This is a genomic window from Novosphingopyxis iocasae, assembly GCF_014334095.1.
In the GTDB taxonomy this organism is placed as follows: domain Bacteria; phylum Pseudomonadota; class Alphaproteobacteria; order Sphingomonadales; family Sphingomonadaceae; genus Novosphingopyxis; species Novosphingopyxis iocasae.
This window is the reverse complement of sequence record NZ_CP060495.1, coordinates 253,444-309,409: the sequence shown is the minus strand read 5'-3', so window position 1 is coordinate 309,409 and position 55,966 is coordinate 253,444. Positions and strand designations below refer to the sequence as shown.

The 55,966-nt window shown below is 63.5% G+C and carries 54 protein-coding genes and 2 pseudogenes (2 of these 56 running past the window's edge); 18 read left to right on the top strand and 38 right to left on the bottom strand.

Going from position 1 to position 55,966, the window contains the following annotated elements; all coding sequences use genetic code 11:
* The 9 genes from H7X45_RS01520 to H7X45_RS01480 form a co-directional block, all read right to left on the bottom strand.
* A protein-coding gene (locus H7X45_RS01520) for a UDP-N-acetylmuramoyl-tripeptide--D-alanyl-D-alanine ligase (protein ID WP_187335819.1) crosses the window boundary here: on the bottom strand, positions 1-968 show its 5' portion. It extends 418 nt beyond the left edge of the window; only the first 968 of its 1,386 coding nucleotides appear in the window; it begins with the start codon at positions 966-968; its stop codon lies beyond the left edge, outside the window.
* On the bottom strand, positions 965-2,392 hold the full coding sequence (locus H7X45_RS01515; protein ID WP_187335818.1) for a UDP-N-acetylmuramoyl-L-alanyl-D-glutamate--2,6-diaminopimelate ligase: 1,428 nt from the start codon (positions 2,390-2,392) through the stop codon (positions 965-967). Before H7X45_RS01515 ends, H7X45_RS01520 begins: the two co-directional genes overlap by 4 nt.
* Complete coding sequence (locus tag H7X45_RS01510; RefSeq protein ID WP_187335817.1) at positions 2,392-4,089, bottom strand: peptidoglycan D,D-transpeptidase FtsI family protein; 1,698 nt, start codon at positions 4,087-4,089, stop codon at positions 2,392-2,394. The genes H7X45_RS01515 and H7X45_RS01510 overlap by 1 nt, the downstream gene beginning before the upstream one ends.
* Positions 4,086-4,700, bottom strand: coding sequence for a hypothetical protein (locus tag H7X45_RS01505; protein WP_187335816.1), 615 nt, complete (start codon positions 4,698-4,700; stop codon positions 4,086-4,088). Before H7X45_RS01505 ends, H7X45_RS01510 begins: the two co-directional genes overlap by 4 nt.
* The gene (rsmH, locus tag H7X45_RS01500) at positions 4,697-5,647 is read right to left on the bottom strand and encodes a 16S rRNA (cytosine(1402)-N(4))-methyltransferase RsmH (protein WP_187335815.1); all 951 of its coding nucleotides are present in this window, start codon (positions 5,645-5,647) and stop codon (positions 4,697-4,699) included. The genes H7X45_RS01505 and rsmH overlap by 4 nt, the downstream gene beginning before the upstream one ends.
* Entirely contained in the window at positions 5,644-6,135 is a 492-nt protein-coding gene (locus H7X45_RS01495) for a division/cell wall cluster transcriptional repressor MraZ (protein WP_187335814.1), read from the bottom strand. Before H7X45_RS01495 ends, rsmH begins: the two co-directional genes overlap by 4 nt.
* Before the next feature lie 331 nt (positions 6,136-6,466).
* Entirely contained in the window at positions 6,467-7,216 is a 750-nt protein-coding gene (locus H7X45_RS01490; RefSeq protein WP_187335813.1) for a Gldg family protein, read from the bottom strand.
* Positions 7,217-7,220: 4 nt separating this feature from the next.
* A complete protein-coding gene (locus tag H7X45_RS01485) occupies positions 7,221-7,475 on the bottom strand; it encodes a hypothetical protein (protein ID WP_187335812.1) in 255 nt (84 codons plus the stop codon).
* Positions 7,472-8,470: a cysteine synthase A gene (locus H7X45_RS01480; protein WP_187335811.1), complete on the bottom strand. Its 999-nt coding sequence runs from the start codon at positions 8,468-8,470 to the stop codon at positions 7,472-7,474. The genes H7X45_RS01485 and H7X45_RS01480 overlap by 4 nt, the downstream gene beginning before the upstream one ends.
* A 288-nt stretch (positions 8,471-8,758) precedes the next feature.
* On the opposite strand from H7X45_RS01480, the gene H7X45_RS01475 reads away from it, so the two are divergent.
* A complete protein-coding gene (locus H7X45_RS01475; protein WP_187335810.1) occupies positions 8,759-8,884 on the top strand; it encodes an entericidin A/B family lipoprotein in 126 nt (41 codons plus the stop codon).
* A gap of 27 nt (positions 8,885-8,911) precedes the next feature.
* On the opposite strand, the gene tatC is transcribed toward H7X45_RS01475, so the two are convergent.
* From tatC to H7X45_RS01425, 10 genes and pseudogenes are all read right to left on the bottom strand, one after another.
* Complete coding sequence (gene tatC / locus H7X45_RS01470; protein WP_246449556.1) at positions 8,912-9,694, bottom strand: twin-arginine translocase subunit TatC; 783 nt, start codon at positions 9,692-9,694, stop codon at positions 8,912-8,914.
* Positions 9,691-10,074, bottom strand: a complete 384-nt coding sequence (gene tatB / locus H7X45_RS01465) for a Sec-independent protein translocase protein TatB (protein ID WP_187335809.1) — start codon at positions 10,072-10,074, stop codon at positions 9,691-9,693. Before tatB ends, tatC begins: the two co-directional genes overlap by 4 nt.
* Positions 10,075-10,099: 25 nt before the next feature.
* Positions 10,100-10,369, bottom strand: coding sequence for a twin-arginine translocase TatA/TatE family subunit (locus tag H7X45_RS01460; protein WP_187335808.1), 270 nt, complete (start codon positions 10,367-10,369; stop codon positions 10,100-10,102).
* 33 nt (positions 10,370-10,402) lie between these two features.
* Complete coding sequence (scpB, locus tag H7X45_RS01455) at positions 10,403-11,041, bottom strand: SMC-Scp complex subunit ScpB (RefSeq protein ID WP_187335807.1); 639 nt, start codon at positions 11,039-11,041, stop codon at positions 10,403-10,405.
* Positions 11,038-11,806, bottom strand: a pseudogene (locus tag H7X45_RS01450) (segregation and condensation protein A). The gene scpB and the pseudogene H7X45_RS01450 overlap by 4 nt, the downstream one beginning before the upstream one ends.
* A pseudogene (nagZ, locus tag H7X45_RS01445) lies at positions 11,803-12,812 on the bottom strand (beta-N-acetylhexosaminidase). The pseudogenes H7X45_RS01450 and nagZ overlap by 4 nt, the downstream one beginning before the upstream one ends.
* Before the next feature lie 123 nt (positions 12,813-12,935).
* Entirely contained in the window at positions 12,936-13,595 is a 660-nt protein-coding gene (locus tag H7X45_RS01440; protein WP_187335806.1) for an SPOR domain-containing protein, read from the bottom strand.
* Between the two features lie 40 nt (positions 13,596-13,635).
* The gene (gene argS, locus H7X45_RS01435) at positions 13,636-15,363 is read right to left on the bottom strand and encodes an arginine--tRNA ligase (protein ID WP_187335805.1); all 1,728 of its coding nucleotides are present in this window, start codon (positions 15,361-15,363) and stop codon (positions 13,636-13,638) included.
* A gap of 20 nt (positions 15,364-15,383) precedes the next feature.
* Positions 15,384-16,847 (bottom strand): hypothetical protein, encoded by a 1,464-nt coding sequence (locus H7X45_RS01430; protein ID WP_187335804.1) that lies wholly within the window; start codon positions 16,845-16,847, stop codon positions 15,384-15,386.
* A 28-nt stretch (positions 16,848-16,875) separates the two neighbouring features.
* Positions 16,876-17,520 carry a hypothetical protein gene (locus H7X45_RS01425; protein WP_187335803.1) on the bottom strand — a complete coding sequence of 215 codons (645 nt, stop codon included), beginning with the start codon at positions 17,518-17,520 and terminating at the stop codon, positions 16,876-16,878.
* A gap of 138 nt (positions 17,521-17,658) precedes the next feature.
* On the opposite strand from H7X45_RS01425, the gene ispH reads away from it, so the two are divergent.
* Genes ispH through rnhA form a run of 3 tightly spaced genes read left to right on the top strand, consistent with a single transcriptional unit; the run spans position 17,659 to position 20,085 of the window.
* Complete coding sequence (ispH, locus tag H7X45_RS01420) at positions 17,659-18,615, top strand: 4-hydroxy-3-methylbut-2-enyl diphosphate reductase (protein WP_187335802.1); 957 nt, start codon at positions 17,659-17,661, stop codon at positions 18,613-18,615.
* 4 nt (positions 18,616-18,619) lie between these two features.
* Positions 18,620-19,621: a homoserine kinase gene (thrB, locus tag H7X45_RS01415; protein WP_187335801.1), complete on the top strand. Its 1,002-nt coding sequence runs from the start codon at positions 18,620-18,622 to the stop codon at positions 19,619-19,621.
* Positions 19,618-20,085, top strand: a complete 468-nt coding sequence (rnhA, locus tag H7X45_RS01410) for a ribonuclease HI (protein WP_187335800.1) — start codon at positions 19,618-19,620, stop codon at positions 20,083-20,085. Before thrB ends, rnhA begins: the two co-directional genes overlap by 4 nt.
* Here rnhA and H7X45_RS01405 read toward each other — a convergent pair whose 3' ends face one another.
* Both H7X45_RS01405 and H7X45_RS01400 read right to left on the bottom strand, forming a co-directional pair.
* A complete protein-coding gene (locus tag H7X45_RS01405; protein WP_187335799.1) occupies positions 20,086-21,174 on the bottom strand; it encodes an NAD(P)/FAD-dependent oxidoreductase in 1,089 nt (362 codons plus the stop codon).
* Positions 21,171-22,106: an alpha/beta hydrolase gene (locus H7X45_RS01400; protein ID WP_187335798.1), complete on the bottom strand. Its 936-nt coding sequence runs from the start codon at positions 22,104-22,106 to the stop codon at positions 21,171-21,173. The genes H7X45_RS01405 and H7X45_RS01400 overlap by 4 nt, the downstream gene beginning before the upstream one ends.
* Positions 22,107-22,137: 31 nt before the next feature.
* Between H7X45_RS01400 and H7X45_RS01395 the strand changes: the two genes are divergently transcribed.
* The 8 genes from H7X45_RS01395 (at position 22,138) to H7X45_RS01360 (ending at position 29,756) form a co-directional block, all read left to right on the top strand.
* Positions 22,138-22,611, top strand: a complete 474-nt coding sequence (locus H7X45_RS01395) for an A24 family peptidase (protein ID WP_187335797.1) — start codon at positions 22,138-22,140, stop codon at positions 22,609-22,611.
* A gap of 47 nt (positions 22,612-22,658) precedes the next feature.
* Positions 22,659-23,672 (top strand): Flp pilus assembly protein CpaB, encoded by a 1,014-nt coding sequence (cpaB, locus tag H7X45_RS01390; protein WP_187335796.1) that lies wholly within the window; start codon positions 22,659-22,661, stop codon positions 23,670-23,672.
* Positions 23,673-23,676: 4 nt separating this feature from the next.
* On the top strand, positions 23,677-25,266 hold the full coding sequence (locus H7X45_RS01385; protein WP_187335795.1) for a type II and III secretion system protein family protein: 1,590 nt from the start codon (positions 23,677-23,679) through the stop codon (positions 25,264-25,266).
* A 31-nt stretch (positions 25,267-25,297) separates the two neighbouring features.
* Entirely contained in the window at positions 25,298-25,897 is a 600-nt protein-coding gene (locus H7X45_RS01380) for a CpaD family pilus assembly protein (protein WP_187335794.1), read from the top strand.
* Complete coding sequence (locus H7X45_RS01375) at positions 25,897-27,171, top strand: CpaE/TadZ family protein (RefSeq protein WP_187335793.1); 1,275 nt, start codon at positions 25,897-25,899, stop codon at positions 27,169-27,171. The genes H7X45_RS01380 and H7X45_RS01375 overlap by 1 nt, the downstream gene beginning before the upstream one ends.
* 61 nt (positions 27,172-27,232) lie before the next feature.
* Positions 27,233-28,192 carry a type II secretion system F family protein gene (locus H7X45_RS01370; protein WP_187335792.1) on the top strand — a complete coding sequence of 320 codons (960 nt, stop codon included), beginning with the start codon at positions 27,233-27,235 and terminating at the stop codon, positions 28,190-28,192.
* 15 nt (positions 28,193-28,207) lie between these two features.
* A complete protein-coding gene (locus H7X45_RS01365; protein ID WP_187335791.1) occupies positions 28,208-29,200 on the top strand; it encodes a type II secretion system F family protein in 993 nt (330 codons plus the stop codon).
* 136 nt (positions 29,201-29,336) lie between these two features.
* Positions 29,337-29,756, top strand: coding sequence for a DUF2147 domain-containing protein (locus H7X45_RS01360; RefSeq protein ID WP_187335790.1), 420 nt, complete (start codon positions 29,337-29,339; stop codon positions 29,754-29,756).
* Positions 29,757-29,821: 65 nt separating this feature from the next.
* On the opposite strand, the gene H7X45_RS01355 is transcribed toward H7X45_RS01360, so the two are convergent.
* The 6 genes from H7X45_RS01355 to H7X45_RS01330 form a co-directional block, all read right to left on the bottom strand.
* Entirely contained in the window at positions 29,822-30,517 is a 696-nt protein-coding gene (locus H7X45_RS01355) for an aspartate/glutamate racemase family protein (protein WP_187335789.1), read from the bottom strand.
* Between the two features lie 37 nt (positions 30,518-30,554).
* Entirely contained in the window at positions 30,555-32,009 is a 1,455-nt protein-coding gene (locus tag H7X45_RS01350; RefSeq protein WP_187335788.1) for an NAD(P)(+) transhydrogenase (Re/Si-specific) subunit beta, read from the bottom strand.
* Positions 32,009-32,293 carry an NAD(P) transhydrogenase subunit alpha part 2 gene (locus H7X45_RS01345; protein ID WP_187335787.1) on the bottom strand — a complete coding sequence of 95 codons (285 nt, stop codon included), beginning with the start codon at positions 32,291-32,293 and terminating at the stop codon, positions 32,009-32,011. Before H7X45_RS01345 ends, H7X45_RS01350 begins: the two co-directional genes overlap by 1 nt.
* A gap of 207 nt (positions 32,294-32,500) precedes the next feature.
* Entirely contained in the window at positions 32,501-33,100 is a 600-nt protein-coding gene (locus tag H7X45_RS01340; RefSeq protein ID WP_187335786.1) for a fasciclin domain-containing protein, read from the bottom strand.
* Between the two features lie 138 nt (positions 33,101-33,238).
* Positions 33,239-34,375, bottom strand: coding sequence for a Re/Si-specific NAD(P)(+) transhydrogenase subunit alpha (locus H7X45_RS01335; protein WP_187335785.1), 1,137 nt, complete (start codon positions 34,373-34,375; stop codon positions 33,239-33,241).
* 9 nt (positions 34,376-34,384) lie between these two features.
* Positions 34,385-34,522: a hypothetical protein gene (locus H7X45_RS01330; protein ID WP_187335784.1), complete on the bottom strand. Its 138-nt coding sequence runs from the start codon at positions 34,520-34,522 to the stop codon at positions 34,385-34,387.
* A 139-nt stretch (positions 34,523-34,661) separates the two neighbouring features.
* Between H7X45_RS01330 and H7X45_RS01325 the strand changes: the two genes are divergently transcribed.
* Positions 34,662-36,125, top strand: a complete 1,464-nt coding sequence (locus H7X45_RS01325) for a sigma-54-dependent transcriptional regulator (RefSeq protein ID WP_187335783.1) — start codon at positions 34,662-34,664, stop codon at positions 36,123-36,125.
* A 63-nt stretch (positions 36,126-36,188) separates the two neighbouring features.
* Here the strand turns inward: H7X45_RS01325 and H7X45_RS01320 are convergent, their stop codons facing one another.
* On the bottom strand, positions 36,189-36,785 hold the full coding sequence (locus tag H7X45_RS01320) for a hypothetical protein (RefSeq protein ID WP_187335782.1): 597 nt from the start codon (positions 36,783-36,785) through the stop codon (positions 36,189-36,191).
* 263 nt (positions 36,786-37,048) lie between these two features.
* On the opposite strand from H7X45_RS01320, the gene H7X45_RS01315 reads away from it, so the two are divergent.
* Positions 37,049-40,177, top strand: coding sequence for an SIR2 family NAD-dependent protein deacylase (locus H7X45_RS01315; RefSeq protein WP_187335781.1), 3,129 nt, complete (start codon positions 37,049-37,051; stop codon positions 40,175-40,177).
* Positions 40,178-40,369: 192 nt separating this feature from the next.
* Here the strand turns inward: H7X45_RS01315 and H7X45_RS01310 are convergent, their stop codons facing one another.
* Complete coding sequence (locus H7X45_RS01310) at positions 40,370-41,149, bottom strand: alpha/beta fold hydrolase (protein ID WP_187335780.1); 780 nt, start codon at positions 41,147-41,149, stop codon at positions 40,370-40,372.
* A 194-nt stretch (positions 41,150-41,343) separates the two neighbouring features.
* On the opposite strand from H7X45_RS01310, the gene H7X45_RS01305 reads away from it, so the two are divergent.
* Positions 41,344-42,258 (top strand): hypothetical protein, encoded by a 915-nt coding sequence (locus H7X45_RS01305; RefSeq protein ID WP_246449554.1) that lies wholly within the window; start codon positions 41,344-41,346, stop codon positions 42,256-42,258.
* A gap of 112 nt (positions 42,259-42,370) precedes the next feature.
* Entirely contained in the window at positions 42,371-43,012 is a 642-nt protein-coding gene (locus H7X45_RS01300) for a YceI family protein (RefSeq protein ID WP_187335779.1), read from the top strand.
* Between the two features lie 6 nt (positions 43,013-43,018).
* On the opposite strand, the gene folP is transcribed toward H7X45_RS01300, so the two are convergent.
* The 5 genes from folP to glmM form a co-directional block, all read right to left on the bottom strand.
* Positions 43,019-44,098: a dihydropteroate synthase gene (gene folP, locus H7X45_RS01295; protein WP_187335778.1), complete on the bottom strand. Its 1,080-nt coding sequence runs from the start codon at positions 44,096-44,098 to the stop codon at positions 43,019-43,021.
* A 179-nt stretch (positions 44,099-44,277) separates the two neighbouring features.
* A complete protein-coding gene (locus H7X45_RS01290; protein ID WP_187335777.1) occupies positions 44,278-45,417 on the bottom strand; it encodes a site-specific DNA-methyltransferase in 1,140 nt (379 codons plus the stop codon).
* Between the two features lie 375 nt (positions 45,418-45,792).
* Complete coding sequence (locus H7X45_RS01285) at positions 45,793-46,404, bottom strand: ribonuclease HII (protein WP_246449553.1); 612 nt, start codon at positions 46,402-46,404, stop codon at positions 45,793-45,795.
* Positions 46,401-47,186, bottom strand: coding sequence for a bifunctional hydroxymethylpyrimidine kinase/phosphomethylpyrimidine kinase (gene thiD / locus H7X45_RS01280; protein ID WP_246449552.1), 786 nt, complete (start codon positions 47,184-47,186; stop codon positions 46,401-46,403). Before thiD ends, H7X45_RS01285 begins: the two co-directional genes overlap by 4 nt.
* Complete coding sequence (gene glmM / locus H7X45_RS01275; RefSeq protein WP_187335776.1) at positions 47,183-48,526, bottom strand: phosphoglucosamine mutase; 1,344 nt, start codon at positions 48,524-48,526, stop codon at positions 47,183-47,185. Before glmM ends, thiD begins: the two co-directional genes overlap by 4 nt.
* 162 nt (positions 48,527-48,688) lie before the next feature.
* Between glmM and H7X45_RS01270 the strand changes: the two genes are divergently transcribed.
* Entirely contained in the window at positions 48,689-50,119 is a 1,431-nt protein-coding gene (locus H7X45_RS01270; RefSeq protein ID WP_187335775.1) for an alanine/glycine:cation symporter family protein, read from the top strand.
* Positions 50,079-51,080, top strand: coding sequence for an aldo/keto reductase (locus tag H7X45_RS01265; protein ID WP_187335774.1), 1,002 nt, complete (start codon positions 50,079-50,081; stop codon positions 51,078-51,080). The genes H7X45_RS01270 and H7X45_RS01265 overlap by 41 nt, the downstream gene beginning before the upstream one ends.
* A 182-nt stretch (positions 51,081-51,262) precedes the next feature.
* Here the strand turns inward: H7X45_RS01265 and H7X45_RS01260 are convergent, their stop codons facing one another.
* The 4 genes in view from H7X45_RS01260 to H7X45_RS01245 are tightly spaced (at most 33 nt apart) and all read right to left on the bottom strand, a layout consistent with a single transcriptional unit that may run on beyond the window.
* Entirely contained in the window at positions 51,263-51,928 is a 666-nt protein-coding gene (locus tag H7X45_RS01260) for an NnrU family protein (protein WP_187335773.1), read from the bottom strand.
* A gap of 33 nt (positions 51,929-51,961) precedes the next feature.
* Positions 51,962-53,356, bottom strand: coding sequence for an amidohydrolase family protein (locus tag H7X45_RS01255; RefSeq protein WP_246449539.1), 1,395 nt, complete (start codon positions 53,354-53,356; stop codon positions 51,962-51,964).
* Positions 53,353-54,744, bottom strand: coding sequence for an amidohydrolase (locus H7X45_RS01250; RefSeq protein WP_187335772.1), 1,392 nt, complete (start codon positions 54,742-54,744; stop codon positions 53,353-53,355). The genes H7X45_RS01255 and H7X45_RS01250 overlap by 4 nt, the downstream gene beginning before the upstream one ends.
* A 16-nt stretch (positions 54,745-54,760) precedes the next feature.
* Positions 54,761-55,966, bottom strand: the 3' portion of a protein-coding gene (locus tag H7X45_RS01245; protein ID WP_214645510.1) for a peptide MFS transporter. Its footprint extends 648 nt past the window's final position; the window shows 1,206 of its 1,854 coding nt (coding positions 649-1,854); its start codon lies off the right edge, out of view; it ends in the stop codon at positions 54,761-54,763.

Here is a 55,966-nt window from a genome sequence, read left to right as displayed (position 1 = left end):
ATCAGGTGCCGCGCCCCGCGTCCGGCAAGGCCGGGCAGTTCGGCGAGCGCCAGCCCCGCCGAGGCGAGATCGCCAACCACCGCGTCGACCGCCGCCAGCACGGCAAGCGAATTGGCGACGATATGGCGTCCGGGCTGAGCAATTCGGTAACACAGCATGGCCGCGCCGATCTGCGCGGTTACGAGCGAGCCGCCATGCCGGTCCAGCGCCTCGACGGCGCGCGCGTCGGCCTCTTCGTGGAAACCGAAGCTGATCACGCGATCGGTATGTTCCAGTGCAGCATCGCGCAGCAACTCGTAATGCGGGTTATCGCGCGGCACGATGGCGGTGCCGCCCTCCACGAGGCCTTCGAAGATTTCGGACTTCGCGCGGGCAATCGCCGCTTCATCCGGGAAAAACTCGACATGGGCAGGCGCGATGGTTGTGACGATGGCGACATCGGGACGTACAAGTCGCGTCAGATCGGACAGTTCGCCGGCATGGTTCATGCCCATCTCGAAAACACCGAAAGCGGTCTCGCGCGGCATGCGCGCAAGGCTGAGCGGAACACCGACATGGTTGTTGTAGCTCTTGAGCGATCGGTGCGCATGGCCGCGCGAGCCCCGATCGAGCCCGAGAAACAGCATTTCCTTGGTGCCGGTCTTGCCTGCCGATCCGGTGACCCCGATGATCTTGGCGCCCGTTCGACCGCGCGAGGCCCGCGCCAGCGCGCGCAGCGCCTCAGCGGTGTCTCCTACCAGAACATGCGGATGATCGACGGCGCGATCGGTAATCGCGCCCGCGGCGCCGCTTGCGAAAGCGCCATCAACGAAGCGGTGGCCGTCGGTGCTTTCGCCGGAAAGCGCCACGAATAGATCGCCCGGACCCACTTCGCGCGAATCGAAGGCGACGCCGTTCGCCTGAAACTCGCCATGCACAGTTCCGCCGGTAGCCTGTGCGATCTCATCGGCGGTCCAGAGCGCGCTCATGCGGAAACCTCCCGTGCCACCTGCACATCGTCGAAGGGCAGCACCTGATCGCCGACGATCTGGCCCTGCTCATGCCCCTTGCCGGCGACGAGGACGATATCGTCCGGCTTCGCCATCGCGATCGCGGCGGCAATGGCTTCGCGCCGATCGCCGATCTCCTGCGCATCGGGAGCGCCACCGCGCACCGCCTTGCGAATGGCAGCGGGATCTTCGCTGCGCGGATTGTCGTCAGTCACGATAACTTCATCGGACAACCCTACGGCGGCTGCGCCCATCTCGGCGCGCTTGCCGGTGTCGCGGTCCCCGCCCGCACCGAAAACGGTGATGAGCCGCCCCTTGCAATGCGCACGCAGCGCTTCGCAGGCAGCCACCAGCGCATCGGGCGTATGGGCGTAATCGATATACACAGGCGCGCCGCTTCGGCTGATCACCGCGCGCTCCAAGCGGCCGCGCACCGGCTGAAGGCGGGAGAGATGCTCGCTGACATCATCCCAGTCCCCGCCCGTCGCGATGACGAGACCCGCAGCCGTCAGCGCGTTATTCGCCTGATAGGCACCGATCAGCGGGAGGTTGATTTTCTTGAGCCGTCCCTGCGCCTCGACTTCCAGCATCTGGCCAAGCTGCGTGGGCGTCTGGGCGATCAGCCGTAAACCCTCCCCGCGCCGCCCGACCGTGATGCGGCGCAGCGATCGCTTGGCTACCCGGTCGAACACCGCGTCGGACCATTCATCGTCCGCCCAGATGACGGCGGTGCCGTTTTCGTCCAGCACCTCGTCGAACAAACGCATCTTCGCCTCGAAATAGGCCTCCATGCTTTCATGATAATCGAGGTGATCGCGGCTCAAATTGGTGAAAGCGGCGGCGCGGATCGGCAGTCCTTCGCTGCGATACTGGTCCAGCCCGTGGCTCGATGCCTCAAACGCTGCGTGGCTCACGCCTTCGCGCGCCAGCCCGGCCATATTGGAGAGGAAGGTGACGATATCGGGCGAGGTCAGGCCGGTACGGACATTCTCTGAGCCCGTAGTGATGCCAAGCGTGCCGATCGAAGCCGCATTATGCCCGGCAAGCCGCCACAGCTGACGCGTCAGCTCAACCGTAGATGTCTTTCCGTTCGTGCCGGTGACCGCGACGGTCGCCTGCGGGAATGGGCGGAAAAATTGCGCGGCAATCTGCGCGAACCGGCGGCGCGGCACCGCGTCCGCGATCAGGTGCGCACCGTCCACGTTCACCCCCTCGCGCGCTACCACGGCGACAGCGCCGGCGGCGATGGCCTGCGGGATCACCTCTTCGGCATTGAACTTGGCACCCTGGAAGGCCCCAAAGATATTGCCGGGGGCAATCTGGCGGTGGTCTATCGCGAAGCCGGTGATGGGCTTCAGGGCATCTTCGCCGGTAAGGTTTTGCAGTATATCGCCAAGGCGCATCAATGATCCCCGCCGTTGCGCCAAAGCAGCGGCATCAGTTCGCTCACATCCACGTCGCGGCCCGTATCGGGCAGCACGCCGAGCATCGGGCCGATGCGCGGCACCAGCCGCTTGACGATCGGCGCCGCAACCCAGCCCGCGGTGCGCTGGAACGAGGTAGCGGCGGTGCCCTGCGGCTCGTCCAGCGACACAACCACAACATATTGCGGGTTGTCCATGGGGAAGGCCGCCGCAAAGGTCGAGACGAGCGAATTATGCGCATAACCACCCGCACGCGGCTTCTCGGCCGATCCGGTCTTGCCGCCGATACGGAAGCCCTCGGCATCGGCGTTGCGGCCGGTGCCGTCGAGCACGATCATGCGCAGCAGCTGACGCATCCGCGCACTTGTCGCCGCACTGAATACCCGCCGCCCCTTGGGTTCCTTGTCGGCGTCCACCTTCAAGAGGGTGCTCGGACGATAGATACCGCCATTGACGAGCGAGGCGTAAGCGGTGGCGAGGTGCAGCGGTGTGACCGCAATACCGTGGCCGTAACCGATGGTCATGTTGGTGAGGCGGCCCCAATCCTTCGGCCAGATCGGAAGGCCCTTTTCGGCGATCTCGATTTCCGGACGCTTGTCGAAATCCAGGCTGCGCAGCGTCTTTTCCATACGCTCACGCCCCAGATCGTCTGCAATGCGCGCGGTAACGATGTTGGAGCTGTTGACCAGCGCTTCGGGCACGTTGATCCAGCGGCCCATCGGGTGATCGTCATGGATCTTGAAGCCCGCGATCTTGAGCGGCGCAGTGGCGTCGTAACGCCGCGAGAGGTCGCGCACCGTCCCGGCATCCAGCGCGGCGGCCACCGTGATCGGTTTGAACGTGGAGCCCAGTTCATAAACGCTCTGCGTGACGCCATTGGCCTGGTTCTTCACTCCCTCGGCATCCAGCTTGTTGGGATTGAAGCTTGGCAGTGAACTCAGCGCGACAATCTCACCCGTGTTCGCGTCCAGCACCACACCCGCTGCGCCGATCGCATGCGTGCTTGTCATCGCGCGCATCAGTTCGTTGCGCAGCGCGCCCTGCACCCGGCTGTCGATCGAAAGCGCTACAGGCTCGCCTCGCAGATTGGGGTCCGTCAGCCGCTTCTCAAGCACCCGCTCCATGCCCATGCGGCCATGACCGCTCATGTCGGTGAAGCCCAGTACATGCGCCGCAAGATCATATTCGGGATAGAGACGCTCTGGCTCACGCGGGAATTCGATGCCGATCTCACCCAGCGCATGCACTTCGCTCACTTCGCGCGGAAGGGCACGGCGACGCAGATAGGTCGGGCGCTTGCCGGTCAACTTGGCGTAGAATTCACCGGCGGGCTCATCGGGGAAAATGGCCTGCAACTGATTGGCGAGCTGCCGCTTGTCGCCGCGAATTTCATCCGGCTTCACCCAGATGGCATAAGCCGCGATCGTGCGCGCCAGCGGTATGCCATTGCGGTCCACGATGTCACCGCGCTCGGGCACATAAGCGGAGGAAATCGCGCTGTAGCTCTTCTGATTTTCGAAGATCGCGAAGCTGCCAAGACGCAGAACGATCAGAAGCACCGCAGCGGTGAAGATCAGCGCCAGGATCATCAGCCGCTGGTACGTGGCCGTGCCTACATGGCCACCATATTCGCCCAGCCGCATGCGCGTGGGGTTGGTGGCGGCGAACGCCGTCATTGTTTCGATTTCTCGGCAGCGGCGCGGGCTTGCAGATCGCGCAGGGTGGACGCGCCGAGCAGGCTGTTTTCCAACTGCGCCACGCGCTTGGCGCGGTCCGCGGCAGCCATCTTAGGCGCGGCATTTTCCGGCGATCCGTCAGGCTTGCCCGCCTTGGCCACGACACCGTCATTCGCCGCCGTGGCAACCGGAGCAGCAGACGTCGTATCGGCTTCCGCAGACGAAACGCGCCCGCCATTGCCGACCGTGCCGATCGGCGCGGCGTCCAGGCCATAAGCGGCGGACACCATCACGGGCGATTGGGGGCCAAGGTCCTCGCCGCTGAAATCGGCCAGTTCGCGCACGCCGTCGACATATTGGCCGGGGCGCGGCGCGTCGTAACCGTAGAGAAGGTCGTTCCACTTTTCGAGCTGATCGAGGCTGGCGCGCGCCCGGATTTCCGCCTGAAGATAGCTGATCTCACGCCGGGCCTCGACGATCTGATGGTCCGCGCGCACCAGCTTGGCGTGCATCGCGCCGACCTTCAGCGACAGCGGATAGAGCGAGATGGCAACGAGGAAGACCAACGCCACCCAGCCAAGACCCTGCATGCGCTTCAGACCCATGGTCATGCCGCCTGCTCCTGCCACGGCGAAGCGTCGGTCCGCTCCGCCCAGCGCAGCACCGCCGAACGGGCGCGCGGATTTCGGTCGAGCTCGTCCTCGCCCGCACGGATCGCCTTCGATGGACGGGCGAAACTGGGCGCCGGGCCGCTATCCTGGAGCGGCAGATGGCGTGATCCACCGCCCGCTTGCCCGCTGCGCACGCGCAGGAACTGTTTTACGATCCGGTCCTCCAGACTGTGGAAACTGACCACGACCAGCCGGCCGCCGGGGCGCAGCAGCTTTTCCGCGGCGGCCAGGCCTTCGCGCAGCTCGTCCAGTTCCGCGTTCACATGGATGCGAATGGCCTGAAAAGTGCGGGTCGCCGGATCCTTCGGCATGCCTTCGCGGTGGCCGAGCGCCTTGCGCACGATCGCCGCCAGCTCACCGGTGCGCGTCAGCGGACGCGCGGCGACAATGGCCTTGGCGATCCGGCGCGAGCGGCGTTCTTCGCCATAGAGATAAATGACGTCGGCAATTTCTTCCTCATCCGCTTCATTCAGGAAGTCGGCGGCGCTCGGGCCGTCCTGCCCCATGCGCATGTCGAGCGGACCATCGGCGCGGAAGGAAAAGCCCCTCGCCGCCTCGTCCAGCTGCATTGAGGAAACACCGATGTCGAGCACCACGGCGTCCACCGCCTCGATGCCTTCGGCCGCCAATATGGAAGCCATGTCTGAAAAGCGGGCGGGGAAGAGGCGCAGACGCCCCTTGCTCCCGCCCGCCAGTCCGGCGCCCTGCGCGATTGCCGAGGGGTCGCGATCGAACGCATAAACGTTCGCCCCCTGGGCCAGGAAGGCGGAGCTATAGCCGCCGGCGCCGAATGTGCCGTCCACGATGCGCGCGCCAGGGGTGATGGCGGCGGCGTGGACGACCTCTTCGAGAAGGACGGGAATGTGAGGAGCCTCGGGCGCGCTCATTTGCGCTTCCTCTCGGCTTCGCTCAGGAAATATTCCGCGATTTCCTTCTGCATTTCGAAGCCCGTCTGCTGTTCCATGAGGATCGACGGGTTCCAGATGTAAAAATTCGTGATGTTGCCGTGAAAAAAGGCCTGGCCGTCCAGCTTGCCGAAGAAGCGCAGCATCGGCGGCATGACGAAGCGGCCACTCGCCTCGAAGCCCACTTCCATCAGCGAGGACGCGATCGGTCCGCCGGCGGCCTGCCGGTCGAACTGTTCGCCGCGCTGCTGCGCATAGTCCCATTGCTTGTCCAGATCGGTTGCAAGACGGTCCCGCTCGGTGGTGCCGAAGCCCATCAGGCAGGGTAATTCAGGGTGGCGGGCGAGGCAGACGACGTTGCCGCCGCTGCTGCTTTCCACGGTCGAGCGCAGCTCGGACGGGATCGTGCACCGGCCCTTGCCGTCGATCGTCGACAGGCCCGAGCCGCCATATACGAACCCCCCTGCCACGATTTGCCGAACCCCTTTCTTCGCGGGGCAATACGCGTCCCGCGCCGGAATTCAGCAATTCCGACGTCGGTCTTTGCAACGGCAAAGCAGACACCCCGATTGCCCACGGGCATAGCATGGGATTTCATGGGACAACAAGGGAATTTTGGGGATATCCATGGGATTGTCCGGGGGGCGCGCGGAAATCCTAGGCTTTCACTTTCTCGGCGTCAGTCGCATGGGCCGAAGGTTCTTTTTCTGTTCCGGATTTGCAGCATCAGACCCACATTTTCACCCGCAGAATCCCCGGTCGCCCCAGAATTTCCCAGAACGCGCCCAAGATGCCGGCTCGTCACTCAGCACCACCGAGTTCGGCGAGAAGCCCTGTGATCAGCGCGCCATTACCCTCGCGCCTCCACAGGCCCGGTTGCAGTACATCGGCGTCCGCCAGCAGCAGCGCCCTGCCCTTGCCGACAGCGCAGTCGGCAATCAGCCTGGAGGCGTCGATCGCGCATTTCGCCGCGGGGTCGGGGACATCCGCCAGCGCTGCAAAGGCCCCAGGCGACCGGGTCTCGATCCGCTCTCCCCGCACGTCCAGCGCCGGTGCCTGACCGGTTCGGTCCATCGGCATCACCAGCTCTATGCCCCAATGGGAAAAAAGCGGAGACAGAAGCGAGGTGAACAATGGCCGGCGTGCATCGCCGATCGGATAGCGGCTCTCCCAATGCAAAGCGGGATCGGCGAGGATCAGCGCCTTGCCCCCTGCCCTCAGCCAACCGTCCAGCGCCACCAGTTCCGCCGGATCGAGCGCCCTTGGCTGTGCGAGCAGCAGAATGCCGGTGGGGGCACTTCTGGCACCCTCCGGTTTCAACACGTCCAGATCGTCCAGCGTCCGGATGTCATAGTTTCTCTGCAGATCGACATAGGCAGGTGCAGGTGAACCACCTCCGCTCAGTTGCTCCTGAATAGACGCCTCTCCACTGCGTAGCGGCAGGCTGGTCATCAGCATCAGATCGCTGCGCGGCCCTGTCGGCTTTCCCGCGGCGCACGCTGCCAGCATGAGAATCGCGCCAAACGCCGTGGCGAGCGACCGTATGGACACGAATCTACTTCGCTTTGGCCACGGAGGTCTCCTCCGGCGCAGGAACGGCCCCGAGTTCAGCGAGCGGCTCCTTCGGCGCTTCGGTTTTAGGGGCCGCCTCCGCAACAGGAGAGCCGGTTTCCGCGATCTCTTCGGTCACCGGCACCTCGTTGCTCGCGCGGTCATTGGCGATCCCCGCCAGCCCGACGAGCAGAATGACCGCGACCAGACCGAGAACGCCGATCTGCAAGCGCTGAACATTCTCGCGCCGCTGGGTCACCGGGTCGCCTCGACCTGCCAGGGCATCGGTTCGAGATTTTTGGAGCGCATCCACTCCGGATTGTAGAGCGTGGAGAGATAGCGAAAACCGGTGTCGCAAAGGATCGTCGCGATCCGCTTGCCTGAACCCAGCTTGCGACCCAGCGCGACAGCACCGGCCACATTGATGCCCGACGACAACCCAAGGCACAGGCCTTCTTCGGCGAGGAGGCGGCGAACCCACTCCATCCCCTCTTCGTCGGAGATGCGAAACTGATCGTCGATCGGCGCGCCTTCGAGATTGGCCGTGATCCGCCCCTGGCCAATCCCTTCGGCGACCGAACTGCCCTCGGATTTCAGCTCACCATGCGCGAAATATTCGTACAGCGCCGCACCGTGCGGATCGGTCAGCGCGATCTGGACGTCCTCGCTCTTCTGCTTCAGGCCCATGCCTACGCCCGCGATGGTGCCGCCCGTGCCCGCCGCGCAGGTGAAGCCGTCGACCCGCCCGTCCATCTGCGTCCAGATTTCTTCCGCGGTCGTCTCGATATGCGCGCGGCGATTGGCGATATTGTCGAACTGGTTCGCCCAGATCGCATTTTCGGTTTCTTCCGCGATCCGGCGGGAGGTGTGCACGAAATGGCCAGGGTTGGAGAATGGAGCGGCGGGCACGGTGATCAGCTCCGCCCCCAGCGCGCGCAGCGTGTCCATCTTTTCCCGGCTCTGCGTCTCCGGCATCACGATGATCGTGCGATAGCCCAGAGCGTTGGCGACCAGCGCAAGGCCGATACCGGTATTGCCCGCCGTACCTTCCACAATCGTCCCGCCCGGTTTCAGCGCCCCGCGCTCCTCGGCATCGCGCACGATATAAAGCGCCGCACGATCCTTCACCGACGCGCCAGGGTTGGTGAATTCGCATTTGCCGAAAATGTCGCAGCCCGCCGCCTCGCTCGGCCCCTTGAGGCGCACGAGCGGCGTGTTACCGATAAGGTCCAATGTAGTGTGAAGCGTTTCCATCGACCCATTCTAGATATTGGCGATGGGCTGGGCAACAGCGGAGAAACAACGCACTGCATGATCGGTTCAGAAAGATTGGCGAAAAGTCACTTTAGAAATCAATGACTTGTCATTTTTTTCGCTTGCCGAGATTTTTCTCGGAACCCTTTTCGACAAGCGTCCGTTTGGATGGTCAGAGCAGCGGAACTCCCTCCCCCCCTTTGCCGCTGTTCTGTATTAAGGCCCGGATGCGCTCCTCCCAACCCAGCCATCCGGGCCTCATTTTTGTCCAGCGTTTGGAGGATTAACATGCGTAAAATTGTTTTGGCGAGCCTCGTTGCGGCGACCTTCCTTGTTGCCGGGTGCAACACCGTCAAGGGCGCAGGCGAAGACATTCGTTCGGTCGGTCAGGCTGGAGAAGACGCGATCGACTGATCGCTCCGCATCCAGGCCCATCCGGGTTTATAGAGGCGATCGAAGGTCTTCGGTCGCCTTTTCTTTTGCCGTCTTCCGGTCCGTAATCAGCATCAGGATCAGCGATCCTTCATAAAGAAGCACGAGCGGGATCCCGAGCATGAACTGCGAGATGATGTCGGGCGGCGTCAGTATTGCCGCGACCAGAAAGCTGATCACCAGCATGTAGCGGCGAAAGCCGATAAGCTGTTCGCGGGTTACCAGTCCCGCACGGTGCAACAACAGTAGCAGGATCGGCAGCTGGAACGCGACTCCGAAGGCCAGCACGAAGCGCATCACCAAATCCAGATAATCGCCGACCGCCGGAAGCGCCTCGACATTGAGGCCGCCCGAACTGCCCGCATATCCAAGGAAAAATTGAAATGCGAGCGGCATGACCATGAAATAAGCCAGCGACGCGCCTGCAATGAACAGTATCGGTGAAGCGAAAAGAAACGGCAGAAAAGCCTTCTTTTCGCGCGCGTAAAGACCGGGTGCGACAAAGCGCCATAGCTGCAGCGCGATCACCGGGAAGGCGAGCAGGAAGGCCGTGAACAGCGCCACCTTGATCTCAACGAAAAAGGCTTCGTAGAGCTTCGTATAGATCAGCTTGCCTTGCCCCGGCGGAAAGGCATCCGTCAGGGGCCGCACAAGCAGCGCAAAGATATCTTCGGCGAAATAAGCGCCGATCGCGAAGCCGATCACGAGCGCGATCATGCACTTTATCAGGCGGCCACGCAGTTCGATAAGGTGATCGAGCAGCGGCGCTGTGCTCTCATCGATATCGTTCACGCGCTATCGTCCTTGCGGTCCGGCTCCGCAGGTGCGGGCGCGGACTCGTCCGGCGGAGGGAACGTCGCTGCGGGCGCTTCGGGCGGCGGCAGGGGCCGCATCTGCGGCTCGTCCCCGCGCTGCTGCTCCGGCGTCAGCGCGCCTTCAGGGTGTTCGCGCATGATGCGGGCATTCTCGTCCGCCCATTTTTTCTCGAGATCCTTTAGCTCGGCCTCGCGAACCATTTCGTCGAAGCCTTCGCGCACTTGCCGCATCACGCCGCGAATGCGCGCGACCCAGCGGCCTGCGGTCATCAGCGCATCCGGCAATTGCTTGGGTCCAATGGCGACGATGGCGATCACCGCGATCACCGCCATCTCGGAAATGCCGAGATCGAACATCGATACTCCGCCGCGTCAGACGCGATCAGTTGGAGGTATAATCCCGGTCACGCTCACGCTCGGCATCCGTACGGGGCTCAGCCGGCGCACCCTCTATCCGGCGGGGCTCCTCGGGTGCACGGTCACGGCGGCTTTGTTCACGCTCGCGCTGGTCGGAATCCTCGTCCGTGATGCCTTTCTTGAAGCTCTTGATGCCCTTGCCGACATCGCCCATCATCTCGGAAATGCGGCCGCGGCCGAACAGGATGAGCACCAGTGCGGCGACGATCAGAAGTTGCCAGATACTCGGTTGCATTACAGAATCTCCGAAGGCCTGTTTCCCCGCTATCTAAACGTTCCCGCGGCCGCTTGCCACCCAATCCTCATTTGGCACGTCCGATTCATTAACGGCATCCGCGCGCGCCTCGGCCTCTTCCTCCAGTGCATCAAAGACTTCGTCCACCGGATCGAGCAGCCCTGCCGCCTTTAATTCGTCGATTCCGGGCAGATCGCGCCGACTTTCCAGCCCGAAGTGGACCAGGAATTCCGGCGTCGTTGCATAGATCAGCGGCCGCCCCGGCACCTCGCGTCGTCCGGCCGGGCGCACCCAACCCGCTTCCATCAGCACATCGAGCGTGCCCTTCGATATCTGCACTCCGCGAATGGATTCGATCTCCGCGCGGCTGACCGGCTCATGATAAGCGATAATGGCGAGCGTCTCGACGCCTGCCCGGCTGAGGCGCCGCAGCTGTGTGCGTTCGCGCCGCAGCATTCTGCCCAGATCGGGCGCGGTCTGAAAGCGCCAGGCGCGCCCGCGCTTCACCAGCTCGATTCCCCGCCCGCGATAATGGTCTTCAAGCGCGGCTAGCGCCGCCCCGATGTCGATTGCCTCGCCGACATAAGCGCGAATTTGCTCCACCGTCATCGCGTCCTCCGCCGCGAACAGGCAGGCCTCCACCGCGCGGACGTCGTCGGCCAGAGCACTCATGACCGCTTCCGCAGCCGCAGCGGCGCAAATGTGCCTTCCTGATCCAGCGCCACGCGCCCTTGCCGGGCCAGTTCCAGCGCAGCGACGAAACCGGATGCGAGCGAGGATTTGCGCAGCTCCGGATTTTCGGACTTGGCCAGAAAATGCTCAATCCGCGTCCATTCGACGGCATGGGAGATCAACCGCGAAAGCCTGTCGATCGCCTCCTCCAGCGTCACCACCGCGCGGCGCTTGACGATGTGGAGCGCCGGCTCGGTGCGCGCGCGTAACTGACCATAGGCGTTGATCAGCGTGAAATAATCGCAATCCCATGCGCGCTCATGGATGACCCGGGAGCCCCTCGGGCGCTCCGCGTGCAAAGACATCGCGCCCCTCACGGTCCCGCGCCATCAACCGTGCACCGGCTTCGCGCATCGCATTGAGACGTTCGAGCCGCAATTGCAGGCGCAGCGCCAGCTCTTCGGGGCTGGGGTCCGCCTGCTCCTCCTTCGGCAGGAGCAGCGCCGATTTGAGGAAGGCAAGCCAGGCGGCCATCACCAGGTAATCCGCGGCAAGTTCGAGCTTCAGGGAGCGCGAGCGGTCTATAAAGGCGAGATATTGCTCAGCCAGCTCCAGAATAGATATCTGCCGCAGATCGACCTTTTGCCCGCGCGCGAGCGACAACAAGAGGTCGAGCGGCCCTTCCCAGCCATCGATGTCGAGGGTCAGCTGCTCCGGTTCGCGATAGGCCGCTTCCTCGAAACCGTCTTGAGCGTCCGCGCTCACACCAGCGCCAGCAGCTCGTCGCGCTTGGCCACGAGTTCGTCCAGCCGCCCCTGCCCGCCAGGGTTGCCCAAGGCCGCACAGGCAGCTTCGTAACGCCGCTTGGTTTGGGGCTTCATCGTACCGAGGCGCTGTGCAATGCCGGTCATGTCGTCCATTTTCGCCCAGCAGTTGAGCGCGATATCGCACCCGGCCGCCACCGCCGCCTCGGCGCGCTCCGGCACGCTGCCGTCAAGCGCTTCCATGTCCAGATCATCGCTGAACAGCAGCCCGTCAAAGCCGATCCGGCCGCGAATGACATCTTCGATCACGGTCGGCGAAAGCGTGGCAGGCCGGGCTGCGTCCCACGCCGTGAAGACGATATGCGCGGTCATCGCCATGGTGGCGTGCGAGAGCGTGGCGAACGGCGCGATGTCGCGCTCCAGTTCATCGACGCTGGCGTCTACCACGGGGAGCGACTTGTGGCTGTCCGCCATGGCGCGGCCGTGGCCGGGAATATGCTTTACGATCCCGCCCACCCCGGCGGCGGCCAGTCCATTTAGCACAGCGCGGCCCAGCGCCGCCACTTGCATCGGCTCTTCGCCCAGTGCCCGGTCACCAATGACATCGTGGGCGCCCGACGCGCGTACATCGAGCAGCGGGAGGCAGTCGACATTGATGCCGACTTCGGCCAGCGAAACGCCCGATCGCCTCCGCGTTCAACAGCGCGGCCTGCATGGCGGAAATGGGGGCCAGCCGGTAAAGCTCCGCAAAGCGCTCGCCCGCGGGAAATTGCGGCCAGACCGGGGGCTTCATCCGCTGAACGCGCCCGCCCTCCTGATCCACCATGATCGGCACATCATCGCGGCCATGCAGCGCCCCGCAGATCATCGGTCAGCGCGCGGACCTGATCCTTGCTTTCGAAATTCCGGCCAAACAGGATGTAACCCGCAGGATCCGCCTCGCGAAAAAAGCCGCGCTCCGCGTCGGTCAGTTCCAGCCCGGATAGTCCGAAAATCGCCGCTAGCATGCCGTCCTGAACCTGGTTCGCCTCATCAGGCAGTAAGCTTAGACCGCGCCGGAATCGCGAGCAAGCGGGCGGTGGAAAACTCTGTGGATGGACGGCGGGAAAGCCGTGGACTTCCCCGCCCGCTCAGCCTGCGATCAGGCAACTGCCGCCATCGCTCTTGATGCGATTGCACAAGGTGTTCGCATTGGCCCGGTCGGACGAAACGGCACTGAGGCGATAGACCGTGCGCCCCTCCACCTCTGCCTTCACGACGCGGTGGCGCATGTCCTTCAGATATTCATACTGGCCGGACAGCTTGCTCCACTGCTGCTCTGCCGCGGCCTCGCTGTTCAGCGCGGCCAGCTGCACCAGCACCCCGCCCGAAGCCGGTGCGTTGGCGCCTGCAGCGGCAGATGAAGCGGCAGCGGCCGGTGTGGCCTTCGGCTCAGGAGGCGCGGGCTTGGCAGGCATGGCGTTGCTCTCGCGCGATTTGCCCTCGCTCGCGGCGAAGGCGGCATCGCCCTCCCCTTCGAACTGCTTGCCCTGAGGGTCCTCGGGCGCGACCTTGTAGTCGCCCTCCTGCGCGGCGATCAGTTCGCCATTGCCGCTCTGTTCCTGACTATTGTTATGATAGGCGAAAATACCGCCGAAAATCACCGCGATCAGCGCAAGGCCCGCGACTACGAGCAGCACGACCTTGCCGGTGGAAGGACCGTCCGGCTTGTCGTAATCGTCCGCCGTCTCCAGCCAGGGGAGGCTGTCGTCCTCGCCCAGATCCAGATCGCGCCTTACGTCGTCGGTCATTATTTTCGTCCCCGATATACGGGCATGGGAGGCATCCAGCTCACATGCTCGTCGCGGCTTCCACCCCCATGAGAGCCAGCCCGTTGCGGATAATTTGCCCGATTTGCGCGGCAAGATAAAGCCTCGCCGCCGTGGTCTCTTCGTCCTGTGTCATAATGATGCGCTTGTCCGGACGATCATTGCCGAGATTCCAGAACGCGTGGAACGCCGCCGCCAGATCGCCGAGATAGAAGGCGATACGATGCGGCTCGCGCGCTGCCGCCGCGCTTTCGACAATGCGCGGGAATTGCGCGGCGAGCTTGATAAGCTCCTGTTCTTCCTCGCCCAGCCGATCGAGCTGCGCGTCGGACGGCGTCACCCCCATCTCGGCCTCTGCCTTGCGCAAGGTGGAGCAGATGCGGGCATGGGCATATTGCACGTAAAAGACCGGATTGTCTTTCGACGCCTCGACAACCTGCTGGAAGTCGAAATCCATCTGGGCATCGGCTTTGCGTGTGAGCATGGTGAAGCGCACAACATCCTTGCCGACTTCTTCCACCACCTCGGCCAGCGTCACGAAGCTGCCCGATCGCTTGGACATCTTCACCGGCTCACCGCCGCGCAGCAGCTTGACCATCTGCACCAGCTTCACGTCGAACGCAGTCTTGCCGTCGGTCAGCGCGGCGACGGCGGCCTTAATCCGCTTGACGGTGCCGGCATGGTCCGCGCCCCAGATGTCGATCAGTTGATCGGCGCTCTGGGCCTTCTGGTAATGATAAGCGAGATCGGCACCGAAATAGGTCCAGGCACCGTTAGATTTCTTGATCGGGCGATCCTGATCGTCACCGAACTGGGTGGAGCGGAACAGGGGCAGCTCCACCGGCTCCCAATCGTCCAGCGTCTTGCCCTTGGGCTGCTCGAGCACGCCGTCATAAACGAGGCCGCGGGCGCGCAAGTCTGCCTCGGCGGCATCCGCCTTACCCTCTTCGTGCAGCGCCGCTTCCGATGAGAACAGATCGTGATGGATGCCGAGCAAGGCGAGATCGGCGCGGATCATCTCCATCATGTCGGCGACGGCTTCCTTGCGGAACAGCACCAGCCATTCACTCTCCGGCGCGACGACATAGCGGTCGCCATATTCCTTCGCCAACCGCTCGCCGGTTGATATCAGATAATCGCCCGGATAGAGGCCTTCGGGAATGGCGCCGATATCCTCGCCCAGCGCCTCGCGGTAGCGCAGATGCGCGGAGCGGGCGAGCGTATCGACCTGGCCGCCGGCATCGTTCACATAATATTCGCGGATGACCTTATGGCCCGCCGCTTCGAGCACGGATGCCAGCGCATCGCCCACCACGGCGCCGCGGCAATGCCCCATATGCATCGGCCCGGTCGGGTTCGCGGAAACATATTCGATATTGACGGTAACGCCCTTGCCCGCTGCGGAACGCCCATAATCGTCCCCGCGCGAGGCAATCTCGCGCAGCTCGCCGAGCCAGACACCATCTTTTAAGCGGAGGTTGAGGAAACCGGGGCCGGCGATCTCGACCGATTCCACGCCGTCCGCGGCGCGCAATTTTTCCGCCAGCTTCTCAGCCAGATCGCGCGGCTTCATGCCAGCGGGCTTTGCCAGCACCATCGCGGCATTGCAGGCGAGGTCTCCGTGCGAGGGATCGCGGGGCGGCTCCACCGCCAACTTGTCGCGCGGCAGATCGGCCGGGATCACGCCATCGGCGCTCAGCGCATCCAGCGCCTCGCCAACGCGTGCGGAATAGGTTTCAAAAATCGTCATGGCTTCACTCGCGATAAAATTCAGGCGGTCGCCTTGGCATCCCGGCGCAGCGAAAGCCAGATCAACAGCGCCATAACGCCCGCAAACGCCCAATAGAGAGTGAGCGATGGGATCCAGGCCCAGTCGAACCACTCCATCGGCACGGTGCGGATATTGCCTTCGATGAAACGCTGCCAGACCTCCACCTTCAGCGCCTGCGTTTCGCCTTCATAAGCGGTGACATTGGCGGCGGCGATCATCGAGGCGATAATGGCGCTGACGGCGAACAGCGCTGCGCCCAGCGTCTTCCAGAAGAGGCCGCGACACAGCGCCCAGTATCCGGTCAAGCCAAGCCCAAGAAAAGCCATGGCGGGCATTGCATGACGGGGCCCGGTGCTGTTGCCACCGGTCCAGTACACATAAGCTGCGTTCAGCAGGAAATAGATGGCCGTGCCCGCGATGGCCAGCCAGCCGGCGGCCCGTAAATTCTCCCGGCCGATCATGCGGAACAGACCCACCGGAGCGAGCACGAGCAAAGGCGAAAGCCAGAGGATACCGCGGCGCTCACCGAACAGGATTTCGTACATCACATGGGCTTTGGGATAAGTCAGCCCCATCACACCCTGCTGCATCCCTTCGAACCCTTCCACGCCCTCATAGCCTACCTTGAACGGCGTCCCGAAGGCGATGAGGTTGTAGATGACGAGCGGGGCCAACGCGGCGAGACCCGCGGCCACGCCCACGCCCAGCAGCTTAAGCCTGAGCGCGACCGGAAGTCTGCGCGCCTCCCACAGGCCATAGAGCAGCAGTGCCAGCACGCCGAAAACGGACTGATGCTCGACCACCAGCGCCCAGCCGAGCGCGAAGGCGGCAATTGCCGCTGCCGTGAAGAGCCGCCCGGGCCTTACCCCCTGATCGGGGCCGCTCACCGCAATATAGCGCAGTCCCGCCAGACCGATCAGCAGCAGCGCGCCCACTGCGGCATGGCCAAATATGGTGGTGGCCCAGCCCCAGGTGGGCGTGGCAACGGCATAGGACAGCGCCCCGAACATGGCAGCGCCGCGATTGCCCGTCAGCGAAATGCCCGTCCAATAGAGTGCGACAGCGCCAAGCGCGACGAGCAGCCCTGACGATAGAAAAGCGGAAAGCCAGACGCGCAGCACCACATAATCAACAAAGCCCCGGTCCCCCAGGCTCGGCGAATGAAACATCGCCTCGTCATCCGTGATCCGATCCAATAACCAGACTGCCGGTACCGCCATCAGCGTCATGCCGGGCGCCTTGTCGGTGTAATAATGATCGCCGAACTTCGCATGATCCGATGCGAGTTCCGCATATTGGTCGATTGTCGCATCGCCTTCTTCAACGAGCGATACCGCTGCGAACAGGCGGGTGGTGTTGTTGGGATTAAAGGCCCAGGAACCGAAATAGCCGCAGCTTATCCAGACGAATGCAAACAGCAGCAGCGCGGTGCGCCCGCCTACCGGCCAAACCTTCCCCCCCATGGCAGACCCATTCCCTCTCGGCGCGGCTTTAACGCGTGACGTTGTAGCGCAGCTGATCCTGGCTCAGCTGGAACCCGACGAGATGTTCGAACGTGGCCCGCGCGATTGCGGCGCGCACTTCCGGCTGCGCCAGCGGATCGAGCGCCGCGTCGGCATCGCCGGCCTTGCGCTCACGCGTAATCTGGCGGCGAATGTCATCGGGCAGCGTGGCAGCTGCGCGGTCGATATAACCGGCAGCGCTTGCTTTTGCCGAAGCGCGTTCCTGTCCAGCGGCAAAATTCAGCGTTACCTCACCCACGCGCTTAGCGACGACGGCGGTACCGCCCTGCGTGATGACGGAGAAATAGGGCAGCGTCACTTGGCGCGCCTGCCGGGTGTCGTAGCGACGCGCCTGCACGTCGAAATCCACCTGGCTGTAAATTTTCGCACCGCTTTCATTGCAGCTTCCGCGCACGTTTGTGATGTCCGCCACCACGTCCAGATCGGAAAAGTTCTGCGATCCAGCGGTGCGGAAAGTGGTGATATCGCCCAGCCCCTCGGGCACGCCGACGATGGGGCAGCCGGAGCGTACGACATTGACGCCAACCCCGCTCGAAAGGTCGAGATCGCCCTCTTTGGAGCAACCGCCAAGCGCAAGAGCCAGGCCGGCGGCAGCGAACAGGAATTTCTTCAACGGTCGATCCTTTCATGGCGGCGCGGACAAGATTCGCGCCGTTCCGGGGTTCACGCCGCCTTATCCCCGCAATATATAGGGTGCAACCGTGCTGGCCCATCGGGCCGGACGCCCTGCGATGAGCCGAGGATCCCCGCCATGCCCGAAACCACCGATCGCCTGCCGCTGCGCCTGCTTGTCGCCGCGCCGCGCGGCTTCTGCGCCGGCGTGGACCGGGCCATCACCATCGTCGAGCGTGCGCTCGAGATCTATGGCAGGCCGGTCTATGTCCGTCACGAGATCGTCCACAACAAATACGTCGTGGATACATTGAAGGAAAAGGGCGCGGTTTTCGTCGAGACGGTCGATGACGTACCGGACGGCGTTCCGGTGGTCTTTTCCGCTCACGGCGTTCCGAAGGCCGTCCCTCACAAGGCAGCCGAGCGCGGGCTCGACTATATCGATGCCACCTGCCCGCTCGTTTCCAAGGTGCATCGCCAGGCCGAGCGGCAGGTCGATGCAGGTCGGCATATCATCTTCATCGGCCACCGCGGACATCCGGAGGTGATCGGCACTTTCGGTCAGGTACCGGAGGGGTGCATGACGCTGGTTGAAACGGAAGCGGATGCCGAAGCGCTGCAACCTGCCGAGCCGGACAATCTAGCTTTTCTGACCCAGACGACGCTCTCCGTGGACGATACCAAAGCGATCACCGACATCCTCCAGCGCCGCTTCCCCTCGATCGTCGGGCCACGCGGCGAGGATATCTGCTATGCGACGTCAAACCGCCAGCAGGCCGTCAAGGCAATTGCCTCATCCTGCGATCTCGTGCTCGTGATCGGGGCCACCAATAGCTCCAATTCGGTGCGTCTGGTGGAAGTAGCCGAACGCGAGGGAACGCCCGCCAAGCTGGTGCAGCGCGCCGATGACATCGATTTCACATGGCTGGATGGCGTTGGCACCCTTGGCCTGACCGCGGGCGCTTCGGCCCCCGAGCTGCTTGTTCGCGAACTTGTCGATAAGCTTTCAGAGCGGTTCGACGTACAGGAGGAAGTGATCGAAAGCGCCAAGGAGCGGATGGTCTTCAAGCTTCCGCGGAGCCTGGAAGCGGCCTGACGTCTTGGCGGTCTATACGCAGGTTTCGCCGGATGCGCTCGCCCGGCTGCTGGCGCGTTATGACGTCGGCGCGCCGCGTGCCTGCAAGGGTATTGCCGAGGGGGTGGAAAACAGCAATTATCTCGTCGAGACCACCAGCGCGCAATTCATCCTGACGCTCTACGAGAACAGGGTGGATGAAAGCGATCTGCCTTATTTTATCGATCTCGTCGGCCATCTCGCCGCGCGCGGCCTGCCCGTCCCTGCGTTCATCGGAGATCAAGAGGGCCGCGTGGTGCAGGAAGTGGCCGGTCGTCCCGCATGCCTCATCGCGTTCCTAAACGGCATATCGCCGGAGCGGCCCAATGCAGACCAGGCGGCGAGCGTCGGAACGGCGCTGGCGCAGATGCATGCCGCTTGGGCGGACTTTGACGGCCAGCGACCCAACAGCCTGGGGCCTGAAGGATGGCAGGCCCTCGCCGCCCGGTGCGACCGCGACGGGCTCAGGGCGATCGCTCCCGATTTGGGGCCGCGGATCGAGGCGGAGCTGAAACTGGTTAAAGAGCAATGGCCGGCTCATCTCGAAGCGGCACCGATCCATGCCGATCTTTTTCCCGATAATGTCCTGATGCTGGACGGCGCGGTCACCGGAATTATCGATTTCTACTTCGCCTGCACGGATATCCGCGCTTACGATCTGGCGGTCACGCATGCGGCCTGGTGCTTCAAGCCGGACGGCACGGGCTTCGACGAGGATGTCTCGCAGGCGCTGATTTGCGCCTATCGCGCCGGTTTCGGGCTTACAGAAGCTGAAGAACAAACGCTGCCCTTGCTGGCGCGCGGCGCATGCCTGCGCTTCCTGCTTACCCGCGCTTACGACTGGATCGCGACCCCGCCGGACGCGCTGGTAACCCGGAAGGACCCTCTTGCCTTCCTGCGGCGGCTGGACTTTTATCGCGCCGTGATGGACGGGGAGCACGGCAACCCGTTCGCGCATCACAGCAATTCAGGAGAACGCCCGGCATGAAGACGGTCGAAATTTTCACCGACGGCGCGTGCAAGGGCAATCCGGGGCCTGGCGGCTGGGGAGCGCTGCTGCGCTTCAAGGGCCATGAGAAGGAACTGTCAGGCGGCGAGGCGAACACCACCAACAACCGCATGGAGCTCACCGCCGCGATCGAGGCGCTGAAGCTGCTCATCGAGCCGTGCAATGTCGTTGTGACCACCGATAGCAAATATGTTCTCGACGGGATCACCCGCTGGGTGATCGGCTGGCAAAAAAACGGTTGGAAGAACAGCCAGAAGAAGCCGGTCCGTAACGAGGATCTGTGGCGCGCATTGCTCGACGCTTGCGCGCAGCATCATATCGAATGGGTGTGGGTGAAGGGCCATGCCGGCCATCCCGAGAACGAGCGGGTCGATCGTCTGGCGAGCGATGCAGCGGAACAGGCCGCCGGACCGCCCCCGCCCGATTACGATGCCGAAGACTGATCAGGCGAAGCGCACAGGCGAATAACGTGCCGGCTCTATTGCGTCCGGCATTTTCCCCGATCCCAGAATAAGATAGGCGGCTAGCGCGGCCGCCGCCGGCGCGGTCTGTATGCCGAAACCGCCCTGCCCGGCGAACCAGAAAAAGGCATCATTGTCCGGCGCGCGGCCGATGACCGGCAGCCGATCGGGCGCGAAGCTGCGCAGTCCCGCCCAGCGACGTTCCACGGCCTCGACCGTCCAGTCGACCACCTCTTCGAACCGCGCAATGGCAGTCGCGACGGCGATTTCCTCAGGCGCAGCGTCGCAGGGATCGCTCGGCACCTCGTCATGCGGACTGAGCCACAAACGCCCGCCAGCGTCCGGCTTGAAATAGAAACTGCCGTCGAGGCCAAGGATCAGTGGAAGATCGGCGCTCGCCGCCGGGCGCGTTCGGATCTGAGCGATCGAGCGGCGGAAAGGACGAATGCCGCAAGGGCGCACGCCGCTCGATAGGGCTACGGCATCCGCCCACGCGCCAGCCGCGTTGACCAGCAGCGTCGCCGAAAACGCGCCGGCCGCGGTTTCGATGAGCCACTCGCCGCCCGACCAGCGGGCCTGACGCAGCGATGCGCGGGTCTGCAGCGTGGCCCCTGCGCGCGCCGATGCCGAAAGATAATGCGCATGGAGGCTGCCCACGTCGATATCGCGGCAATCGGGCTCCCACACCCCATGATCCCAGCCCGCACGGATGCCGGGCACCCGCTCTTCGATCCCGCCGCGATCGAGTTCTTCCATGCGCACCGGGCTATCCGCAAAGGCATCCAACATAGCGGCCACGTCCTGCTGGTGACCGCTTTGCGCGATATGCAGCGCGCCGCGCGGGCGCAGGAACCCGCCCTCGGAAAGCGCGGGAAAAGAGGCGCTGGTAAGCGGCTGCACCCCTGGGCCACCATAACTCTCATCCCAGAAGGCGGCCGACCTGCCGGTGCTATGATAGCCCGGCTGGTCCTCGCCCTCGAGCAGCAGGACCGAGCGATGCGGTGCGAGCGCGGCGGCAAGGCTGGCGCCCGCCATTCCGGCGCCAGTGATCGCAATGTCGAAATCGCTCACTGCGTCTGCCGTTCCAGGAACGCGCCGATGGTTGCCATTACCTGATCGCGCACCGGATCGGCCTCACGCAAAAGCTCGTGCGCTGCCTCACCGCCGTACAGCACCAATTCGACATTGGGCAGACGTTTTGCATCGGTTATGATCCGCCGGGTGTCCACCAGCTGATCCGCCGTTGTCGCCACGATCAGCATCGGGGTGTCGATCGCTTCCAACGTGCCCGTTCGCTCCAGCCCGCGGATGGATTCCATCGCCCGTTCAACCCAGCCCCAGCTCGCCGGCCCCATTTTCAATTCGGGACGAAGCGCCCACCAGCCCGGCTCATCATCATAGCGCGCCTTGTCATGCGTCAGCAGTTTATGACGTTCGCTGGCACGCGAACCGGGCTTCTCGCTATCCTTCCAAGCCGCCCGCGCCGGATTGCCGATCCGCGTCATCAGCCGCGCATAAGCATGGCCCACCCAATAGGGAACGCCGCCCGCGTGAATACCCAGCATCGGCGCACTCAGAATTGCAGCGTCGGGATCGACGGCCCGTTCCGCCAACGCCCGCAGGACCAGATGGCCGCCCATGCTATGGCCCATCAGAATATGCGGTCCGGGCGTCTGCGTAGCCCAAATTTTCCAGAACCAGGCCAGGTCCGCGATCCAGGTCGCGAAATCATCTACATGGCCGACATTGGGTTCTTCGGAGAAACGTCCCGAACCGGCCTGCCCGCGCCAGTCGCTGGCGGTGACATTCCAACCGTCGGTCCAGAAGCCGTGCAATGTCTCGAGATATTTCTCGTAGATATCGCCGCGTCCGGGAAGGAACAGGATCGATCCTTTCGGCGCATCCGCGCGCCAGTCGATCCGGCGGATCGACCAGCCGTCTTCGGCTTGCCAGTGGCTCTCCGTGGCGGCGTCCGGAATGGCTCTGCGGTCTATGGTTACCATTTGGCAAGCAATGCTGGTTAACGAGGGGGCTATGACTGGGAACCCCTTCGCTTACGGGCTGCTCGCCGCCTTGGCAATCTTGCTGCTGGTGACTGTCTATACCGACATCAAGGATCGAAAGATCTACAACAAGATCGTGCTGCCGATCGCGATCGGCGCGCCATTATGGTGGATCGCCAATGGAGAACCCGTCTGGCCGGACATGGCGCTGCACCTGATCACCGGCGTGATCGTGTTCCTGCTGTTTTCGCTGTTCTTCTATCTGCGCGCGATGGGCGGCGGGGACGTGAAGCTGTTCACCGCCATGGCGCTCTGGTTCGATTGGACCACCACGACGCGGATGCTTTTCTACACCGCAATTCTGGGCGCGATTGTAACCGTGGTTTTCTGGATGGAGCATCGCTTCGCGAAGCGTCAGGGATTTGCCCAGATACCCTATGGCGTGGCGATCGCTATCGCCGGGCTCATCATCTGCAGTGAACGATATTTTAACCAATATGGCTGATTGATCCACGCTGACCAAAAGGGGCCTTCAGGGAGACAACAGGCGTCATGGACAAGAGAAAACTCATTCTGCTCGTGGGGGCGCTGTTCATCGCCGCCATCGCCGCGTTCATGGCGCGCAGCCTGTTCATGGGTTCCGCGGCTCCTGAAACCCAGGCCGCGGCGCAGCCGACAGGGCCCAAGGTTCTGGTCGCCACACGCGGCCTTCCCGTAGGTACAATCATTACCGCGGACAGCCTTCGCTATCAGCCCTGGCCCGCTGAAATGGTGACCGATGCCTATTTCATCGAAGGTGTAGAGGGCGCCGTCGATATCACCAAATTGCAAGGCACCGTCGTTCGCCACGCCATTACGGCGGGCGAACCGCTGACGCATGGTGCGCTGGTCTCCCCCGGCGATCGCGGCTTCCTTGCCGCCGCGCTCGGCCCTGGCATGCGTGCCGTTACCGTGCCGGTTTCCGGCCTTACCGGCGTTGCAGGATTTGTTTTTCCGGGAGACCGGGTCGATCTCGTGCTGACTCAGAATGTAGACGGCGTTGCTGTCGAGAACTCGACCAACAAGCCGCTGAAGGTTTCGGAAACGATCATCCGCAACCTGCGCGTTCTGGCGACCGACCAGCGTACCGAGCCGCAGGTGGACGAAAGCGGCAAAACCGTTGCCACCGGCTATCAACTGGTAACGCTGGAAGCCACGCCGCGCATCGCGGAAAAAATCACCGTGGCGCAAACCATCGGCACGATCAGCCTGTCGCTACGCTCGCTCGCCGACAGCTCCGCCGATCTGGAAGAAGCGATCGCTTCGGGCGCGATCAAGGTGCCCGCCACCAGCGATCCCGAGGAAGAGGAGCGCGTGCTGCGCAGTCTCGCGCAGCGACCGATCGACGGCAAGTCCAGCTATTCGACCGGCGGAGACGTCTCGCGCTTCCAGCGCCGCAGCATCCCGCCGCAGACCGCGCCTGAGAAAAAGGCGATCGAGGAAAAGGCAGAGGAGGAAGCCAAAGGGCCCGTCGTGAACGTCGCCCGGGGCAATAACTCCACCACCGTTACGTTCGACCGGAGATAGGGTCATGAAGAAGTTTCTTCGCATCAAGCCGGGAGCCGCGCTGTTCGCACTGGCCGCGGCTACGGCAATCGCCCCGGCGATGATCGCCGCCACCCCGGCCGCTGCACAGCAGACCGATCGGCCCAGCCGCACCCTTACCCTTTCCGTCGGCAGGGGTGAGCAGATCAATTTGCCCTCCAGCATTACCGACGTCTTCGTCGCCGATCCCTCGGTGGCCGACGTTCAGGTGACCAACCCGCGGCAGATTTACCTGTTTGGTAAAGCGCCGGGCGAGACCACCTTCTACGCCACCAATGGTGCGGGCAAGACCGTTTACAGCGCGATCATCCGCACCGGCCGCAATATCGAGACGATCGATCAGATGCTTACATTGGCCATGCCCGAGGCCAATTTGCGGACCAACAGCTTGAACGGCGTGACCTTGCTGACCGGCACCGTCGCCAATCCCGAGGACGCAGCCGAGGCCGAGCGCCTGGTCCAGGCGTTCGTCGGCGACAGCACGAAGGTAATCAGCCGAGTACGCACCAAAACGCCGCTGCAAGTGAACCTGCGCGTGCGGATCGCCGAAGTGAGCCGTTCGCTCGCCAAGGAAATCAACGGCAACCTGGCCACGCGCGACACGAGCGGCGGCTTTCTGTTCGGTGTCGCCCGCGGCCGTGACTTTGTGAACATCTCGGGCACGCCCACCAAGGGCCTGCCGGTGCTCGACGCGTCGTCGCAATTCGGCCTGCCGCCGGGCAGCATCAGCCTGCCCTTCGACCCGGCAACCGGCCAGTTCGTGACCAGCGGCACGCAGTACAAGTTCAACATTCCAAGCGGCGCAAACGTGATTCAGGCCGCTGGGCGCCTGTTCGGTCTGGACGTGGCTGCCGCGTTCGATCTTTCGGAAACCGCAGGTCTCATCTCGACATTAGCGGAGCCTAATCTGACGACCGTCTCCGGCGAAACCGCGGAATTTCTGGCGGGCGGTGAGTTCCCAATCCCCATCGCAAACGGCCTGGGTGCCACCACGGTCGAATTCCGCAATTACGGCGTGCAGTTGCAATATACGCCCACAGTGCTGGCCAATGGCCGCATCTCCCTGCGCGTTCGCCCCGAAGTCTCCGATATCTCCAGCGTAGGCGCGGTCCGTTTCGGCGGAACCGAGATTCCCGCGGTGATCACGCGGCGTGCCGAAACGACCGTGGAACTTGGCTCCGGCCAGAGCTTCATGATCGCAGGCCTTCTGAGCAACGCATCGACCAGTTCTGTCGAGAAGATGCCTGGCGCGGGCGACATCCCGATCCTCGGCAATCTATTCAAATCGAACGGCTGGCGGCGCAATGAAACCGAGCTGATGATCATCGTCACGCCCTATCTGGTGGAGCCTGTTTCGGATAACGAGATCGTGCTGCCGACCGATGGCTATCAGAGCCCGAACGATGCCCAGAGGCTGCTCCTGAACCGGCAGAGCGACGGTGTCAGCGGCGGAACCCGCCCGATGCCAACGATCGCGCCGGAAGAGCCTGCGGGTCCGGCGATCGGCAATGCTGCACCGGCCAACTCCAAAGCGCGCGCCAGCAACGACACCGCCGCTCCCGGCTTCAGCTATTAACGCGCCCGGACAGCCAGAAAGGTCAGCTTCCATGCATATTTCAGCAAAGCTTATGATCGCCGCTATCGGCCTGTCGCTGGCGGGTTGTACCGGCAGCCACGTCAATCGCACTATGTATTCGGTTCACCAGCCAGTGGTGACGCGCGCCAATTACGCGATCGACCTTAACGCAGGCGCAAACGGCCTGGCACCGGGCGAACGTCAGCGTCTGGGCGAATGGATGACGGCCCTGGACGCAGGCTATGGGGATCGTATCGCGATCGATTATGGCGGCGGCTTCGCCGATGCCGGCACCGCGACTGAGGTCTCGAACATCGCCGCCAACTACGACGTGGCCGTTGTTGATACCGCACCGGTAACCGCAGGTGCTGTCGTGCCGGGGACGGTGCGCGTCGTGCTTACGCGGTCGCGTGCGTCCGTTCCCTCCTGCCCCGACTGGAGCAAGAAGAGCGAGGCGAATTATACCGGCGGCAATCACACCAATTATGGCTGCGCCACGAACAGCAACCTCGCCGCGATGATCGCCGATCCCGAGGATCTGGTCCGCGGTCAGGATGCGCACGGCCATGACAGCACCCGTGCCGTTCGCCCCGTCGAGGCCTATCGCAGCGGCGAAACGGGAGACAACTGATGAACGCACCCTGGAAAGCCGGCGGCTCGCGTGATCCGTTCGAGGCGTATGTTTGCGATGTGAACACCTATGACATCGTCCGCTCCGTCTGCGACGACATGGGCTGGGCACCGGAAAAGGTCAGCAAAGGCGGGCTGCGCAACGCCATCCAGTCGCTCTCCGTTTCGGCCAGCCCCAACATTCTTCTGGTCGACCTGTCCGAGTCCGGAGATCCGCTGAACGATATCAACGGCCTCGCAGAAGTGTGCGAGCCCGGCACGATGGTAATCGCGGTCGGCCAGATCAACGATGTACGTCTTTACCGTGATCTGATGGTGAGCGGTCTGCACGACTATCTGCTGAAGCCATTCGGCCCCGATGCCCTGCGCGATTCCATTGCGCAGGCGCAGGCGATGATGAACGCACCGAGGGCCGAGGACGACGGAGGTATCCGTAGCCACATCAGCACCGCCGTTATCGGCGTACGCGGCGGCGTCGGCGCATCGACCGTTGCCACTTCGCTCGCCTGGCTTTTGAGCGACCGTCTTGGCCGCCTCACGGCACTTCTCGACTTGGATGTTCATTTCGGCACCGGTGCGCTGTCACTCGATCTGGAGCCTGGCCGAGGGCTGACGGACGCGATCGATAATCCCAGCCGTATCGACGGGCTGTTCATCGAACGCGCTATGATCAAGGCAAACGACAAGCTTTCGCTGCTGTCGGCCGAGGCACCGATCAGCAATCCGATCATGACCGACGGCACCGCCTTCTTCCAGTTGCAGGAGGAGTTCCGCGGAGCGTTCGAGGCGACCGTGATCGATCTGCCGCGCAATATGCTGATCAACTATCCGCATCTTGTGCACGATCTGCAGGTGCACGTCATCGTGACCGAACTGTCGCTCGCGGCTGCGCGCGACACCATCCGCCTTCTCGCCTGGCTGAAGGCAAATGCGCCGCAGAGCCGCCCGATCCTGGTGGCCAACAAGGTGCAGAGCTCCGCGCTGGAGATCAGTCGCAAGGATTTCGAGTCCTCGATCGAGCACAAGATCGATTTCATGGTACCAGCCGATCCCAAGTCGGCCGCGCAGGCGTCCAAGCTGGGCAAGCCGATTGTCGAGGCTGTCCGATCCAGCAAGGCATCCGCTGCGATCAAGGGCATTGCCGACATGATCGTAGGTCAGGCCGAAGAGGATGAGCAGACCGATGGTGTCGAAGCAGGCAAATCGAAGAAGTCTGGCAAGAGCAGCTTCTCCTTCTCATCCCTGCTGCCTTCGAAAGCCAAGGCGAAGGCCTGATCGCCGCAGCAATGTCAGCGAACGGCCTTCACCCATCTAACGCGCAAGCGGAGTTTGTCCGATGAACGTACAAATGCTGATGTTCATCGCGACGATCGTGATCATGCTCGGCATGGTGGTGATGGCGTTCGCCGGGCCGAATGTCAGCAAGGCCAGCAGCCGGCGGCTTACCGCCGTGAAGCTGCGTCATAGCGACAGCGACGCTGCTCTGGTCGAAAAGCAGATGCGCAAGGCGGTTGCCGCCCAGCGGCCCCGCAATGCCAGAAGCGGCAGCCGGACCGAAAAGCTGATCCTGCGACTGCAACAGACCGGCAAGGTCATCTCGGTCCAGAAATATCTGGCCATTTGCGGTGGCCTGTTCGCGTTCGTTTTTCTGGGGCTGATGGCCAAGGGCGCGCCGCTGATCTTCAGTCTTCTTCTAGGCGGCATCATCGGCTTCGGCCTGCCGCATCTGGTGGTCGGCAAGATGATTACCCGGCGAATTAACAAGTTCACCGCGCGCTTCCCCGATGCACTCGAGCTTTTGGTTCGTGGCCTGAAATCAGGCCTTCCGATTGGCGAGACCCTTGCAGTTGTCGCCAAGGAAGTTCCCGGCCCGGTGGGCGAGGAATTCAAGCGCGTCACGGAAAAGATCAAGATCGGGCACGCGATGGAAGATGCATTGCAGGAAGTGGCGGAACGGCTCGGCACGGCGGAGTTTCAGTTCTTCGTCATCACGCTGGCCATCCAGCGTGAGACCGGCGGCAATCTGGCGGAGACGCTCGGCAATCTCGCCGATGTGCTGCGCAAGCGCGCGCAGATGAAACTGAAGATCAAGGCGATGAGCTCCGAATCCAAGGCGTCCGCCTACATTGTGGGATCCCTGCCCTTTTTCGTGTTCGGTATCGTCTACTGGATGAACCCGGAATATCTTTCGGGCTTCTTCAGCGAAGACCGGCTGATCATCGCCGGTATGGGCGGCCTTATCTGGATGTCGATCGGCGGCTTCATCATGGCCAAAATGGTCAATTTCGAGATCTGAGGAGCCAGACGATCCATGGAACCCAATAGCGGCCCCACGCTCCTCGGCATCGATGTGTTCTACGTCGCCACCATTCTGGCGGGCGTGGCGGCGGCTGCCGTATTTCTGGCCATCTACGCTGCCGTCACCGTTAGCGATCCCATGGCAAAGCGCGTCAAGGCGCTGAATGAACGGCGTGAGCAGCTGAAAGCAGGCATCACGGCGTCCACCGCCAAGAAGCGCGCCTCGCTCGTGAAAAAGAACGAGACGACCGATCAGATGCGCGCGATTCTCTCGCGCCTCCAGGTGCTGCAGGACAGCCAGCTGAAAGAGGTCCAGCAGAAGCTGGCTCAGGCCGGCTGGCGTTCCAAGGAACTCGCCGTGGCCGTCATTTTCGCGCGTATGGTCCTCCCCATCGTGATCGGCGGCGGCGCGGCGCTGTTCATTTACGGTTTCGGTGGATTGGGCGACTGGTCCGAGCTGAAGCGTTTCGGCACGTTCGCCTTCGCGCTTATCGGAAGCTATAAGGCACCGGATATCTTCGTGAAGAACGCGATCACCAAGCGTTCCGACGCGATCCGCAAGGGGCTGCCCGACGCGCTCGACCTGCTCGTCATTTGCGCCGAAGCCGGCCTCACGGTCGATGCAGCCTTTGGCCGCGTCGCGCGTGAGCTGGGCCGGGGTTATCCGGAACTGGGCGACGAATTTGCGCTGACCGCGATCGAACTCGGCTTCCTTACCGAGCGGCGCATGGCATTCGAAAACCTTGCCTACCGCGTCAATCTCGATGCGGTCCGGGGCGTGGTCACCACCATGATCCAGACCGAGAAATACGGCACCCCGCTCGCTTCGGCCCTGCGGGTATTGTCCGCCGAATTTCGCAACGAGCGCATGATGCGCGCCGAGGAAAAGGCAGCGCGCCTTCCTGCGATCATGACGGTGCCGCTGATCCTGTTCATTCTGCCGGTGCTGTTCATCGTGATCCTGGGCCCGGCGGCTTGCTCGATCGCCGACGCCTTCAGCCTCTGACAGCTGCCAAGCTTCGGAATTAGGGAAAAGCGCAAATGCTGCGGCGGAGCGAAACGGCTATCCGTTCGCTCCGTTCAGCCCTAAGACATCGCGCATCCGCAATAATCGCGGAAACAGTCATTAGGAGATTTTGCCCGTGAAACCTATCAAGGCTTTCGCTGCCGCCGCCCTCGTCGCCGTCACAGCGCCGGCATTCGCTGCGCAGCCGGTCACCGGTCGCTGGGTCACCGAAGACAAGGCTGCGGTGGTTGAAATCGCGCCTTGCGGTCAGAAGCTGTGCGGTAAGATCGTCAAGTTTCTGAAGACCCCACCACGCGGCGTCGACCAGCGCGACATTCACAATCCCGACAAATCGCTGCGCTCGCGCAAGCTTATGGGCTTGCCGGTGCTGACGGGTTTCAACGAGGACGGCGACGAATGGCGCGGCGAAATCTACGATCCGAAGACCGGCAAGACCTACCGTTCACTGCTACAGCGCAAGTCGGCGGGCCAGCTTCAGGTTAAGGGTTGCATCGGGCCGTTCTGCAAGACTCAGACCTGGAACCGCGCAGGCTGAACCACACTCTCCTCTCCCCTACAAAGGGGAAGGAAATCTACGCGGCGCCGCCTGCCCGATCCGGTTCAGTCGGCGCCGAGAATCCATTCCACGCCAGCATCGGCGTGGATCGTCGTGCTGTCGTAAATCGGCAGGATGTTGGCGTTCACATCGACGATTAGATCCAGCTCGGTGCAGCCCAGCACCACTGCTTTGACACCGGTCTTGTCGATATTGGTGATGAACGTCTTCAGCGTCCGCTCGGCATCACGGCGGACAATGCCCTTCATCAGCTCATCATAGATGATCCGGTCCAACTCCTCGACCCGGTCCATATCCGGCGGAAGCAGGGAGACGCCGTGCTCGATCAGCCGCTGGCGATACCAGGGTTCGGTCATCACGTTGCGCGTGCCGATCAGCGCGGCGCTGGCGATTTCATCCGCCTTCATCCTGGCGCCCACCGCATCGGCGATGTGCAGCACCGGGATCGAGACGGCATCGACCACCTCGTCATACACCTTGTGCATGCTGTTGGCCGCGATCAGGATGGCCGTGGCCCCGGCCTGCTCCACCCGCTTTGCGGCGGATGAAATAATCTCCGCCGCTTCCGACCAAGCCGGCTTGTCGGTCGTGCGGATCAAGCCATTGAAATCAAGACTTTCAATGACCATCGGCGCGGAGAAATCATGGCCGCGCGCCTGTTGGACCTTGGTGTTGATACGACGATAATAGAGCTCGGTCGAAACCCAGCTCATCCCGCCGATGAGACCGATCTTACGCATTCTGATCTGTGTATCCTAACCCTGAACGCCCGCTTCTTCAGTCGAGCGCCTTCACGATCTCCTCGCACATTTTTTTCGCGTCGGAGAGCAACATCATCGTGTTGTCGCGATAGAAGACTTCGTTGTCCACCCCTGCATAGCCCACGCCGCCCATCGATCGCTTGATGAACAGGACGGTCTTCGCTTTTTCCACATCGAGCACGGGCATGCCGTAGATGGGCGAGGTCTTGTCGGTCTTCGCAGCCGGATTGGTAACGTCGTTCGCGCCGATCACGAAAGCGACATCGGCCTGGCTAAATTCGCTGTTGATATCCTCCAGCTCGAACACCTCGTCATAAGGCACGTTCGCTTCAGCGAGCAGCACGTTCATATGCCCCGGCATGCGGCCGGCGACGGGATGGATCGCGTATTTCACATTCACCCCCTCGGCCTTCAGCATGTCCGCCATTTCGCGCAGCGAATGCTGGGCCTGTGCGACGGCCATGCCGTAGCCGGGCACGATGATGACGTTCTCGGCCTGTTTCATCAGGAAGGCGGCGTCGTCCGCGCTGCCGCGTTTCCACGGCCGGTCGATCTTTTCGCCGCCCCCGCTGTCTCCACCGGTTTCCGCACCGAACCCGCCCGCAATCACGCTGATGAAGCTGCGGTTCATCGCGCGGCACATGATGTAGCTGAGAATCGCGCCCGAGGAGCCAACCAGCGCGCCGGTGATGATCATCGCGCTGTTGCCGAGCGTGAAGCCCATCGCCGCGGCCGCCCAGCCGGAATAGCTGTTCAGCATCGAAACGACGACCGGCATGTCCGCTCCGCCGATCGGGATGATCAGCAGGAAGCCGATGGCAAACGCCAGGATGACGATGACGGGGAAATAGAAGCCCTCGCCCGCTCCCATACCGGGTGCCGCTGCATAGAGGCCAACGAGCACAATGATGCCGATCAGCACGCCCAAATTGATGACGTGCCGCGCAGGTAGCAGGATCGGCGATCCGGACATATTGCCGTTCAGCTTCAGGAAGGCTATAACCGAGCCGGAGAAGGTGATCGCGCCGATCGCCGCACCCAGCGCCATTTCGATGCGGCTGACGGACAGAATGGCGCCGTCTGCGCCAATAATTCCGAAACTGGCCGGATTCAGAAACGCAGCGCCCGCAACGAGCACGGCGGCAAGGCCGACCAAGCTATGGAAGGCGGCCACGAGCTGCGGCATCGCGGTCATGGCGATCCGCCGCGCGGTCACGATGCCGATAACCGCGCCGATCGCGATCGCGATCGCAATTTCCCAGATATCGGCGTTAAAATGGGTCGCAAGCGTCGTGACGACAGCGATGGCCATGCCCGCCATGCCATAGCGATTGCCCGACCGCGCACTGACCGGCGAGCTCAACCCGCGCAGTGCCAGAATGAAGAAAACCCCGGCGACCAGATAGGCCAGCGCCACCCATGGGTTGACGGAGCCATGCGCGGCGGATGCGGAAACCAGAAGCGCGCTCATTATTTGCGCTCCTTCTTCTTGTACATGGCGAGCATACGCTCGGTAACCGCAAACCCGCCGAAGATATTGATGCTAGCGAGAACGACGGCGGCCAGGCCCAGCCACTTCGCGCCCGGAACCGCGGCGGCCGCGCTCGCGATGAGCGCGCCGACGATAATGACCGAGGAGATCGCATTCGTCACCGCCATGAGCGGCGTATGCAGTGCAGGCGTAACCGACCAGACGACATAATAGCCTACGAAACAGGCTAATATGAAGATTGAGAGGATTGAAATAAAATCCATGACTGCCCCGCTGAATGCTTTCCCTTCATGCCTTGTTGCAAAGCGCGCCAGCGCTGTCGAGCGGCATGTGTCGGCGTGGCCGCCAGCTCCCCCCCACGCACCCCCCGTAACGGGCTGAACCATGCTCATAAAAAAGAGCGCCCGATCCACTATGGACCAGGCGCTCACCAGCGGGCGGGATGGGGCAACCGCCCGAAGGAAAAGGAATTACATGCGCGGGAGTACCACGCCGTTCACAACGTGGATCACGCCGTTAGACTGCATCACGTCGGGCTGCGTGACGGTCGCTGTTCCGCCGCCCACACCGGTCGCGACAATTTCGTTGCCGTTCATGCGGAAGGTGAGCGGCTCACCCTCGACGGTCGTATAGGTGGCGGTGCCGCCGCCTGCGCGGATCTTTGCGGCAATATCGGCTGCGGTAATGCGACCTGGCACCACATGATAGGTAAGCACCTTCTGTAGCTTCGCCTTGTTCGAAGGCATCAGGAGGTTATCCACCGTACCGGCGGGAAGCGCATCAAATGCGGCGTTGGTCGGCGCGAAGACCGTGAACGGACCAGGGCCGGACAGGGTATCGACAAGGCCGGCAGCTTTTACAGCCGCGACAAGCGTGGTGTGCTCGTTGCTGTTGACCGCGTTCTGAATGATGTTGCGGGTGGGATACATCGCAGCGCCGCCCACCATCACGGTGCTGTTGGCGCTCGCGCTGGCGGTGGTCGACATGCCGTCGTCCATCATGCCCATATTCTGGCAACCGGCGAGGGAGGCGGCGAGTGCGGCTGCGGCAATAACCATGGTCTTTTTCATCAGTATCTCCTGAGCGATTTTGGTTTCAGTCTCGCTCAGGATAACGCCGCTCCACCCCCGCACGGCTCCGCTGAAAATAAATATTTTCGGTCCGCATCAATTACCTAGCCGCGACGTAACAGCTAGATGGGCCCGCATTCAGTCAGCGAGTAGTCGCTCGCTAACAACCTTGCCGTCTTTGGTAACGCGCACACCCTTCACCAGTTCATCATCGTCTGGGAAAACGGGTGCGTCCGTATCGTCCGCCCAGAAGGCGTTGACGAAATTGTAGAGATTGCGTGCGAACAATGCGGAAGTATCTGCCGCCATCGTCGACGCCATGTCTTTGGCGCCCAGAATGGTGACGCCGTGACGCTCCACCGCCTCTCCGGCAACCGCGCCTTCCACATTGCCGCCCTGCTCTGCGGCAAGGTCCACGATCACGCTGCCGGCTCGCATGCTTGCGATCTGCGCATCATTAATAAGGCGCGGCGCTGCGCGGCCCGGTATGAGCGCGGTGGTGATAACAATATCCTGCTTAGCGATGTGATCGGAAACAAGTTCGGCCTGCGCCTTCTTATATTCCTCGGACATCTCGGTCGCGTAGCCGCCGGAGCCTTCTCCCTCGATCCCCTCCACCGATTCGACGAAGATCGGCTTGGCACCGAGCGACTTGATCTGCTCTTTGGTGGCCGAGCGCACATCGGTGGCGCTGACCTGCGCGCCCAGACGCTTGGCCGTTGCAATCGCCTGCAGTCCGGCAACGCCGACCCCCATCACGAAAACCCGCGCGGCAGAAACCGTGCCCGCTGCCGTCATCATCATTGGAAAAGCGCGGCCATAATGATGCGCGGCATCCAGCACCGCCTTGTAGCCGTTGAGGTTCGACTGAGAGGACAGGATATCCATCGACTGCGCGCGCGTGATGCGCGGCATGAACTCCATCGCCAGCGCATCGATACCGGCGCTCGCATAACCATCGATCCGATCGCGATTGCCGAACGGATCGAGTGCGGCGGCCAGCATCACGCCGTCTTTTGCGCCCGCCAGATCGGCGGCATCAGGCCCCTGCACCGCAAACACCAGATCGGCGTCCTTCAGGACGGCGGCGCGATCGCCGACTTCCGCCCCGGCTTCGCGATAGGCTTCATCGCTCACCGTCGCTCCCGCACCCGCGCCCTGTTCCACCGCAACGGTGGCGCCCAGCGCTGAGAGCTTCTTGACCGTCTCCGGCACGGCGGCGACCCGCCGTTCTCCGCTTGCGGTTTCCTTCAGAACGGCGATCTTGAAGCCCATGCCCTCGCCTCAGCTGATCAGCAGAATGACGATGACGACGACGACGGCTACAACGGCCATGGCGACCTTCGTCATGCCGATGAAGCGTGAATAGCTCTCCGACGCCTTGTTGATATCGACCTTGGGATGTTCGGTGCCACCAGCCATTATATGCCCTCTTGATCTGGGGTGTTGCGTTTCTTCCTCCCTAGGGCGAAGCGCCGCAAGGCTCAAGCACCCTTGCATTTCGATCCCTCCCGGTCCTGCTTAATCGGGCCTTTACCGCTTTGCTCTACCAGCCTTGGTTATGGGTGTGGACCAGCACAGGGCTTTCGAGGCCATCGAGGAGGGGCGCGTGCGCCTGCTCATGCTTGTGGACGACGAACCGGCGCAGCGCCGCCTCGTTGCCGCGATCGCGTCGCGTGCCGGATGGCGCACCGTGTTCGCGCCCGATTCGGAGACCGCGATCGCCATGCTGGGCACACAGGACGGCATGATGCTGGACGCGATCCTGCTCGATCAATGGGCGCCCGGCTCCGACAGCGCAGAGCTGATCGCCGAACTCAAGGCCCGACGCCCCGCGCTACCCATCCTGCTGCTCACCAGTTCAGGCTCCACCGAGGGCGCCGTCGCCGCCATGCGCGCGGGCGCGTCCGACTATCTGATCAAGCCCGTCGCCCCCGAACGGCTGATGACCGCGCTCGATCAGGCGGTGGAGAGCACCAATCAAGCGGGCGAGCTGCAACCGCTCAGCGAGAAACTGGGGCAGGAACTCGCCTTCGAGGAGATCATCGGCGCAGCCCCCGCCTTCCGCACCGCGCTCGCCATCGCCGCCAAGGCCGCGCGCAGCCGCGTGCCGGTCTTCATCGAGGGCGAAGGCGGCGTGGGCAAAGAGACGCTGGCCGACGCGATCCACGCCGCCTCCCCGCGCGCCAAGCAGCCGCTGCTCAAGGTCTCCTGCGGATCGATTGCCGAGAACCTGCTCGATTCGGTGCTGTTCGGGCATGAGAAGAACGCTTTCACCGGCGCGTTCGACCGGCGCGTCGGCCTCCTCCAGCAGGCGGACGGCGGCACCATCTTCATCGACGAGATCGACAAGCTGCCCAGCGCCACGCAGGTGCGGCTCGTTCGCCTCGTCACCGACAACGAGATCCAGCCGCTCGGCAGCCCGCACAGCTACCGTATCGACGTGCGCCTCATCACCGCCGCGGACGAGCCGCTGGAGCCGATGCTGGCCGCCGGCACCTTCCGGGAAGACCTGTTCTACCGCATCAACGTGGTCCAGCTCGCCATCCCGCCCTTGCGCGAACGCACCGGAGACCTCAGCGCGCTGGCCCGCCATTTCCTCGCCCGACTCGCCACCCAGCCGGGCCTCCGAAGCCTCGGCATCACCGACGAGGCGCTGGCCCTGCTGCGGGCATATGACTGGCCCGGCAATGTGCGCCAGCTGCAGGACGTGCTCTTCCGCGCCTCTGTGCTGTGCGAGGGCGATGCGCTCACCGCCGCCGAGTTCCCGCTGATTGCCGAGGCGGTGCGCGCCAGCGGCGTCGCCACCGCGCCGCCGACCCAGCATGCCGACGGCATCGGCGTGACGCTGTACGAGGCGGACGGCAACCTTCGCCCGCTCGACGCGATCGAGGCGGACGTCATACGCCTGGCCATCGGCCACTATCGCGGACGCATGACGGAGGTCGCCCGCCGCCTCGGCATCGGCCGCTCCACGCTCTACCGCAAGCTGGCCGATCTGGGCATCGACAACGCCGCGGCCTGACAGCCGCTTGGGGGCATCGACAACGCCGCCGCCTGAGCGCGGCCAACGATCCCTCCAAAGCTGTCACGCTTGTCGCCCCGCGCGGCTTTTGCGCAAAACCGTTCGCAACATGCCGAGCTCCCACGCGCTCAGCGCCTCGCTGCCGTCCGGGCCAACCAGCGCCGGAGCCGCAGCGGCAGACGCCGCCGCCGCCCGATCCACAGAGCGATCCGCCACCCGATCCGACGCCGCAAGCAAGCGCAGCAGCAGCCGCGTATCAAACCGCCGCATTTCCCCCAGCTTGCGCCCACGATGGACCAGCGGCACGCGGTGCCCGTGCACGGCGATGTCGCGCAAAATCTCCTCCGCATCGCCGCGCGCCATGGCGATCGCCACATCCCAGGCCTCGGCAAACCCCTCTCCACCGGGGCGCGAACGCAGCGCCAGCGCCGATTGCCGCGACAGCCCGACGGACCGCGCCGCCAGCGTCACACTCGCCCCGCGCTGCAACGCCGCGATGAACGCACGCTGCCGTTCCGCCGACCAACCCCCCGCCCGCCGCCGCACCATCGGCACCGGATCGAACGCGATCGGCGCCGCCACCACCGCTTCCCGCTCCCCCAAAGAGCGCGAGCGGGCGGCGGCATGCGGCAGACGATGACGGCGCGGCGTACGGGACATGCCCCGCTTGTTTCACCTTTGTTCCTACATTGGAAGAGGGCGGACGTCTAAATCGTCAGACCGCTTTGCGCCCTAATTCCAGTCATCCACGCTGGGGGCCGCCCGCCTCAAAAGCTGCCAGTCCTTCGATGGCCGTGCGTTGATGTCGGACCGTATCGTTCGATGGCGGGAACTTTGACGAAGCGCCAACGTCCCAATATTCGCTGCCAGGCAATAATAAGTTTTCTTGCCCATCTGACCCTCAGCGTGCCATCGTCCTCAAGATGTCCAAAATTGAATTGCCGCTGCCACTTATCGAAGCCGTAAAGGGGTCTCGCGTCATTCCCTTCTTGGGAGCGGGAGCTTCCAAGGAGGCGACCGATTCGCACGGAGCTAGGCCACCCAACGCAGACCAACTGCGTGACGCTCTGGCGCAGCAATTTTTCGGCAAGCCGATACCCAACAGAGACTTAATGACCGTCGCTGAGATGGCGATCCGCAACGGTGCCGGGCAATCACTGGTGTTTGAGGAGGTCCGGAAAATCCTTGCGCCGTTCGAGCCAGGCGATGCGCATCGAGCTCTCGCGGACTTCAATTGGCGGATGATCGCGACTACCAACTACGACCTTTTGATCGAACACGCCTATGCCGATGTAAAGGCTCCACGGCAGAATCCCGTAAGGTTCGTTAAGGATGATGAACCAGTCGAGGCGCGCCTGCAGGAAACGGAGCGGCCTGTGGCGTACCTGAAACTGCACGGATGTCTTGACTACATCCATGATCGCGACATTCCGCCCATCCTGACAAAGGAAAGCTATTCGAGATATAAGGCCAATCGCACGCGGTTGTTCGGCAGAGTGGCTGATTATGCTCATGAATCGACCCTGATTTTCGTCGGGTATCGGCTAGACGATCCGCACCTCAGGAATCTGATTTACGACATCGGAATCGATAAGCGCCCTCGATGGTTTATGGTGACGCCGGATGCCGAGGACTACGATATAGACTATTGGAGCACGCAGAACGTCGGCATCATCAAATGTCGCTTCGGCGAGTTCATGCAAGCGCTCTCGGATGAAATCCCGCCGCTTTTCAGGCAGCTCGCCCATTCCGCGCAGACGGCCGACCTTCCGGTCCGAAAGCACTTTCAGACCAATGAACCGGAAAGCGAGAACCTAAGACGGGCATTCGCAAAGGACCTCAGATACATCCATGCGAACATATCATCCGAGGAGCAATCGCCCGAGCAGTTCTTCCAAGGCTATGATACCGGTTGGGGTGGCATCCTGAATCGCTACGATGTACGTCGTAAGGTCGAGGATGACCTCCTGTTTAAGGCGCTGCTCGAAAACGAGAAGCCTACAGGACCAAAGCTTATCATGCTTCGTGGTGCGGCGGGTGCAGGGAAGACGATTGCTCTGAAGAGAACCGCGTTCGAGGCCGCGACCGCTTCGGGGGCTATCACCTTGTGGCTCGTAGAGGGCGGCGCGCTGCATTTTGACGTCCTTGCGGAACTGTATGAGTTGACCCGCCAGCCCATCTATATGTTCGTCGACCAGATCGGCTTCCGGGTGCCCCAAGTCCTCTCCTTTCTGAAAAGCGCTCGTGCCCGTTCTCTGCCGGTTATCGTGATCGGCGCCGAGCGTGATGCGGATTGGAACAGCTATTGCGGTGCGCTGGAGGCCGAATTCCCGCCGGAGTTCCTCAGAGTTGGCAATCTGTCGATGGCGGAAGTGGAAGGCTTGCTCGATCTGCTGGAGCGGCACGGGTGCCTCGGACTTCTCGGCAAGCTTTCACGCGACGATCAAGTTAAGGCGTTCATGGACAAGAACAGAGCGGACAGGCAACTGCTCGTCGCCCTTCACGAACTCACTCTCGGAAAGCCCTTTGAGAAGATCGTTCTCGAAGAGCATCAGCGAATCTTCCCGGACCAGGCGCAGCAGCTCTATCTCGATATCGCCACTATGCATCAGTTCTCCGTAAACGTCCGTGCCGGGATCATCTCCCGGATCTCAGGCATCGCGTTTGAGGACTTCCAGTCGCAGTTTCTCGAACCATTGCGGAGCATCGTTCGCGTGGACAGAGACCCTTATTCGGGGGACCTTTGCTACAAAACGCGCCATCCACGCGTGGCTGCTATCGTCTTCAGGGAGACCTGCCCTGACGACGAAAGCAAGGCTACGCAGTTGAAGCGTATCGTCGAAAACCTCGATGTAGGATATTCCGTCGATAAGCGGGCGCTCGAGGAAATCTGTCGGGGCAGGACGCTTGCAGAGACCTTCGCTTCGATCGAGCAGGCGAGAGAGGTCTATCAGGCGGCGATCACGGCGGCCCCTAAGCAGGCATTCCTCTACCAGCAGTGGGCTTTGTTGGAAGCTCACCATCGGGAGGGTTCTTTGACGGAGGCCTACCGGCTTGCCGGAGAGGCTCACGATCTAGAGCCGCGCAATAAGACAATTACTCACACACTGGCGGAGATCGACAGGAAGCGGGCCAATGTTGAAGAGTCAGAGCTTCTCAAGGATTCGCTTCGTCGCCGAGCGCGCGAATGGCTCAACGACATGCCGGCAAATGACCGATTTGCCACATCGAGCCGCTGCAAACTTCTGGTTGACGAAGTCGTTGACTTGGCTGCTAAGGCCGATGCCACCGGAAGCCCGCATGACGCTGTCGCCTATGCCGAGAAGGTCAAGGCTGCCGAAGGCGCGATTCTCCGTGCGCAGCAGAGCTTCCCTGAGGACGCCGACATCGATCAGGTCGAAGCGCGATTCCGTGATGAGGTGGATGAAGAGGACAAGGCGCTCCGCGCCCTCGAACAGGCGTTGGCGGCAGGAGCGCGAGGTTCCGGCACGGCGATAAGAGTCGCGAGAATGTATGATGCTCGAGGCCGATCTCCGGACGCCCTCAAAGTTCTCCAGGCGGCTTTGGGTCGGAGCCCGGACGACAGGGCCGCGCATCATGCGATGGCCATACACCTTATGCATGCCGAAACGCCTGACCTAGGCGTGATCGAGGATCACCTAAGGAGGAGTTTTTCTAGGGGTGATCGGAATTACGAGAACCGCTTCGACCTCGCTCAGCTGCTATTTTTTAGCGGACAGATCCCTGCGTGCGAGGTGATGTTTGCGGAGATCGATCACGGTGCTCCTGAGGATTTCCGTCGGTCGACGCCAAGAACGGAGAATGTTTTCACTCGCAGACTTAACCGCTATTCTGGAAGGATCACCTCGATTAAGCCCGGCTACGCTTTTCTGCGCAGCTCCGCCTACCTGATCGATATATTCGGGCATCGCTCGATGTCAGATGCAGACACATTCGACGATCTAATGATCGGAGATGAGATCAATTTTAGGATTCGCTTCAATCGACAGGGCCCCACCGCAGTGGATATGAGATTGGGTCGGGCGGCATGATTTGAATGATAAGCGACGGCCTTTTGCGTCGCCTGCAGAGCTACAGAGCGCAAGCCGCAACGGCAGGTCTCGACCGGGTGTCGACAATACCAGTCAGTCTGCCTTCGACCCAACAAAGGATTTTGCAATGGGGCCAGCCGCTGCATAGGCCCTCGTTTTGCTAATCACCCAGTGGCAGTATTATTTCGATTCCTAGATGCTCGTTGCATCCAATATCACGCGGACAGTCTCCTCTGGCCGATCCCACATCGGGAAGTGCCCGCTACGATCGAACCAGTGCAGCGTCGCTTCAGGGAAAGCCTTGATCGCGCGATCCGCCTGCTGCGGTAGACACAGCCGATCCTTGCGTCCCCAGCCTATGACAACAGGCGCAGCCGTTTTCGCAGGACCCTCCTGCATCGCGCCGTTGGCGAGGTCCTTCACAAGCGACTTGACGGTGCGCGTGTCAGCCAACGACTTCAATTCGCGCGCGACGAATGCCCCGTCGAGCGCCCACGGCGTTGCAGAGAGCTGGGCCAAAAGCGCGGTCCGGCCGGCGACATTTCCGGTGATGGCAGAAAGCGCTGGTCGTAGCGCGCGAACCAGGGCAACCGATGGCGTTATGGTCGTCTTGAAGAAGGTGCGCTCCCACCCCTGCCAGAAGCCGCCCGGATCCAGTGCGACAACCGCGCCCGCTTGGCCGCGCCGCGCCATCTCGAGCACCAGGCGAGCTCCCAGCGAGCTGCCAACCATATCAATACCTGTGAAATTCTCCGCGCCGAGCCATTCGTCGAGACTGCGCGCAAGTCCGTCAAACGTGCCGCTGTCGGCCTCTTCGGGTGTTTGTCCATGGCCGGGCAGGTCTATGGCAATTACCTCCCTGACTTGAGAAAGCGCAGGCGAGATCGTGTCCCACGAGCCGCAGGTCGCCCCCAGTCCGTGGACAAGGAGGAGGGGTTTTCCGCGCCCCGTGCGCGTGTAGTGCATGGTCATGTAATGGTAACGCCTCGCACCGACTTATAGGCCCGTAGATGTCCATATTGCCGAATGTGAGGCCAACAGCGGACGGTCCGCACCCGGCCCATTAGCTGTCTCGCCCCCCCCCCATTGCCTCCGCATCCCCGCGCGCCTATCACGCGCCATGTTGCTGCGTGGGGGCGCGGTTGTTTGTTGTTGATCGAGGCTCTTTGACCCAGTTCCTCCCCGCCGAAACGCCGCCCACCCGTGAAGCGTCCTTCGCCGATGCGGCGTCTTCCTCCCCCCATGCCTCCACCCGCGCCGCGTTCGATATGCCGCCGGAGCCGTCCTGGATGGACCGACTGCGCGGGCGGTTCGGGGAGCGGGCGGGCGGCATCGCGCTCACGCTGCTGATCGAGGGGCTGCTGGTGCTGGCGCTGCTCACCTTCGGGCCGCGCGTCATGGAGCCGCAGCGCAAGGTGGCGGACATGACCACCGTGCTCGACATCGCCGCTCCGCCCGCGCCCGAGCCTCAGAGCCCCGCGCCCGAAACCGCAGCGGACGAGCCGCTGGCCGATCCCGACGCCGCGCCCCCGCCCAGCGAGCCTGCCCCTGCCCAGCCCGCGCCTCCGGTTCCGCCCAGCAAGGCCGCGCCGCCGTCCGCGGTCACGCCGCCGCAGGTGCAGGTGACGAAGGCGCCCGCGATGATCACGCTATCGCCCAACCAGATGGCGGCGGCGGATCTGAACAACATGCCGGCGAAGCCCGCGCCCTCCGCCTCGGCCGCGCCCAAGCCGATGATGGGGCCGGTCGGCGGCCCGCGGCGCGGCGATACCGAGCGGGTGGGCACCGGCAAGAACGGCCAGCCGCTCTACGCCGCCGCCTGGTACCGCGAGCCGACCGATGCGGAACTGAAGGGCTATCTCTCAACCGTGGCAGAGCCGGGCTGGGCGACGATCGAGTGCCGCACGGTGGCGAATTTCCGGGTGGAGGACTGCACCGGGCTGGACCAGTCGCCCGCGCGATCGAACATCATGCAGGCCGTACTCGCCGCCGCCTGGCAATTCCGCGTGCGCCCCCCGCGTGTGGGCGGACAGAGCATGGTGGGCGCCTGGGTGCGCATCCGGATCATCTATTCCCAGTGAGGCCGCATTCCCGGTGAAGGAGGCGGGGGCGGCGGGACGTGCGCGATCCCTTGCCTAACCATCGCAAGCACGCCACTATCGCGGCGCATTATCAACCGGAGCTTTCGTCCCCATGCGCATTGTCCATGCCGTCGCCCTTGCTTTGCTTTCCACCACCGCCGTCGCCGCGCAGGCGCCGTCCGGCCCTCCCGGATCGCCGGACGTGTCCGCCATCAGCGGCGGGCATTATGAGGCGGACCCGGCGCATACGCTGGTGGTGTGGACGCTCGATCATATGGGGATTTCGCCCTATACCGGCATCTTCGGCGATGTGACGGGCATGCTTATGTTCGATCCGAAGAACCCGTCCGCCGCCTCCGTCGATGTGACCATTCCGGTGTCCAAGGTGGTGACGGCGAGCCAGGGGCTGACCGATCATCTGCTGCGGCCCGCCAAGGACGGCGGCGACCCGGATTTCTTCGGCGCGAACCCGGCCGATGCCCGCTTCGTTTCCACCGATGTGAAGGTGGAGCGCCAGAGCGCGACCATCACCGGCAATCTGACGCTGAACGGCATCACCAAGCCGGTGACGCTGAACGCGCGCTTTTACGGCGCGGGCCAGTTGCCCGAGCAGATGGGCGGCGGCGAGGCGCTGGGCTTCAGCGGCACCGGATCGATCAAGCGCAGCGATTTCGGCCTGGGCTACGGCATTCCGATGGTCGGCGACAATGTGGACCTGCAGATCGAGGCGGCGTTCATGAAGAAGGCAGGCTGACCCGCCTTACGCCCGCGCGGTGAGGGCTGCGTCGCGCAGGCCCCGCCAGACGCGGGCGGCCTGCACCGTTTCGGGCACGTCGTGGACGCGCACGATCTGCGCGCCGGCCTCGATCGCCTTCGTCGCCAGGAACAGCGATCCGCCGAGGCGCTGGTCCGCGGGCGCTTCGTTGGACAGCGCGCCGATCATGCGCTTGCGGCTGGCGCCCACCAACAGCGGGCAGCCAAGGCCGTGATAAAGCGTCAGATTGTTCAGGATCGCGGCGTTGTCCGCCACCGATTTGCCGAAGCCCAGCCCCGGATCGATAATGAGGCGTGCACGGTCGATCCCCGCCTCCACCAGCGCGGCGATGCGGCGCTCCAGCCAGTCATATACGTCCAGCGCCGCGTCGACATAGGCCGCACCCTCATGCGGGTTCGCCCCTTGGCTGGGCGCGTGCATGATGCAGATCGGTACCTCGCTCGCCCTCGCCACCTCCAGCGCGCGCGGATCGTGCAGCAGCGCGGACACATCGTTGATCAGATGCGCACCGGCGGCGAGCGCGGCTTCCATCACTGCGGCCTTGCGCGTGTCGATCGACACCGGCGTGCCGGAGCGCGCGAGTCGCTCGATCACCGGGCGGACACGTTCGATCTCGTCGCCTTCCCACACGGTGGGCGCGCCGGGGCGGGTGGATTCCCCGCCGACATCGACCAGCGAAGCTCCGGCTTGCGCCATGGCCACCCCCGCTTCCGCCGCGGCGGCGGGATCGTCGGTGAAGCGCCCGCCATCGGAAAAGCTGTCGGGCGTCATGTTGAGGATGCCCATGACATGCGGCTGATCGAGCCGCAGCACGCGCTCACCCAACGTCAGCGCCGCGCGCGGGCTGGTGAGGTTTCGCCAAATGGTGCGCGCGCGGGCTTGTGCGTCGCCGGTAAGCGCATCGATCTGCGCCGGTACATCGGCGGCGGCGACCATGCGGCGCGTGCCGTCCTCGATCCATTCGACCGCGCCGAACCACAGCATCGTGCCCGCCAGCCGCTCCCCCGCCCCGTCATGGCGCTGCGGGCTGTCGATGAAGGCGGTGGGGCGAAGATAGAGGGTCATGGGCGGCCTTTGGGAATGCAGGTTCTGGTTGCGCTCTACGTCATTGCGAGCCGAAGGCGAAGCAATCCAGGGCTATTGTAGCGCTGCGTCCGCACTGGATTGCCGCGTCGCTACGCTCCTCGCATTGACGGGGGTAGCCCACGGCCCACCCCCGGCCCCTCCCGCAAGCTGGAGGGGAGTTACGCCTCCGTTGCCAGCAAATAGGTCTGGCGCAGGGCGTCGACCGGTTTCAGCGCGCCGTCTTCGGCCTCGTAATGCCAGAAGGTCCAGCCATTGCAGCTCGGCGCGCCTTGCAACACCGCGCCCATTTTGTGCAGGCTGGCGGTTTCGCCCGCATTCTCCAGCGATCCGTCCGCGCGCACCGTGGCGGTGAGTTTGCGCTTCTTGCACCACAGCTTCGCGCCGGGCGCGAGATAGCCGGTTTCCACCAGCGTGCCGAAGGGCACCTTGGGTTGCTGGCGCGGGCTCTGCATGGTTTTGAGCGCGCTTTCATCCAGTGGCAGCGCCGCCTCGATACGCTCCAGCGCGACTTCGCAATAGCCGTCCTCCCGCTCGATGCCGATCCACTGGCGACCAAGCCGCTTGGCGACCGCGCCGGTGGTGCCGGTGCCGAAGAAGGGATCGAGCACGATGTCGCCGGGGTTGGTGGTGGCCAGCAGCAGGCGATAGAGCAGCGCTTCGGGCTTTTGCGTCGGGTGTGCCTTGTGCCCGTCCTTCTTGAGCCGCTCCTGCCCGCCGCAGATCGGGAAGCTCCAATCGCTGCGCATCTGAAGCTCATCATTCAGCGTCTTCATCGCGCGGTAGTTGAAGGTGTATTTCGCCTTCTCCGAATGCGCGGCCCAGATCAGCGTCTCATGCGCGTTGGTGAAGCGGGTGCCGCGGAAATTGGGCATGGGATTGGACTTGCGCCAGACGATATCGTTCAGGATCCAGTAGCCCAGATCCTGCACCGCCGCGCCCACCCGGAAGATGTTGTGATAGCTGCCGATCACCCAGAGCGATCCGGACGGCTTCAGGATGCGGCGTGCCTCGGCCAGCCAGGCGCGCGTGAAGGCGTCATAGGCGGCGAAGGTATCGAACTTGTCCCAGTCATCCGTCACGGCATCGACATGGCTGCCGTCCGGACGGTGCAGATCGCCGCCGAGTTGGAGGTTATAGGGCGGATCGGCAAACACCATGTCCACGCAGGCATCGGGCAGCGCGCGCATCGCCTCGATACAATCGCCGCGCAGAATTTCGCCCAGCGGCAGCACTGCCGGCGGCGCGATATTCGTCTTCTTGCGTGACGGCGCACGCGCGATGGTTTCGATGACCCCCATCGATCTCCCTTCCCTGTTTCGGCCCCCAGACTGAGTCCGACGGCGCGCTAGGTCAAGCGGCTTAACCCTGCGCTGGAAGCGTGAAACGATGGTTAACGGAGCGGGAACGAAATGAGTCCCCCACGACATATGGGGCCTGTGGATAGCTTGTGGGTATAGATATGGGGTGTGGCCAAAAAGACTCGGCTGTTCTTAAAACCTTCTCCCTCGAGGGGAGAAGGATACGGAGCCTTACCAGCTTGCTGGTTAGGCCACGTTGGATGAGGGTGGAGCCCAGCGGCGCCGACGTTAACGCGCATCCGCCCCGCCCTCACCGCTGCGACTAGGCAGCAAGCTGCCAAGTCTCGCTCCTCCCCCCCTCAAGGGGGAGGGGGTTTAGATCAGCAGAAGCTGCGCCACCGGAGCAAAACTGCGGCGGTGCAGCGGGCTGGGGCCATGTTCGCGCAGGGCCGCGAGATGCGCGGCGGTGCCGTAACCCTTGTTCCGGTCCCAGGCATAATGCGGCCAGCTTTCGGCAGCCTCACACATCAGCGCATCGCGATGCTCCTTGGCGATGATCGAGGCGGCGGAGATGCAGCGTTCCAGCCGGTCCCCGCCCACCACGGCGCGGGCGGGCCAGCGCCATTCCGCGCGGCGCCCTGCGGGGGTAAGATTGCCGTCCACCAGCACTTCCGCCGGATCGCAGCCATGCCGTTCGCACATCGCCTCGATCGCGCGGGCCATGGCGAGCATGGTCGCCTGGAAAATGTTGAGCGCGTCGATCTCCTCCACGCTGGCGATGCCGATGCCCCAATGACAGCGCTCCTGGATGCGCGAAGCGAGCTGCGCGCGCCGGGCTGCGCTCAGCACCTTGCTATCGGCAAGGCCGCGGATTTCCTTGCCGCACAGGATAACGGCGGCGGCCACCACCGGGCCGGCGAGCGGTCCGCGCCCGGCCTCGTCCACGCCTGCTACGGAAGCGGGGGCAATGGAAGAAGGGTCATTCAAAGCTCTTCTACTTTCACCGCCTGCTGCCCCATCGGCCCGTTATCGGCGACAAAGTCGGGCGCGGCGCGAAGGCTTGCGCGCACGAAGGCGCGGGCTCGGGCGATCGCATCGGGCAGCGCTTTGCCCTCCCCCAGCCCGGCGGCAATGGCGCTGGCGAGCGTGCAGCCGGTGCCGTGATCATGCGGCGTATCGATGCGCGCATCGGTCCAGCGGGTTTCGGTGCCATCCGCCGCGATCAGCCGATCGGTGATCTCGGCGCCCTCGGCATGCCCGCCCTTTACCAGGAGAGCGGTGCCATGGGCCAAAATCGCGTCCTCACCGCCCAACGCGGCCAGTTCTGGCAGGTTCGGCGTCACCACGGTGGCGACGTTCATCAACGATCCGAACGCGGCAATAGTGGCCTCGTCGGCGAGCACCGAGCCGCTGCTGGCAACCATGACGGGATCCAGAACAATGGAAATGCTTTCGCCTAAGCCGGTTAGCATCTCCGCCACCGCCTGCGCCGTTTCCGCGCTGCCGATCATACCGATCTTCACCGCGTCCACACCGATATCACTCACGCAGGCCTCGATCTGATCGAGCACCATTTGCGTCGGCACGGGGTGCACGCCGTGAACGCCGCGCGAATTCTGCGCGGTGATCGCGGTGATCGCCGTCATCGCGTGGCCGCCAAGCATGGTGACGGTCTTGATATCCGCCTGAATGCCCGCGCCGCCCGAACTGTCCGATCCGGCGATGATGAGGATGCGTGCGGGCCGACTGGGGCCATGAATATCCTTCACGCTGCGGCCTGCACCGCCTCGCAGATGCGGTCCACCACCGCTTCGACCTGCGCTTCGTCGTCGCCCTCGGCCATCACGCGGATCAACGGTTCGGTGCCGGACTTGCGGATGACGAGGCGGCCCTTGCCGCTCAGCTCGCCCTCGGCATCGGCGATGCATTGCTGCACGGCCTTGTCCTCCAGCGGCTTCGCGTCCGCGCCGTAGCGGACATTCTTGAGGAGCTGGGGCACCCGTTCGAACAGGTGCAGCAGCTCGCTCGCCGGTTTGCCGCTGTTCACCAGTTCGGCCAGCACCTGCAGCGCGGCGATGGTGCCGTCGCCCGTCGTCGCATGATCGAGCATGATCATATGGCCGGACTGTTCGCCGCCCACATTCATGCCCTTGCGCCGCATCATTTCCAGCACATGGCGATCGCCCACCTTGGCACGGTGCAGCTCCAGCCCCTCGCTCTCAAGGAAGCGTTCAAGGCCCAGATTGCTCATCACCGTGGCGACGATGCCGTCCCCGCGCAGCAGGCCGTTGCGGCTCCAGCTGCGGCCGATCAGCGCCATAATCTGGTCGCCATCGACCTGCTGGCCCTTCTCGTCGACCACGATCAGCCGGTCCGCATCACCGTCCAGCGCGATGCCGATGTCCGCCCCGGCGGCAACCACCGTGCTCTGCAGCGTCTCGATATGGGTGGAGCCGCAGGCATCGTTGATGTTCTTGCCATTCGGATCGACACCGATGGTGGTGACCTTCGCGCCAAGTTCCCAGAAGGCTGACGGAGCCACCTGATAGGCCGCGCCATGCGCACAATCGACGACGATGTGCAGCCCGTCCAGGCGCACGTCCGCCGGCAGCGAAGCTTTGACGGCATGGATATAGCGACCGCGCGCATCCTCCACACGGCGGGCACGGCCGATCTCTCCGGCATCGGCCAGCGGAATGTCGCTGCTGGCCAGCAGCGCCTCGATCGCGGCCTCATCCTCGTCCGAAAGCTTGAAGCCGTCGGGACCGAAAAGCTTGATGCCGTTATCGACATAGGGGTTGTGACTGGCGGAGATCATCACGCCCAGATCCGCGCGCATCGCCTGCGTCAGCATGGCGACGGCGGGCGTCGGGATCGGCCCGAACTGCACCACGTTCATGCCTACGCTGGTAAATCCCGCGACGAGCGCGTTTTCCATCATATAGCCGGACAGGCGCGTGTCCTTGCCGATCACCACGCGGTGCTTGTGGTCCCCGCGCAAGAAGTGGGTGCCAGCGGCCTGGCCCACCTTCATCGCGATTTCCGGCGTCATCGGCGCGCTGTTGGCGCGGCCACGAATGCCGTCGGTGCCGAAATAACTGCCTGGCATAAACTCTCCCTTGGCTGGTCGGCGCCGCTCTTACCCTCGCGCCGCCGGAATTGCGAGAGGGCGTGCCCAACCCCAGCTTTACCCGCCCTCAAGCAGCGCTGCTTGGACTTGGGCGCAACCGCGCCTATCACCACCGGTTCAGCAGGGAGCCGAAGACAGCGCATGATCCAATATCTCAATCAGGGCATCAATGGCCTGTCGGACATCGTATTCACGCAGGTTTCGCTCTTCGGCATCTCGATCGAGATCGTGGTGCTGTGGCTGGCGGTGCCGATGCTGTTCTTCACCGCCTATCTCGGCTTCGTGAACCTGCGGCACCTGGGCACCGGGTTCGCGATCATCCGGGGACGGCTGGGCGCGCCGGACGAGCCCGGACAGATCAGCCAGTTCTCCGCGCTCACCACCGCTCTGTCCGCCACCGTAGGCCTCGGCAATATCGCGGGCGTCGCCATCGCGCTGACGGTGGGCGGCCCCGGCGCGGTGTTCTGGATGTTCTGCATCGGCTGGTTCGCCATGACGCTGAAATGCGCCGAAGTGACGCTGGGCCTCATCTACCGCGAGGTGGATGCAAACGGAGAGGTGCGCGGCGGGCCGATGTATTCGATGAAAAACGGGCTGAAGGGCCGCGGCTGGGGCAAGACCGGCCTCATCATGGGCGGCGTCTACGCGGTCTGCGCGCTGATGGGCGCGATCCCGCTCATTCAGGTGAACCAGAGCTTTGTGGCGGTGGCCGACGTCTTCGGTTTCGCGCAGACCGACGGCAACGCCTGGATCTACGGCATTATCATGGCCGCGATGGTGGGCCTGGTGGTGGCGGGCGGCGTAGGCTGGCTGAGCCGCGTCACATCGCTCGTGGTGCCGGCCATGGGCGGCGTCTATCTGCTCGGCGTCTTCGCGATCCTGATCATGGGATATGAGCGGATTCCCGAAGCGCTGGCGCTGATCGTCGGCGATGCCTTTACCGGGCAGGCCGCGGCAGGCGGCGCCATCGGCGCATTCGTCATCGGCATGCGCCGCGCGGTGTATTCGTCGGAGGCCGGCATCGGCAGCGCGGTGATGGCGCACGCACAGGCCCGCACGAAGGAGCCTGCGTCCGAAGGGCTGGTGGCGCTGATCGAACCGTTTATCGACACGGTCGTCATCTGCTCGCTCGGCGCGCTCGCCATGGTGGTGGCGGGCACCTACACGCAGGATCTGGAGGGCATCCAGGTGACCGTCGCCGCCTTTGCCACCGTCGCGCCCTGGCTGGTGTATCTGCTCGCGGTCGCGGTGTTCCTGTTCGGCTATTCCACGCTCTGCTCCTGGGGTTTCTACGGGCAGCAGGCCTGGGGATATCTGTTCGGCCATTCCGCCGCAGCGCGGCGCATCTACAAGTTCATCTACATCGCCGCACTGCCCGTCGGCGCGGTGCTGGACCTGGGGCAAGTGGTGAAGCTGATCGACAGCGCCTTCATTCTGATGGCCCTTCCGAACATTCTTGCGTTGTATCTGTTCGCACCGGAAATCAGGCGTGAGGTGAAAGGCTATCTCGCGCGCAGGAAAGGACAGCATCATGAAGACGCGCACGCTCGGACCGCAGAACAACCCGCTTGAGGTGTCCTCCCTCGGCCTCGGCTGCATGCCGATGGCGGGCGTGGGGCGGAATATGTATGGCGAGGCGGACCGCAAGGAGAGCTTCGCCACGATCGACCGCGCGATCGAGCTTGGGGTCACCTTCTTCGACACGGCGGAAGTCTACGGTCCCTACAAGAACGAAGAACTGCTGGGCGAGGCAATCCGGGGGCGGCGCGAGCGGCTGGTGATCGCCACCAAATTCGGGTTCGATATTCAGGACGGTGAGACCAAGGGCACCGATAGCCGCCCCGAAAATGTGCGCGCCGCGTGCGAAGGCTGCCTGAAGCGCCTCGGTATCGAGACGATCGACCTGTTTTATCAGCACCGCGTCGATCCCAATGTGCCGATCGAGGATACGGTGGGCGCGATGGCGCGGCTGATCGAAGAGGGCAAGGTTCGCCATCTCGGCCTGTCCGAAGCGGGCGCGGACACCATTCGCCGCGCGCACGCCACGCATCCGATTACGGCGCTGCAGAGCGAATATTCGCTGTGGGAGCGCACGATCGAGGACGAAATCCTGCCGCTGGTGCAAGATCTTGGCATCGGTTTCGTGCCCTACAGCCCGCTCGGCCGTCGTTTCCTGACGGGCCAGATCAAGCGGTTCGAGGATTTGCCGGAGGGCGATTATCGCCGCAACGATCCGCGCTATCAGGGCGAGAATTTCCAGAAGAACCTGGAAATGGTCGAAGTCGTCGAAACGGTGGCCCGCCGCCACAAGCGCTCCGCCGCGCAGGTCGCGCTTGCATGGCTGCTGCACCAAGGCGATTTCATCGTTCCGATCCCGGGATCGAAGCGCCGCGCCACGCTGGAGGATTCGATGGCCGCCGCGGACCTCAAGCTGACGCGCGAGGATCTGGACGACCTCGACGCCGCCGCCCCTGTCGGCGGCACCGCCGGCCCGCGCTATGGCGAGCGGATGATGAGCATGGTGCGGCGGTAACGCTCACCCAAAAAATGCGTGAGCCCTGAGCCTGTCGAAGGGCGTCTGCCCGGATAGCGCGACCGTGCCGGAGAAGCGTCCTCCGACAGGCTCAGGACTACGGCATTGGGTGCACCCGGGCGCTTCAAAAAAAACCGCCCTTCGACAGGCTCAGGGCTTGCGGAAACGGTCGATGCGCAACCTCACAGCCACCGAAAAACCCCCGCGCCCATGATCCCGAACCAGCGGTGGCCGTACATCGCCAGCAGCCACAGCAGCGTGCCGCCGATCAGTGCGGTGGCGCCCGGCATCGCGAAACCACGCGCAAAGGGGAAGTAGCTGGTGCGTGCGACCCAGCTGCGCCAGGCATCGCCCAGCAGCCGCTTCTTCTTCCCGTCCTGCAGCGCCGCGCCAACAAGTGCGAGGACAATGATGGCGCCGTTCAGCACGAAGTTCGCGGGCCGCGGCGCGATCAGGATGTGGACGATCCCCCACAAAGCGATGCCCCACATCATCGGGTGGCGCGTGATGGCGAAGACGCCCTTGGGCCCCCGCCCCCCTGCCTCGCCTGCAATCACATAAGGGAAAGCCGGATTGCCGAGCAGCGATCCGACGAACAGAACCGATCCGAACCACATCAGCACGGTGGCAGCGGCCCACAGCGGATCGCCCGCCGCCCACGCCGCCTCGCCCGGCGGCACGGCATTATAGGCCTGGATCATCCAGATCAGTGTGACGATCGAGACCGCCGAATAAGCGCCGAGGAAGAAGAAATTGCCGAGCAGCCGCACCATCGGTGCGCGCAGCGGATGGCTCATCAGGAAATGGGTGCCGACGAAGGCGATGGCGGCGATGAGGAGCGTGGTCATTGTATCAGTCTCCTCATCGCATTTATCCTTCGATCAGTGGTCGTAAGCCTTGGGCAACACGCCTTCCTGCGGGTTGCGATAGCGTTCGCGCAGACGCGCCTGACGGTTGTCGAGCGACTGTTCGACGCCGTCGATCCAGACGCGCTCGGGCGTCGAACTCAGCTCCAGCGGATCGCCGGACCACAGGACGACATCGCCCGCAGCACCAGCACGCAGATGGCCCATGCGGTCGCCCACGCCCATAATGTCGGCAACATCGCCGCTGATGGCCGCGAACGCTTCATCCCAGGTCAGGCCCGTGGCGCCCGGCACCTTTTGCAGGCCGACGAGGTTGCCCGCATATTGCGGGGCGTAGCGCAGCTGATGCGCATCCTCATCATCGATCATGCCGATCGCTACTTTCACGCCGGCATCGCGCATCCGCCCGACATTGGACTGCGTGGCCGCCAGCTTCTCGAACGAAGCGGGCAGATCATTGAGCGCCGAGGCGATAACGGGCACGCCCGATGCGGCGATGCGATCCGCCACGCGCCAGCCTTCGCTCGCGCCCACGAGCACGAGCTTCAGGTTCGCAAATTCGCGCTTCAGGTCCAGCACTCGCAGGATATCGTTGGCGCTTTCGACATGCACCAGCAGCGGCTGGGTGCCGCGCACCACCGGCACCAGTGCGGCGGCATCGAAGCGGGTGAGCAGTACGTCCTGCGGCCGCTCGGCATTGCTTTCCAGCATGCGCAGGTCAGGCGAGACGCTGGACAGCGATTGTCCTTCCACAGGGGCGCTGCCGCCGCCACGAATGTTCGCGCGGTTACCGAAATCGCGCGCCTCGCGCAGCGCGTTGCGGAACAGCGCATGCGTCGCTGCGCGGCTGCCGCCGGCCTCGCGCGCACCGGCCTCGCCCATCTCGGCGAACTGGAAGGCGCGCGGCACGGTGACCGCGTCATAATCGTCGCCCAGGTCCACGAGCGCGCCCTGTCCGGCAAAGATGCTGGTGGCGCTGGCGGGCGAGACGACCGCTCGGGTGACCCCGGCGGCGCGGCTGACACCGAAAGCGGTGCTCGTCGGGTTGATCGCCGGCGCAACGTCGATCGAGGCGTTGAACGGCGAATCATTGGCGCGGGTATCGTTGGTGGAAGAGACCGCATCCACCTCCGACAGGCCGACGCGGCTGAATCCTGCGAACAGGCCCGGCGTCACATATTTGCCGCCCGCATCGATCGTCTCCGCGCCTGCGGGCACGGCGACGCCGGTGCCGGCCGCCACGATGCGCCCGTCGCGGATCACCACAGTGGCACCGTCGACCGGCGCGCTGCCGTCTCCAGCCACCATCTTCGCGTTGGTGATGGCATAGGTCTGGGCGGCAAGCGGCGACGCTGTGGCGAGCAAAGCAGCGGCGATCGCGGCGGCTTTGGCCATGAACGGGCGGCTCATTTCACGTCTCCCGATCCGGGCTGACCGAGTTCGAAATCGCTCACCGGACGGCGCGATGGATCGTCCGCATCGTAGAGGAGCGCGCCGTCGACCCACACCTTTTCCGGACGCGAATAGACGCTGAGGGGGTTGCCGTTCCACAGCACTACATCGGCCATCTTGCCGGGCTTCAGACTGCCGGTCATCTCCTCGATGCCCAGCGCCTTGGCAGCGTTGTAGGTGAGCCAGCGGATCGCGGTGGCGTCCGATATGTCGATACCCATGCGCCGTCCATCGGCAAGCGCCTTGGCTGCTTCCTGGTTCAGGCGCTGGATGCCGTTTTCATCATCCGAGTGGATGATGACGCAGGCGTTCGAATTCTGCAGCAGCGCCGCGTTCTCGGGAATCGCGTCATAGGCTTCCATCTTGAAGCCCCACCAATCCGCCCAGACCGCGGAGCAAATGTCGTTATCGCGCAGAATATCGGCGATCTTGTAGCTTTCGACCGCGTGATGGAAGGCGGTGACCTTGTAGCCCGCTTCCTTGGCCATATCGATCACCTGCGCCATCTCATCGGCGCGGTAGCAATGGTTGTGCACCAAGATCTCGCCGTCGAGAACGCCGGTCAGCGTTTCCTTGGCGAGATCATATTTATGATCCTTGTTCGCACGGTATCCGCGCGCATCGGCCCACATCTGCCGGTCCACCGCCAGATTGCCCATGCGGGTAGAGGGCTTGCGACCGCGGCTGCCGTAGACGCGCTTGGGGTTTTCCCCGCAGGCCATCTTGAAGCCATAGGGCGCGCCCGGGAACTTCATGCCCTGCACGGTGCGCGAATAGACGTTTTTCAGCGTCACCGAACGCCCGCCGACCAGGTTCGCCGAACCGGGCAGGATCTGCAGCGAGGTGATGCCACCATTGGCCATGGCCCGGCTGAAACCGGGGTCCTGCGGCCAGACGCTATGTTCGGCCCAAACATCGGGGGTAAGCGGATCGGTGGCTTCGTTCCCGTCCGAATGCGCTTCGACGCTAGGACTAGGATAGACGCCAAGATGGCTGTGCACGTCGATGATGCCCGGCGTCACGAACTTGCCCGTCCCGTCGATCTCGATCGCCCCGGCAGGCGCGGCCATATCGCCTGCGCCGACGCCAACGATCTCTCCGCCGCTCATGACGATGGAGGCGTTGTCGATCCGCGCGCCCTCACCGTCGAATAGCGTGACGTTTCGCACCACTGTCGGCGAGGACGGGTATGCGCGGTAGGTGGAGGCGAAGGGCGCCTCCCCTTCGGCAAGCGCGGTGGGCCGCTGCTCCGCGCTTGTGCCCGATGCCGTTGCCGGACCGTTACCGGCCGCGGCGCAGCCCCCCAGAGCGAGCAGCAACGTGCCCGCGAGCCCCCAATTTTTCACCCCTGCTTACCCCTTATCAGTCGCGTGTGGTCGGATGGATACCGGCGGCCTGCGGCTCTCCGGCTTCACCCTGACCTTCCAAATCATCGCCGACATCATCGTCACGCAGCGTGTCGAGATGCATCAGCTTCTTCACCAGCGGATTGACCAGCACCACAACGACACCGATGCCAATCGCCGTCAGTCCCATCGTCCAGTACAGGCCGAGCGCGCCCTCACGCGTGATCTCGCCGCCTTCGCCCTCACCCATGATCGAGCCAAGGAAGCCCGCGACGTAGTTGCCGCCCGCCGTACCGAAGAAGAAGGCCGCCATCATCAGGCTGGCCATATGACGAACCGACAGACGGTTCATGGCCGACAAGCCAACCGGCGACAGGCTGAGCTCCCCCGTCGTCGAAAGCAGATAGAACAGGAAGATGAATACCACCGGCACCAGCGCGCTGCCCGCGGCATTGGCGCCCAGCACCAGCACCACGAAAGCCAGACCCATCTGAATGATACCCAGGCCCATCTTGGCCGGGGTTGCCGGCTCCCAGCCGCGCCGTCCCAGCCACTGCCAAAGCGCAGCGAAGACCGGGCCGAGCAGGATGATGTAGATCGGGTTGATCGACTGGAACAGCGACGTCGGCACACCCGCACGATCGACATAGCGATCGGTGAACAGGTTCACCGAACCGCCCGCCTGTTCGAACAGGCCCCAAAAGACCGGCATCAGCAGGATGAAGAAAATCATCGCAAACACCCGGTCACGAGCATGGTTCGTCGACTTGCGCGCCTCACCGATGCAAGCCGCTGCAACCAGACCAAGACCAACGACGGCCGCAATGCCCGCAACCGTATCCGTGCCCTCCTGGATAATCATCCAGGCGGCCATCGCCAGTAGCACGCCGAAGCCCGCATAGAATAGCGAACGGGTGGAGCCATTGCTGACCTGCCCGTTCTCGTCCTTGAGATGATACAGTGCCTGCTGAAGCACATAGGCCAGCAGCATGATCCCGGAGACCAGCAAGATCCAACCCACGGCGTCCTGGAACTGGATCAGCGCCCAGATGATCGCGACACCGACGAAACCGGCGAGGTACAGGAACCATTCCAGGTTCAAGCCCACGACCTTCGACTTCAGACGCGAAGGCACGGGCGGTTCGCCATTGCCCAGCAGAAGCGGCTTGCCGATCACGAACACGATCAGGCCCAGCAGCATGCCGATGCCTGCAGCACCAAA

What these genes read in the sequence shown, in the direction of transcription:
- rnhA (WP_187335800.1), top strand. Translation starts at nt 19,618, where the DNA reads ATGAAGACGGTCGAAATTTTCACCGACGGCGCGTGCAAGGGCAATCCG.
- H7X45_RS01290 (WP_187335777.1), bottom strand. Translation starts at nt 45,417, where the DNA reads ATGGGGGTCATCGAAACCATCGCGCGTGCGCCGTCACGCAAGAAGACG.
- H7X45_RS01370 (WP_187335792.1), top strand. Translation starts at nt 27,233, where the DNA reads ATGAACGTACAAATGCTGATGTTCATCGCGACGATCGTGATCATGCTC.
- rsmH (WP_187335815.1), bottom strand. Translation starts at nt 5,647, where the DNA reads ATGAGCGCGCCCGAGGCTCCTCACATTCCCGTCCTTCTCGAAGAGGTC.
- H7X45_RS01335 (WP_187335785.1), bottom strand. Translation starts at nt 34,375, where the DNA reads ATGGGCTTCAAGATCGCCGTTCTGAAGGAAACCGCAAGCGGAGAACGG.
- H7X45_RS01300 (WP_187335779.1), top strand. Translation starts at nt 42,371, where the DNA reads ATGCGCATTGTCCATGCCGTCGCCCTTGCTTTGCTTTCCACCACCGCC.
- scpB (WP_187335807.1), bottom strand. Translation starts at nt 11,041, where the DNA reads ATGAGTGCTCTGGCCGACGACGTCCGCGCGGTGGAGGCCTGCCTGTTC.
- argS (WP_187335805.1), bottom strand. Translation starts at nt 15,363, where the DNA reads ATGACGATTTTTGAAACCTATTCCGCACGCGTTGGCGAGGCGCTGGAT.
- H7X45_RS01270 (WP_187335775.1), top strand. Translation starts at nt 48,689, where the DNA reads ATGATCCAATATCTCAATCAGGGCATCAATGGCCTGTCGGACATCGTA.
- H7X45_RS01385 (WP_187335795.1), top strand. Translation starts at nt 23,677, where the DNA reads ATGAAGAAGTTTCTTCGCATCAAGCCGGGAGCCGCGCTGTTCGCACTG.
- H7X45_RS01505 (WP_187335816.1), bottom strand. Translation starts at nt 4,700, where the DNA reads ATGACCATGGGTCTGAAGCGCATGCAGGGTCTTGGCTGGGTGGCGTTG.
- H7X45_RS01480 (WP_187335811.1), bottom strand. Translation starts at nt 8,470, where the DNA reads ATGGAAACGCTTCACACTACATTGGACCTTATCGGTAACACGCCGCTC.
- H7X45_RS01515 (WP_187335818.1), bottom strand. Translation starts at nt 2,392, where the DNA reads ATGCGCCTTGGCGATATACTGCAAAACCTTACCGGCGAAGATGCCCTG.
- H7X45_RS01510 (WP_187335817.1), bottom strand. Translation starts at nt 4,089, where the DNA reads ATGACGGCGTTCGCCGCCACCAACCCCACGCGCATGCGGCTGGGCGAA.
- H7X45_RS01355 (WP_187335789.1), bottom strand. Translation starts at nt 30,517, where the DNA reads ATGCGTAAGATCGGTCTCATCGGCGGGATGAGCTGGGTTTCGACCGAG.
- H7X45_RS01475 (WP_187335810.1), top strand. Translation starts at nt 8,759, where the DNA reads ATGCGTAAAATTGTTTTGGCGAGCCTCGTTGCGGCGACCTTCCTTGTT.
- H7X45_RS01320 (WP_187335782.1), bottom strand. Translation starts at nt 36,785, where the DNA reads ATGTCCCGTACGCCGCGCCGTCATCGTCTGCCGCATGCCGCCGCCCGC.
- H7X45_RS01330 (WP_187335784.1), bottom strand. Translation starts at nt 34,522, where the DNA reads ATGGCTGGTGGCACCGAACATCCCAAGGTCGATATCAACAAGGCGTCG.
- H7X45_RS01265 (WP_187335774.1), top strand. Translation starts at nt 50,079, where the DNA reads ATGAAGACGCGCACGCTCGGACCGCAGAACAACCCGCTTGAGGTGTCC.
- cpaB (WP_187335796.1), top strand. Translation starts at nt 22,659, where the DNA reads ATGGACAAGAGAAAACTCATTCTGCTCGTGGGGGCGCTGTTCATCGCC.
- glmM (WP_187335776.1), bottom strand. Translation starts at nt 48,526, where the DNA reads ATGCCAGGCAGTTATTTCGGCACCGACGGCATTCGTGGCCGCGCCAAC.
- H7X45_RS01395 (WP_187335797.1), top strand. Translation starts at nt 22,138, where the DNA reads ATGACTGGGAACCCCTTCGCTTACGGGCTGCTCGCCGCCTTGGCAATC.
- H7X45_RS01260 (WP_187335773.1), bottom strand. Translation starts at nt 51,928, where the DNA reads ATGACCACGCTCCTCATCGCCGCCATCGCCTTCGTCGGCACCCATTTC.
- H7X45_RS01430 (WP_187335804.1), bottom strand. Translation starts at nt 16,847, where the DNA reads ATGGGGGGGAAGGTTTGGCCGGTAGGCGGGCGCACCGCGCTGCTGCTG.
- H7X45_RS01310 (WP_187335780.1), bottom strand. Translation starts at nt 41,149, where the DNA reads ATGACCATGCACTACACGCGCACGGGGCGCGGAAAACCCCTCCTCCTT.
- H7X45_RS01340 (WP_187335786.1), bottom strand. Translation starts at nt 33,100, where the DNA reads ATGAAAAAGACCATGGTTATTGCCGCAGCCGCACTCGCCGCCTCCCTC.
- H7X45_RS01255 (WP_246449539.1), bottom strand. Translation starts at nt 53,356, where the DNA reads ATGAGCCGCCCGTTCATGGCCAAAGCCGCCGCGATCGCCGCTGCTTTG.
- H7X45_RS01460 (WP_187335808.1), bottom strand. Translation starts at nt 10,369, where the DNA reads ATGCAACCGAGTATCTGGCAACTTCTGATCGTCGCCGCACTGGTGCTC.
- H7X45_RS01315 (WP_187335781.1), top strand. Translation starts at nt 37,049, where the DNA reads ATGTCCAAAATTGAATTGCCGCTGCCACTTATCGAAGCCGTAAAGGGG.
- H7X45_RS01350 (WP_187335788.1), bottom strand. Translation starts at nt 32,009, where the DNA reads ATGAGCGCGCTTCTGGTTTCCGCATCCGCCGCGCATGGCTCCGTCAAC.
- H7X45_RS01365 (WP_187335791.1), top strand. Translation starts at nt 28,208, where the DNA reads ATGGAACCCAATAGCGGCCCCACGCTCCTCGGCATCGATGTGTTCTAC.
- H7X45_RS01440 (WP_187335806.1), bottom strand. Translation starts at nt 13,595, where the DNA reads ATGACCGACGACGTAAGGCGCGATCTGGATCTGGGCGAGGACGACAGC.
- ispH (WP_187335802.1), top strand. Translation starts at nt 17,659, where the DNA reads ATGCCCGAAACCACCGATCGCCTGCCGCTGCGCCTGCTTGTCGCCGCG.
- H7X45_RS01345 (WP_187335787.1), bottom strand. Translation starts at nt 32,293, where the DNA reads ATGGATTTTATTTCAATCCTCTCAATCTTCATATTAGCCTGTTTCGTA.
- H7X45_RS01325 (WP_187335783.1), top strand. Translation starts at nt 34,662, where the DNA reads ATGGGTGTGGACCAGCACAGGGCTTTCGAGGCCATCGAGGAGGGGCGC.
- tatB (WP_187335809.1), bottom strand. Translation starts at nt 10,074, where the DNA reads ATGTTCGATCTCGGCATTTCCGAGATGGCGGTGATCGCGGTGATCGCC.
- H7X45_RS01380 (WP_187335794.1), top strand. Translation starts at nt 25,298, where the DNA reads ATGCATATTTCAGCAAAGCTTATGATCGCCGCTATCGGCCTGTCGCTG.
- folP (WP_187335778.1), bottom strand. Translation starts at nt 44,098, where the DNA reads ATGACCCTCTATCTTCGCCCCACCGCCTTCATCGACAGCCCGCAGCGC.
- H7X45_RS01375 (WP_187335793.1), top strand. Translation starts at nt 25,897, where the DNA reads ATGAACGCACCCTGGAAAGCCGGCGGCTCGCGTGATCCGTTCGAGGCG.
- H7X45_RS01400 (WP_187335798.1), bottom strand. Translation starts at nt 22,106, where the DNA reads ATGGTAACCATAGACCGCAGAGCCATTCCGGACGCCGCCACGGAGAGC.